Source organism: Flexivirga aerilata, assembly GCF_013002715.1.
Lineage (GTDB): Bacteria > Actinomycetota > Actinomycetes > Actinomycetales > Dermatophilaceae > Flexivirga > Flexivirga aerilata.
Window position 1 is genome coordinate 2,152,505 of the sequence record NZ_JABENB010000001.1, and the last position, 56,318, is coordinate 2,208,822.

Sequence of the window (56,318 nt, forward strand, 5' to 3'; positions counted from 1 at the left end):
TGACGAGCCGGCGGCCCTCAGCGGCGGCGGGGCAGCCGGGCGAGCAGGTCCTGCGGCCAGCGGGCCACCGACCGGAACGCATCGCGCACCACGTCCCGCCCGGTCTGCGGTATGACGAGGGCCGCGAGCCGGGTCGGCAGCGACTGATTGCGCCGGACCGTCCGCAACAGCCGGTCGGCGTCGCGGGCGATCGACCGCGATCCCTCGCCCGGCCGCGCGTAGCGCTCGGTCTCGAGGGTCTGCACGGCGCGGTGCAGCGCGGTGCGGCCCGGCTCGTCGAGGCTGGTGCTCGACCGGTAGTAGCGCTCGGTGGCGCGGGGGGACCGGTCGGCCGGCGGCGGGATGCCGAGGTCGGCCAGATGTGACTGCAGCACCTGCCACTGCGCCTCGACCGGCGAGTGACCAGCGAGGCGGCGGCCGATCGCCTCGCGCCGCCGGCGGGCGAGCAGCGGCAGCACCAGGGCGCCCAGCAGGCCGAGCACCAGCACGGTCACCACCGGCAGCGCGTAGCGGCCGAGGTCGATGCCGCCGCCGGTGGGCGCGGCCACCTGGGAGGCAGAAGGCGACGGGGCGACCGACGACGGCGCGCGGCTCGGTGCCTGCGAGCTCGACGCCGACGGCGAGGACCCCGGCACCCGGCCGCCGCCCGGCGCCGTGTCGGAGTTGCCGACGTAGTCCGGCGCGGGACCGGACCGGGTGCCCGGGGTCGGCTCGAACCGGGTCCAGCCGAGGCCGTCCAGGTAGAGCTCGGGCCAGGCGTGCGCGTTGGACTGCAGCACGCGGTAGACGTCGTCGCCGTTGGACACCCCGGGCAGGAAGCCCAGCGCCATCCGGGCCGGGATGCCGTTGGCGCGGGCGAGCATGATCATCGCGGTCGCGAACTGTGTGCAGTAGCCCTGCTTGGTGACCAGGAAGTTGGACAGCGGGTCCAGCCGCCGGCCGGCGACCGTCTGAGTCGGCGCCAGCGTGAGCGAGTAGGTGAACTCGGGCCCCCGCAGATAGTCCTGTATGGCGGTGGCCTGCTCCATCGGGGTGCTCCCGCCCAGCTGACGGGCGAGCGCGCGGATCCGCGGCTCCGACAGGGGGTCGAGCTGCAACTCGGAGCGGAATCCGTTCGGATCGATCGGGCGTCGGCCGTTGTCGGGAGACGGCGTGGGTTCGCGGAAGCGCACGGCATACGACTTCGCGGTGGTGCGGGTGAACGGCTGCACGGTCGAGGCGGAATATCCCCACGCGGTGCTGCCGAAGTTGGCCGAGGCGACCGGGAACGGCGCCGGCACGAACGGCGGCTGCATCGTGTTGTTGGTGACGGTCATCGTCTCGGTGGGCGCATTGGGCGCCGGTTGCATGCCGGGCGGCACCGGCAGCCCGCGATTGTTCACGCCGGTGTCGAGCTGTTCCGCCCCGGGGAAACCGGTCCACTCACCACCGGCGTAGGTGCCTCCCACGGTCACCCGCAGCGGCGGCGGCAGCAGCGCGGACGTCGTGAAGTCGAGCACCGGGTCGGTGTTCTGGCTGCGCAGGTCGTTGGCCAGGTTGGCGGTCGTGCTGAACGCGACCGTGCTGCCCCCACCGCCGGAGCCGCGCCCGAGACCCTGCGCGAAATAGTGCGTGCCGGGCAGTGGCACGATCGCCGGGAGGATCAGGGCCGCGAGGATGGTGACGATGCCGAGCGTGCGGGCCACCGACGCCAGGCCGGCGACGCCGAGCTGGTCGTCCAGCAGCGTCGGCGTGGTCGACCGCGCGCGCAGCGACGACCAGCCACGCACCAGCATCCCGCCGCCGTGCGCGACCATCACCAGCCAGATCGCGGCGAGCGCGACGAAGTAGACCGGGTTGAGCGCCTTGCCGGTGTTGGAGGTCGAGAGCAGGTAGATCACCAGCAGCGGCACTCCGGCGAGGGCCGGCTGGCGCGAGCTGACCGACAGGTAGTCAACGGTGATCGCCAGGCCGGGGATGAGCAGCTCTAGCATCATCAGCAGCCCGGGCGTGACCGGTGCCGGCGCGGCCGACTCGCGAATGGTGCGGTTGGCCTCGTTGACCAGGTCCTGCACCGCCGAGACGAACGTCGCGTCGAAGTGGTCCGACACGTTGAGCACCGCCACGATCGCCGCCAGAGCCGCCAGCTGGAGCAGCAGCACCAGTGCGTATGGCGTGCCGGCCGCGCGCAGCGCCATACCGATCGTCAGCACGGCGGCGCTCACCAGCACGATCGCCCACAGCCAAGCGCCGCCCTGCAGCAACGTGGTCAGCGGCCAGGCCGCGATGACCACCGCGGCGAGCGCGAGCGCGGTCTCGGTCGGCCGGGCGCGCGCGATCACAGCGAGCCCACTTGCACCAGGGCGCGATTGCTGACCGTCGCCCAGGCCTGCGGGATCGACGTGCGCGCGTCGACGACGACCACCCGCCAGCCCGCGGCGGCGAGCCGGTCGCGCACCGCTGCGGCCTGCGGCGTCGGCCCGGCGGCCCCGGCGAACGTGTCGGTGTCCAGCACGAAACCGAGCGCGGCGGCGCCCGGCTGCCGCATCGCCGCCAGGTCACCGAGCAGGCTCTCGTCGTGCGGGGTGACGATCGCGGTGACCAGGCCGCCGAGTCGCACCAGCTCGTGGGCGTGCGAGACGACCTGGCCGAATTCGAGGTCGGCGCCGACGTCGGCGGAGGCGAGGTCGTGCACCAGCTGGGCGGCGCCCTGGGCGCCCTCGAAGGTGTGCGCGACCATCGACTCCCGGGTGGCCAGGTGCAGCTGGTAACCGAGTTCCTCCAGGCGCACGACGATCGAGGCCGCCGCGCTCACCGCCCACTCGAACGAGCCGGCCGCGCCGCTGCCGCGGTGGCCCGACTCGCGCGAGTCGAGCACGACGATGGCTGACCGCCGCGCCGGGCGGTCCTCCTGGCGCACCATCAGCTCGCCACGGTGCGCGGTCGCCGGCCAGTGCACCTTCCGCAGGTCGTCACCGTCGTGGTAGCCGCGGATGCTGACGTCCTCCTCGCCGTGCAACGCGACCATCTGCGGCGTCTCGCCCTCGCTGCCGAGGCCGGCGCCGGGCGGGTGCGACGAGCCGAGCGGCACCACCCGAGGCAGCACCAGCAGCTCGCCGACCCCGTCGACCGTGCGGGTCACGCTCGTCAGCCCGAACGGGTCACGCTGGTGCAGGGTGACCGGGCCGAGCGGATAGCGACCGCGTAGCTGACTGCGCACCACGTAGCCGACCTCGCGAGTGCCGCCCGCGTCGGTGCGCGGCAGCACGAAGCGGGGCCGGTCGCCGAGTACGTAGTCCACGCGTTCCTCGGCGAGGTAGAGCGAGCTGGCGCGGCGTCCGGTGTTGGTGAAGGTCACCTGCACCTCGGCGCGCTGGTCGGGCATCACCGTCTCGGGGGTGACCGTCCGCTGCACGGTGAGCGGCGCGGCGGGACGGCGGGCGAAGGCCAGTGCCAGCAGCGCGAGCGCCACGAGCAGCACGCCCACCCGGACGATGTCCTCGAAGCCGAGCACGACCCCGGCGATCGCGAGCACGACCCCCGCACCGACGAACCCCCGACCTCGTGGCGTGAGGGTGCGGCGCCGCGGGCGTCCCGTCATACCGCTCATCGGGAGGCGGCAGGCACCGGCACGCGTCGCACGATCTCGCCGAGCACCGCACCGGCACCGCGGTGCAGGTGCTGGTTGTCGCTGGAGAGGATCACCCGGTGGGCGAGCACCGGCCCGATCAGCGCCTGCACGTCCTCGGGTATGACGTGATCACGCCCGTCCAGGGCGGCGTACGCCCGGGCCGCGCGCAGCAGTTGCAGCGACGCGCGCGGTGACGCCCCGAGCCGGAGCGCACTGCTGCCGCGGGTGGCGGCCGCGATGTCGACGATGTACTGCCGCAGCGCCGGGCTGGCGTGGACCTGCGCGACCCGGTCGGCCATCCGGGCGACGGTCGCGCCGTCGGTGACCGGTCGCATCCGGTCCAGCGGCGACCCGCCGCCGTGGACGTCGAGCATCTCGACCTCGGCGCCGGCCGGGGGATAGCCCATCGAGATGCGGGCCATGAAGCGGTCGCGCTGCGCTTCGGGCAGCGGGTAGGTGCCCTCCATCTCGATCGGGTTCTGGGTGGCCATCACGAGGAACGGCTTCTGCAGCTGGTAGGTCGTGCCGTCGACGGTGACCTGACCCTCTTCCATGCACTCCAGCAGCGCCGACTGGGTCTTGGGCGAGGCGCGGTTGATCTCGTCCCCGACGACGACGTTGGCGAAGATCGCGCCCGGCCGGAATTCGAACGTGCGGGTGTCCTGGTTGAAGACGCTCACCCCGGTGACGTCGCTCGGCAGCAGGTCGGGGGTGAACTGGATGCGGCGCATGGGGGAGTCGATCGAGCGGGCCAGTGCCTTGGCGAGCATCGTCTTGCCGACCCCGGGCACGTCCTCGATCAGCAGGTGACCCTCGGCGAGCAGCACCACGACCGCGGTGCGGATCACGTCGTCCTTGCCCTCGATCACCGCGGCGACCGACCGGTGGATGTCGGAGGCGAGGCGCTGGACGTCCCCGATCGTGGCGGGCGTCGCGTGCGCGTCGGATGCCGGGGCCGGTGCGGCACCCGTGTCGATCGATGAGGACATGTGTCGATCCTGCCTGATGAAGAACGAAGTGGTGATCCAAACCCGGCGACAACGCAACCACTCCAACGCGTGACCGCCGCTCGTGGTTCGCCCCGCATTCCGCGCCCCACTTCGCACCCCACCGCGCGCCCCACTTCGCTCCACCACCCTGCTCCACCTGCTCCATCCAGGGGCGCCCGGCCGCACTCCACGGCCATCCACTCACGAGACGACCCCGCCGTATGACGCAGCTCGCGCCCCGGCCCGGCGCCTCGTCGCGATTTCGCCCCACCTGCCCCCACCGGCCCTGACCTGCACAAACACCCGACCCGCGGGCGAAAACCCGCCCCGGTGGGGCGACAGGTGGGGGGAAGTGGAGTAGGGTGGTGCACGTTGGTGAGCGGCGAAATTCGAGGAGGAGGTGCCGTGCATGTTCCTGGGCACGCACACCCCGCGCCTCGACGAGAAGGGCCGGCTCTTCCTGCCCGCGAAGTTCCGCGACAAGCTCGCCGGCGGCCTGGTCATCACCCGGGGCCAGGAGCGTTGCCTCTACGTCTTCGCGATGGCCGACTTCGAGCGTCTGGCCGCCGAGATGAACAACACCCCGGTCACCAACCGCGCCGTGCGCAACTTCCAGCGCGTGCTGCTGTCCGCAGCCTCCGACGAGATCCCGGACAAGCAGGGGCGGGTCACCATCCCGGCCGTGCTGCGGGAGTACGCCGGGCTGACCAAGGACTGCACGGTCATCGGCACGGGCAACCGGGTCGAGGTCTGGGACACCCAGGCCTGGAACGACTTCCTCGCAGCGACCGAGGACGACTTCGCCGAACAGGGCGAGGAGGTGATACCCGGCGGATTGTTCTGATCCTCGGCCTCCATCCGCTTCCCGACACGTGTTTCCGGCGCACCTTCCCCGGTGCCGGAAACGCTCAGGCAGGGACAGCGGCTGGGGACCAGGGCTCAGAAACCCGCCGGGTGTCGCGCACCCGACCGACCACCATCACCCGCCAGACCTGCCACACCCGCCAGACCTGCGAGAGGACACCGGCCATGGGCGCGAGCCGCGGCGACGCCGCCGACCGGCACACCCCGGTCCTCGCTGCTCGCATCACCGAAATCCTTTCTCCCGCCTTGCAGTCCGAGGGCGCCGTCTTCGTGGACGGCACGCTCGGCATGGGCGGCCACACGCAGGCGATCCTCGAGGCCAACCCCGGCGCGATCGCCTACGGCGTCGACCGGGACACCGAGGCGCTGGCCCTCGCCGGGAAGCGCCTCGCGGCATACGGCGACCGGTTCCGCCCGGTCCACGCGGTGTATGACGAGGCCTTCGACGTGCTCGCCGGCCAGGGCGTGACGCAGGTCGACGCCGTGCTGTTCGACCTCGGGGTCTCCTCGCTGCAGCTGGACGAGTCCGACCGGGGCTTCGCCTACAGCGTCGACGCGCCGCTCGACATGCGGATGGACCAGACGACCGGGCGCACCGCCGCCGACGTGCTCAACACCTACTCGGCGCCCGACCTCGAGCGCATCCTGCGGGTGTACGGCGAGGAGCGCTTCGCCCGCCGCATCGCCTCGGCGATCGTGCGCGAGCGCGAAGAGGCGCCGTTCACCGACTCCGCGCGCCTGGTCGAGCTGCTCCGCCGCGCCATACCGGCGGCGTCGCAGCGCACCGGCGGCCACCCGGGCAAGCGCACCTTCCAGGCGCTGCGCATCGAGGTCAACGCCGAGCTCGACGTATGGCGGGACGCGCTGCCCGCCGCGATCGACGCGCTCACGGTCGGCGGCCGGGTCGCGGTGCTGTCCTACCACTCGCTGGAGGACCGCATCACCAAGCAGGCGCTCGCCGCCGGCGCGACGAGCACGGCGCCGCCGGACCTGCCGGTCGAGCTGCCCGAGCACGCGCCCTACCTGAAGTTGCTCACCCGCGGGGCCGAGCAGCCGACCGCCGCCGAGACCGAAGACAACCCGCGCGCGGCCTCAGCCCGGCTGCGCGCCGCCGAACGTATCCGCAGCACCACGAAGGGATCCCGGAGATGAGCCAGCTCACCGCGCTGCCCAGGCCTACGGCCAAGTCGACCCGTCTGCCGAAGCGGCCGGCGGCCACGACCAGCCGCCCCTCGCTGCGGGTGGTGCAGCACCAGGACGCGGCCGAACACTCCGGTGTCGGCTTCGTGATGCTGTGCGTCTTCCTGCTCGTCGGCGGCCTCATCGCGCTGCTGCTGCTCAACACCAGCCGGGCGCAGCAGTCGTTCGCGATCGACAAGCTGCAGGCCAAGTCGGCCAACCTGACCGACCAGCAGCAGGCGATCTCCAGTCAGCTGGACGACCTGGCCGCGCCGCAGCAGCTCGCGCTGCGGGCGCAGCAGCTCGGACTGGTGCCGGCCAAGAACGTCAAGTACGTGCGTAAGGCAGATGGCAAGGTGCTCGGCGTGGCGAAGGCGTCGGGCGCGCAGTCCGCGTTTACGGTGGGGACGCTTCCCTCGACCCCGGCATCTCGGGCGGCGGACGCGACCACGTCGGCAGCCTCGCTCGGCCTCGTGATCACCAAGCCGAAGCCCGCGACGAAGGACCCGAAGGCAGCAGCCACGTCCGACCCGAAGTCCGACCCGAAGAAGGCCGCCACCGCACCGACCACGTCCGCCAAGCCGTCTGCGACGTCCTCCGCGAAACCGTCGGCCGGGACGAGCAAGCAGGCGAAGCAGACCACGACGACGCCGAAGGCCGCGCCGACCACCGGCAAGGCCAAGGCCAGCAGCAAGCCCACCCCGAAGCCGACCACCACGAGGTGACCAGTGAGCACGTCCCGCCGACCGGGTGTGCGAGGCAGCCGTCCGACCGCGACCCCGGCGCGGGGGGCAGGCGGGAAACCCGGTCGCACACCGCAGCGCGCGCGCACTGACCGCGGGACCGGTGGGTCGGGGCGGCCGCCACGGGGGACCGGGGGTATGCCGCCCAAGCGTCCGCGCAAGCCGGTCGCGCTCGGCGTCGGCCACCCGCGCCGCCGGGCCCGGGTGCTGCTCGTGGCGACCCTGTTCGTCTTCAGCATCTTCGCCGCGCAGTTGCTGCGCATCCAGGGCTTCGACGCCCAGCGGGTGTCGGCCAAGGCGCTCGACTCCCGGCTGCACGTGTCGTCGATCCCGGCCCAGCGCGGCTCGATCGTCGACGCCAACGGCACCGTCCTGGCCGCCAGCCTCGACCGGGTGGACATCGTCGGGGACGCCACCGCGACCGTGGTCTACAAGAAGCGGGTCGACGGTCAGGTGCGCACCGTGGGCCTGGCCGGAGCGGCGACCGACATCGCCAACGCGATCGGCGCCCAGCCGCAACCCATCCTCACCGCGCTGCAGCAGGCGGAGAAGAAGAAGTCGCAGTTCACCTACCTGGCCAAGGGCGTCACCCCGGCGCAGTGGAAGACCGTGCAGGCACTGCAGATCCCGGGCATCTCCAGCGAGGCGGCCTCCGAGCGGGACTACCCGCAGGGCACCGCTCTCGCGCCGCTGCTCGGCTGGGTCGACGCGAGCGGACAGCCCGGCGGCGGCGTCGAGCAGATGGAGCAGAAGACCCTCAACGGCACGCCGGGCAAGCACGTCTACGAGCAGGCGCCCGACGGGACGATGATCGCCACCGGCGACAACAAGGACAAGCCGGCGGTCGACGGCAAGGACGTCCAGCTGACGATCAACAACGACCTGCAGTGGTATGCGCAGAACGCGCTCTCCCAGGCGGTCAAGAAGGCGGGCGCGCTGTCCGGCGAGATCGTGGTCATGGACCCGAAGCAGAACCTCAAGGCGGTCGCGAGCTACCCGAGCTTCGACAACAACAACATCGGCGCGGCCACGTCCGGCCAGTTGCAGTCGCGGCCGTTCACCGATGCCTACGAGCCGGGATCGACCGGCAAGGTGATCACGATGTCCGCCCTGCTCGCCGAGGGCAAGGCGACGCCGACCAGCCAGGTCGTCGTACCGCCCACCCTCAGCCGCGCGGGCACCACCTTCCACGACGCCGAGGTGCACGGCACCGAGAACCTCACGCTCGCCGGCGTGCTCGCCCAGTCCTCCAACATCGGCACCATGCTCGCCGGGTCGAAGCTGCCGTCGTCGACGGTCTACGACTACATGCGCAAGTTCGGCCTCGGCCAGACCAGCGGCACCGGCTACCCGGGCGAGTCCGACGGCGTGCTCAGCCCCTTCCAGAAGTGGAGCGAGACCCAGAAGTACACCGTCCTCTACGGTCAGGGTGTCGCCGCGACCGGCATCCAGGAGGCGTCGATCTTCGCGACCATCGCCAACAACGGCGTGCGCGAGCCGATCAAGCTCGTCTCCGGCATCGGCGAGAACGGCACGTTCACCCGGCCCACCGACGACCGCACCTCCCAGCAGGTGGTCTCGAGCAGCGTCGCCTCGCAGGTCACCAAGATGATGGAGGGCGTGGTGTCCAGCGACGGCACCGCCAAGTCCGCGCTGGTGCCGGGCTACTCGATCGCCGGCAAGACCGGCACGGCCAACCGCTACGACGCCACGCTCGGCCGGTATGACGGCTACACCGCCTCGTTCATCGGTTTCGCCCCGGCGAGCAACCCCCGCTACGTCGTCGCGGTCACCATCCAGCGGCCGACCAAGGGCAGCATCTTCGGTGGGGACGTCGCGGCTCCGGTCTTCTCGCAGGTGATGAGCTACGCGCTGAAGAACGGCGGCGTGCCGCCGAGCGGCAAGCAGGCCGCGCCGTACCCGCTCACCTTCCAACCCGCGAGTTCCCGCAAGCCGTGAGAGCAGGCTGACCCATGATTGCGCTGAAACTCTCCGAGATCGCTGCCCTCACCGGTGCGACGCTGCACGGACCGGACGCCCTCGTCGACGGGCCGGTCGTCACCGACTCCCGCGAGGCGGGGCCCGGCAGCCTCTACGTCGCCCGGATCGGCGAACACGCCGACGGCCACGACTTCGCGCAGGGCGCGGTCGACGCCGGCGCCGTCGGGGTGCTCGGCTCGCGCCCGCTGCCCGGCATCTCGACCGTGGTGGCGGCCGACGTGCAGCAGGCGTTCGCCGACCTCGCCCGTGCGGTCGCCGACCGGGCCCCGCAGCTGACGATCATCGGCATCACCGGCAGTTCGGGCAAGACCTCGACCAAGGACCTGCTCGCGCAGGTGCTCGCCCCGGCCGGGCCGACCGTCGCCCCGGTCGGGTCCTACAACTCCGAGGTCGGCGTGCCGCTCACCGTGTGCCGGGTCACCACCGACACCCGCTTCCTCGTCGCCGAGATGGGCGCCACCAACCTCGGCAACATCGCCTACCTGACCCGCATCGCGCCGCCGAGCATCGGCATCGTGCTCAACGTCGGCACCGCCCACGTCGGTGAGTTCGGATCGGTCGACGTGATCGCCCGCACCAAGTCCGAACTCGTGCAGGCGCTCCCGGCGGACGGGCTGGCCGTCCTCAACGCCGACGACGACCGGGTGCTTTCGATGCGCGAGGTGACCTCGGCCCGGGTAGTGACCGTCGGCCGCTCCGAGACCGCCGACGTGCGGGCGGTCGACATACGGCACGACGCGCAGGACCGCGCCGCGTTCACCATCGTCGGGCTGCCCGGCATCGACGCCCTGCCGGTGCAGCTCGGGCTGCATGGCGAGCACCAGGTCGGCAACGCGCTCGCGGTCGCCGTCGCAGCCCGCGAGCTGGGCCTGACCGCCGAGCAGATCGGCGCCGGCCTCGCCGCCGCGGCGCCGGTCAGTCGGTGGCGCATGGAGGTGCACGAACTCCCGGACGGCATCACCCTGATCAACGACGCCTACAACGCCAACCCGGACTCGATGGGCGCCGCGCTGCGGGCGCTGCAGCGGATCGGCGAGCAGCGCCGCACGATCGCGGTGCTCGGGCAGATGCTCGAGCTCGGCGACCTCAGCGACGACGCGCACCGCAGCGTCGGGCAGACCGTCGCCGCGCTCGGCATCGACGAGCTGGTGTCGGTCGGCGCCGGAGCCGGTCCGCTCGCCGACGCCGCGGAGGCCGGGGGAGTGTCGGTGCGGCGCACCGCAGACGTCGACGAGGCGCACGACACACTCGGGCAGCTTCTAAGCTCCGGTGACGTCGTGCTCCTCAAGTCGAGTCGCGACTCGGGACTGCGTTACCTTGGCGACCGCATCACCCAAGAACATGGTGGACAAATCGAGAAGGATGGATCGGGCAATGGCTAGCCGCGCCGCGTGTGGGCGCATCTCGAGAGAGTCCGCTTCGTGAGGGCGGTCCTGATCGGTGCGTCCGTCGCACTCGTGATCGGGCTGGTCGGCACCCGGTGGTTCATCGGTTTCGTCGTACGCCACGGCTACGGACAGTTCGTCCGCGACGACGGCCCGACCAGTCACCACACCAAACGCGGCACCCCGACCATGGGCGGCGCCGTCATCATCGCCGGCACCGTCGCCGGCTACGCCCTGGCCCACCTGGTCACCTGGGACGCGCCGACCGCGTCCGGGCTGCTGGTGCTCTTCCTCATGGTCGGCCTCGGCCTGGTCGGGTTCCTCGACGACTGGACCAAGATCTCGCGGCAGCGGTCGCTCGGCCTGCGCTCCTGGGAGAAGCTGCTCGGCCAGACCCTCGTCGCGGTGATCTTCGCGGTGCTCGCCACCAAGTTCTCCCGCGGCGGCATCACCCCGGCGAGCTACCACATCTCGTTCGTGCGGGACACCTGGATCAACCTGGCCTTCCACGGCACCTTCCTCGCGGTGATCCTCTTCGTCATCTGGGCCAACCTGATGATCGCCGGCACCAGCAACGGGGTGAACCTCACCGACGGCCTCGACGGCCTCGCGACCGGCGCCTCGGTGATGGTGTTCGGCGCCTACGTGCTGATCAGCGTGTGGCAGTTCAACCAGAACTGCCAGTTCAACTTCTCCGCCAAGTGCTACAACGTGCGCGACCCGCTCGACCTCGCCGTTGTCGCCGCGTGCGTCATGGGCGCCTGCTTCGGCTTCCTCTGGTGGAACGCCTCACCCGCCAAGATCTTCATGGGCGACACCGGCTCGCTGGCCCTCGGCGGCGCACTCGCCGGCCTCGCGATCACCACCCGCACCGAGCTGCTCGTGGTCATCCTCGGCGGTCTGTTCGTGCTCGAGACCCTGTCGGTGATGCTGCAGGTCGGCTCGTTCAAGCTGCGCGGCAAACGCGTGCTGCGGATGGCGCCGATCCACCACCACTTCGAACTCCTCGGCTGGGAACAGATCACCGTCACCATCCGCTTCTGGATCATCGCCGGCCTCTGCGTCGCCGCCGGCCTCGCGATCTTCTACGCCGAATGGGTCGTCGGCGGCGTATGAAGCACCACCCCACGAAGGTCTCCGCCCCGGCATACCCGCATTTGTCGACCCTCGGCAGCGGAACACGCCGCGCCGGCGCGGTTTCCCGGCGCGCCGGTATGCCGAGGGTCGACTTCTGCTCGGGCGCGACCGTATGACGCAGGAAGCGTGGCCGGTGGACCCGGCATACGAGCCGGACGACGGGCGCGGCACGCTCACCCACGGCGACGCCGACTGGTCCGGCCTCACCGTCGTGGTGATCGGGCTCGGCGTCTCCGGGTTCGCCGCGGCCGACGCGCTGCTCGAACGCGGCGCCCGCGTCACCGTGGTGAGCCGCGACCGCACCCCGATGATGGAGGACCGCGCGCGGATCCTCGACGTGCTCGGCGCGCAGGTGTTCTTCGGCGACGACGTGCCGGACGCCCCGCCGCCCGGCACCCGCCTGGTCGTCACCTCGCCCGGCGTGCCGCCCACCAACCCGTTCCTGGTCGCCGCGGCCGCCGCGGGCATCCCGGTGTGGGGCGAGGTCGAGCTCGCCTGGCGGATGCGCCCCCGCGAGGGCGCCGCGCCGTGGCTGACCGTCACCGGCACCAACGGCAAGACCACCGCGGTCACCATGCTCGAGTCGATGCTGCGGGCGGGCGGCCTTCGCGCGACCGCGGCCGGCAACGTCGGCCTGCCGATCCTGGAGGCGGTGCTGCACCCGGAGCCCTACGACGTGCTCGCGGTGGAGCTGTCCACCTTCCAGCTCCACTGGTCGCGGAGCATCTCGCCCTACGCCTCCTGCCTGCTCAACGTCGCACCCGACCACCTCGACTGGCACGGGTCGTATGACGAATACCGCCACCAGAAGGGCCGCGTCTTCGACCGCAGCCAGCTCGCCGCGGTCTACAACGCGCAGGACCTCACCACCGAGCAGCTGTTGCTGGACGCCGAGGTCGTCGAGGGCTGCCGGGCCATCGGCTTCACCCTGGGCGTGCCGTCGGTGTCGATGCTCGGCGTGGTCGACGGCGTGCTCGCCGACCGGGCGTTCATCGACGACCGGCGCACGACCGCCGCCGAGCTCGCGCACGTGGACGACCTGCGCGGCCCGGACGGCGCCGACCCCGCACCGCACTACGTCGCCGACGCCCTCGCGGCCGCCGCGCTCGCCCGCGCCTACGGCGTCGCGCCGGTCGCTGTGCGCGACGGGCTGCGCGACTACCAGCCGCAGCCGCACCGGGTGCACACCGTCGCCACCGTCGATGGCGTCCGCTACGTCGACGACTCCAAGGCCACCAACCCGGGCGCTGCGCAGGCGTCGCTGACCGCCTTCGACGACGTCGTCTGGATCGCCGGCGGCCTACTCAAGGGCGCGGACGTCGACGACCTCGTGCGGGCCGCGGCCTCCCGGTTGCGCGCAGTCGTGCTGCTCGGCCGCGACCGGGCGCAGCTGGCCGACGCGGTCCGGCGACACGCCCCCGATGTGCCGGTCATCGACATCGCGAGCACCGAGACTGGTGCCATGGATGACGCCGTGCGTGCCGCCCGTGACCTGGCCCGTCCCGGCGACGTGGTGTTGCTGGCGCCGGCGGCGGCCTCCCTGGACATGTACGACAGTTACGGCGCGCGAGGCGACCGCTTCGCGCAGGCCGTGCGCGAGCTGCCCAGCGCCGGACGATGAGCGCGACCAGCGGCACCGGCAGCTCCGCCGGCAACCTGCGGCAGAGCGTCACCGAGCGGCTCGCGCTCGGCGGCCTGCTGAAGCGCCTGGAGTCCCCGGTCGCGCCCTACTATCTGCTGCTCGGCTCCACCGCGATGCTGGTGCTCTTCGGGCTCGTCATGGTGCTCTCCGCCTCCAGCGTGACCTCCTACCAGTCGAGCGGCTCGTCATACACGGTCTTCAAGAGCCAGGCGATGTATGCCGTGCTCGGTCTCGTCGTGGCCGTCGCCGCGAGCCGGGTGCCGGTGCGCATCTGGAAGCTGCTCGCGCTGCCGGCGTTCATCGGCGCGGTGCTGCTCGAAATGCTGGTCTTCTCGCCGCTCGGACGCACCGTGCAGGGCAACCGCAACTGGATCGGCATGGGCGGCTTCACCATGCAGCCGTCCGAGGCGGGCAAGGTCGCGCTCGTGCTGGTCGCGGCCATGGTGCTGACCCGCAAGCGCAAGGTGCTCGGCGAATGGCGGCACGTGCTCATCCCGCTGGTCCCGATGATCGGGCTGCTGCTCGGCCTGGTGCTGCTCGGTCACGACCTCGGCACCACGATGGTGCTCGCCTCGATCGCCGGCGCGGTCCTGTTCGTGGCCGGCGTGCGGATGCGCTTCTTCGCCGCGTTCGGCGCGGTCGCGGCCGCGGTCGCGCTCGCCTTCGTGGCCACCAACAGCAACCGCACCAGTCGCCTCGACAGCTGGCTCGGCACCTGCATCGACGCGCAGACCGAGGGCTGCTACCAGAAGGTCCACGGCCTCTACGCGATGGCCGACGGCGGCTGGTGGGGCGTCGGCCTCGGCGCCAGCCGCGAGAAGTGGTCCTGGCTGCCGGAGGCGCACAACGACTTCATCTTCGCGATCATCGGCGAGGAGCTCGGCCTGCCCGGCACCCTCGCGGTCGTGGCGCTCTATGTCGCGCTCGGCTACGCCTGCTACCGGCTGATCGTCGGCAGCAAGGACTTCTTCGTGCGCCTCGCCACCGCCGGCATCATGGCCTGGATCCTGGTGCAGGCGATGATCAACATCGGCTCGGTGACCGGCCTGCTGCCGATCATCGGCGTCCCGCTGCCGCTGGTGTCCTCTGGTGGATCCGCGCTGGTGACAACGCTGCTCGCGCTCGGGGTGCTGATCTCCTTCGCCCGCAACGAGCCGGAGTGCAAGAAGGCCCTCGCCGCGCGGCCGAGTGCGATCAAGCGCACCCTCGCGGTGTTGCCGGGTCGTCGCTGACCGGCAGGGCATAGGGTCGATCGCGGCCACGTCGTTCCACCCACCCCGAGGATCATGAGTTCGTCATCTCCCGCCCTGCAGTCCGTCGTGCTCGCCGGCGGCGGCACCGCCGGCCACATCAGCCCCCTGCTCGCGACCGCGGACGCGCTGCGGCGTCGTGACCCGAACGTGCGCATCACCGTGCTCGGCTCGCACGGCGGCCTGGAGGAGACGCTGGTGCCCGAGCGCGGTTACGACCTGCGGCTGATCCCGAAGGTCGCCTTCCCGCGGCGCCCGAATGCCGCGGCGGCCCGCTTCCCGCTCGCCTTCCGCGGTGCGATCGCACAGACTGCCGACATCATCGGCGAGGTGGACGCCCAGGTGGTGGCCGGTTTCGGCGGCTACGTCAGCCCGCCGGCGTTCCTCGCCGCCCGCAAACTGAAGCTGCCGATGGTGGTGCACGACGGCAACGCCCGCGCCGGGCTCGCCACCCGTCTCGGCTCGCGCTTCACCCCGTATGTCGCGACTGCCTTCTCGGCCACCAAGCTGCCGCACGCGCAGCTGCTCGGGATGCCGCTGCGCCGGGAGATCACCACGCTCGACCGGGCCGCGCTGCGACCGGAGGCGCTGCGCACCTTCGGGCTGCGTGACGACCTGCCGACCCTGCTCGTCACCGGCGGGTCCAGCGGCGCGGTCAGCGTGAACGAGCCGGTCGCGGCGTCCGCGGCGGCCTTCCGCGACGCCGGCGTGCAGGTGCTGCACGTCACCGGCAAGGGCAAGGAGGTCCAGGTCAGTGGCGGAGCCGTCGCGGACGTGCCCTACGTGGTGCTGCCGTATGCCGACCGGATGGACCTCGCCTACGCCGCGGCCGACCTCGTCGTCACCCGCGCGGGCGGCAACATGGTCACCGAGACGTCCACGATCGGGCTGCCCGCGGTGTTCGTCCCGTTGCCGATCGGCAACGGCGAGCAGCGGCTCAATGCCGCCGACGTGGTGGCCGCCGGGGGAGCGCTGCTGGTCGACAACGCCGACTTCACCCCCGATTACCTTGCCCGCGAAGTGATTCCGCTGGTGAAGGACCCGCAGCGGCTTGCGTCGATGGCGAGCGCGGCCCGCGCGCAGGGCCATGGTGACGCCGACGAACGCCTGGCCGAGCTGATCGCCGGCGCCGCGCGATGAGCCCCGAGCCCGACGGCGTCAACCGGCGGTTCGACTTCCACGCACCGCTGCCGTCGCTCGCGGGCGTGCGCGCCGCGCACCTGATCGCGATCGGCGGCTCCGGTATGTCGGGGGTCGCGCGCCTGCTGCTCGCGCGAGGCATCGCGGTCTCCGGCTCCGACCGCGCGGAGAGCGCGGTGCTCGAGGAGTTGCGGGCTGCGGGAGCCGACGTCGTCATCGGGCAGAGCGCGCAGACGGCCGACCGCGTGCCGGCCGACGCCGTCGTCGTGGTCTCCTCGGCGATCGCCGAGGACAACCCGGAGCTCGCGCGCCTTCGCGAGCGCGGACTCACCGTGCTGCACCGCGCACAGGCGCTCGGGATGCTGATGGCGGGGCGCGGTGCGCTCGCGGTGGCCGGGGCCAACGGCAAGACGACGACGAGCGCCATGGCCACCGTCGCGCTGCGCGCGGTCGGCGCCGACCCGTCATACGCGATCGGGGCGCCGATCGTCGGCATCGGGGCCAACTCCGGTGTGGGACAAGGCGATTCGTTCGTCGTCGAGGCCGACGAGAGTGACGGGTCGTTCCTCGTCTATCACCCGCAGGTCGCGATCGTGACCAACATCCGCGACGACCATCTCGACTTCTACGGCACCTCGCAGCGGCTGCACGCGGCCTATGCCGACTTCGCCGCGACGATCCGGCCCGGTGGCCTGCTCGTCGCCTGTGCCGACGACGACGGCTCAGCGGCGCTCGCCGCCCGGGTGCGTGAGAGCGGCGTGCGGGTGCTGACCTACGGGCGCACAGAGCACGCGGACCTGCGGCTGGTCGAGGAGTCCGGCTCGGGCTTCGACTGGCGCGCGACGCTCGTCCTGCCCTCGGGCGCGCGGCTGCCGTTGCGGCTGCGGGTGCCGGGCGCCCACAACCTGCTCAACGCGGCCGGCGTCGCACTCGCACTGACCGAAGGGCTCGGGTGCGATCCGCGCGCTGTGGTCGAAGGTTTGGCCGAATTCGCAGGCACGGCAAGGAGATTCGAGCCGCGCGGTGAGGCTGGGGGAGTGCGGGTCGTCGACGATTACGCGCACAACCCGGGCAAGCTGGAGGCTGTCGTGCGCACCGGGCTCGCGCTGCGTGACGGTGGGCGGCTGATCGTGGCGTTCCAGCCGCATCTGTACTCCCGCACCCAGCACGCCGCGGACGGGCTCGCGGCGGCGCTCTCGCTCGCCGACGTGTCGATCGTGCTGGACGTCTACGGCGCCCGGGAGGACCCGGTGCCCGGGGTGACCGGCGCCCTGGTCGCCGACCGCGTCACGGACGCCGAGACAGTCTTCGCGCCCACCCACGAGGACGCGCTGCGGGCAGTGCTCGACCGCGCCCGGCCGGGGGATCTGGTGCTCACGGTCGGGGCCGGCGACGTGACGACGCTCGGGCCGCGTGTGCTGAAGGCCCTCGGCTCCGCATAGGACGCACCGGCGGCTTCACCAGCGGTGCTCGGCCTGCCAAGCGTCGGCGCCGATGAGATAGCCGTCCTCGACCAGCGCGTCGGCCAGTGTGTGCCGGTTGCTCACGGGCACCTCCGCCTCGCGATATTTCGCGCGCCCCGACTTCAGGTGGGTGTGCACGGTCTGCTCGGTGATGCCGAGGTAGCGCCCGAGGGTGCGGGCGGAGATCGATCGGCGGCTCGCATAGAGGCAGAGGATCTGGATCTCCCGGTCGGTGAGGTGGGCGCGCGGCGGGTGCGCCCGCACCACGCGCCGGAAGCCGTCGACGACGGCGGCGATCCGGCGGACTGCGTCCTCGAGCGCCTCGCGGGGCTCGATCCAGTCGGCCGCTCCCTCGTCGTACGCCCGGTCCGCAGCCGACTGCTGGTGATTGTTGCCCAGCACGATCGGGCAGGACGACAGGTGGCTGATCGCCCGCACCTTGAGGCTGAGCGGGACGTGATCGTCCAGGTAGGCGTCGATCACGACGTAGCCGTGGATGTGCTCGAGTCGAGTCACCAGGTCGGTCCAGGAGTAGAGCAGCAGCCCGGTGGGCACCGCGGCGGCCTGCAGGGCGTCCACCAGAGCGTGTCCGACGATGGGGCTGCTGTGCACCACGTCGACAGCGCTTCCTGGTCTCGGCATGGGCTTTTTGTAACACGTCCCCGGGCTCTGCCGGAGGCCGTCTCACGGCATTCCGTACGTGGTGTGAACGGTCTGGCCGTTTGGCAAGGCCAACCTTGTCAAACGGCTAAGGATGAGTTGAATCTTGTAGCAGTCATTGTGGGTCGGGCGTCCAAGATAATGTTGGTTTCTGCACGATTCTGACCGACTGCGTTGGAATGTCGGGTGGAATGCGTCTCATTGCCGGATTTCCCGGGCGAATCCCCGCCGGGTGGGCCATCATCCCGTCATGTTGTCGCCAGCGCCCGTGGAGCAGGTCGAGGTCGGAGTCGTCGCGTCGTTGTCGCTGGACGCCGATGCGTTGTTACACGTGCTCCAGCAGGTGCCCGGCTTCGTGTTGCACCACGTCGACCATTCGGCGCACACGGCGAAGGAGTGCGACGTGATCGTGCTCGACATCACCGCGCGCGGCGCCGCCCGCCGGATTGCCGGGCTGGCGCCCGCCGCACCGGTGCTGGTGTGGGGCGGTTACCTCCATCAGGAGCAGGTGCGGCTGCTCGCCGCCGACGGTGCGCGCGGTTACCTGTCGGTCATCTCCAAGCGGGACCAGCTGGTGCGGGCGGTCCTCACGCTCGCGGCCGGGGAGCGCTACTTCCCGCAGCTGGACCAGTTGAGCGCCGTGCGGCTCACCAAGGCCGAGGACCGGGTGTTGCGTGCGTATTTGCTCGAGATGCCGGATATGACGCGTGCCGACGTCGCTGCCGCTCTCGGATTGAGTGATCGCACCGTCAAGGCCCATGTGGCCAACGCACGGGGAAAGGTGGCCGGTCAGGTCGGCAGTCGGGGTGCGCTTCTTCGCGCACTGCAGGCTCACGGCTGGCCACAGACTCGAATCTAGTCCTTTTTGGGTAGATCGGACGGTTGTCGTAACCCTCTAGGCCTTTGTGGTTATGGGGCAAAGGAAGCGGTATTCGAGCGGCTAGCTTTCCGCTTGGCGCGCAGCGCTATTTGAAATTACCGATTTTCTGTCGCAAAGGGGTTCAACCACATGACCGATGAAACCAACAAGATCGGCCGGCGGACCATCGCCAAGGGCGCTGCCTGGTCCGTGCCGGTGGTCGCGCTCGGAGCCGGTGCCGCCCAGGCGGCCGCGAGCCCGCCGGTGTGCCCGACCAACTGTGCCCAGCCGGTGGTGAGCGCGGCGACTCTCAGCACCGGGCTCGGCAATCCGGCGACGGGGTCCAACCGCGCCGCCCTCAGCCTGACGGCCGGCGCGTTCTACGCCAACTTCCTCGCCTGCGACGGCGGCGGGCTCTTCCAGGCGTCGATCTTCACCGTCACCTCCGCGACGCTGACCATGAGCGACGGAAGCACCTACACCACGACCTCCGGCCTGCCAGTCGGCGTGGCGGCGGCCAGTCAGTCGGCGCTGGCGACGGTCGGCCTGTCGTTCCAAAATGTCTTCTTCCCGAACGGCAACCTGCTGAGCGGGGTGCTGAACCCGCCCGTCCGGCCGTCGCGGATCTGCTTCACCTACACGGTGGTGCTCAACGTTCTCGGCAGCGTGCCGCCGGCGACCAAGGACTGCAACGGCCAGGTCTGCTTCTCGTTCAACCTGTTGACCGGCAGCGTCTACACGGTGAACCAGAGCGTGCTCGGGGTTCCGGTGCCCAACTCGGTCAGCTACGTCACGACCGGTCTCGGCGCCTGACGCCTGGTCACGGCCCATCGGGCCCGAGCCCCACGCCGCAACGGGCGCGAGGGCTCGGGCCCGTTCAGTCGTCGGGCCCGTTCAGTCGTCGGCGCGCTCGGCCTGGGCGAGCAGCTGCTCTCGCCAGCCGGCTTCGAGCACCAGCTCCTGGATGGGGCCGTGACCGGCGGTCTGCCGATGGCCGAGCGGGTGCCGAGCGTCGATGAGGACCGCGCCCGGGGTGCCGGCGATCTGCAGCGCGCGGGCCGCGAACGAGTCCGCGTACCACGCGTGCGGCGCGAGCGGGGCGAACTTCTCCTGGCCGGCGAACTCGTCCGGGGTGCCGAGGAAGACCGGCTGCAGGTCGAAGCCGTCCTTCAGCAGGTTGGGCCACCAGCGGAAGTGGTCGACCACATCGTGGCAGGCGCCGCAGCCGGGGGAGAAGAAGACCAGGAACGTCGGGGGGTCCTGGAACTCGGTGATCGGCAACGCGTTGCCGTCGGCGTCGTCGAAGGTCAGCGTCCGCACCAGCGCCGCCCGACGCCGCCGCTCGGCATCGGCCCGCCAGGCGAGCAACGCGGCCCCCAGCAGCAGCGTGAGCGCGGCAGGTATGACGTAACACCACGCCGCCAGCCGGTCTGCGGCTACCGATGCCGGCGCCCGGTGCAGCACGAGGGCGGCGATCGCGACCGCGAGCAGCACGCTGTTGCGCACGATCGTCCGGGTGCCGACGGTTTCGTCGCCGAGGCCGCCGAAACAGTTGCACGACACCGGCACCGGCCGCCGTGCCACCCGGACGACCAGCACCAGGAAGCCGAAGAACAGTGTGACGATCGCCAGCTGGGCGATCAGCTGCCACGGCGCGGGCAGCAGCACCGCAGCGAGGCCGAGCGCGATCTCGATCCACGGAAACGCCGTGGCGAACCGGCGGTCCCGCCAGGTCCACTCGGGCAACCCGAACTGCGCGATGGTCACCTGGAACTTCTCGTCGGTCCCGATCTTGAGCAGGCCGCTGACGACGAGCACCGCGCCGGTTGCCCAGGTGCCGAGTGCTCCGAGCCAGTCCACCCAGCTGCCGTTCATCGGGTGCCGTTCAGGTTCATGCGATCAGCTTACGGACCAGCGCGCGGACGCGGGGGCTGCCGAGCGACGGCGCAGGCCATGGAGCACGACCGGCGGGCCCTAACACGATGCAGAACGGTGCAGAACGATTCAGAATGATGCAGAACGCTGCGAAACGCTCCTCACCGTCAAGTTGAGGTCGATAGTCGCAGGGGGCGCAGCGGTTGCGTACCATGCCACAGATGTTGCTGTCGCGGAGCAACCGCTCGACCCGCCACGGTGTGTCGGTTAGGGAGCGGCCCGGCGCGACGGTCATCATCAACCTGACGTTTTGATCTCTATCGCTGGAAAGGCCCTCTCCTCGTGGCAACTCCGCAGAACTACCTGGCCGTCATCAAGGTCGTCGGCATCGGCGGCGGTGGCGTCAACGCCATCAACCGGATGATCGAGGTCGGTCTCAAGGGCGTGGAGTTCATCGCCATCAACACCGACGCGCAGGCGCTGCTGATGTGTGACGCTGACGTGAAGCTTGAGGTCGGCCGCGAGCTGACCCGGGGTCTCGGTGCGGGCGCCGACCCGGAGGTCGGCAAGAAGGCCGCCGAGGACCACGCGGAGGACATCGAAGAGGTGCTCAAGGGTGCCGACATGGTGTTCGTGACCGCCGGCGAGGGCGGCGGCACCGGCACCGGCGGCGCGCCGGTCGTGGCCAAGATCGCCAAGAGCCTCGGCGCCCTCACCATCGGTGTGGTCACCCGCCCGTTCACCTTCGAGGGCCGCCGCCGCGCCGGCCAGGCCGACCTCGGCATCAACGCGCTGCGCGAAGAGGTCGACACCCTCATCGTCATCCCGAACGACCGGCTGCTGTCGATCAGCGACCGCAACGTCTCGATGCTCGATGCGTTCCACAGCGCCGACCAGGTGCTGCTGTCCGGTGTGCAGGGCATCACCGACCTCATCACCACCCCGGGCCTGATCAACCTCGACTTCGCCGACGTCAAGTCGGTCATGCAGGGGGCCGGCTCGGCGCTCATGGGCATCGGCTCGGCCCGCGGCGAGGATCGCGCCGTGCAGGCCGCCGAATTCGCGATCTCCTCCCCGCTGCTCGAGGCGAGCATCGACGGCGCGCAGGGCGTGCTGCTCTCGGTGCAGGGCGGCAGTGACCTCGGCCTGTTCGAGATCAACGAGGCCGCGCGACTGGTGCAGGAGGCCGCGCACCCCGAGGCGAACATCATCTTCGGTGCGGTCATCGACGACGCGCTCGGCGACGAGGTGCGGGTCACGGTGATCGCGGCCGGCTTCGACGGCGGCGCGCCCAAGCCGCGGGCCGACGACCGCGCGCTCGGTCAGATCCAGGGCGGCCCGGTGCCCGGCAAGCGCGAGAAGGCACCGCAGCAGTCACCGGTGGAGGCCGCGCAGGCCGGCCGCCCGCAGCCGCAGCCGGCTCCTCAGCAGCAACAGCAGCAGCAGTCCGGGGAGAGTGCGGAGGCCGGGGCCGAGCAGGGCGGCACCGACGAGCAGCCGGCGCAGGCCGCGCCCGGCACCGTGCAGCAGACGACGACGTCGCGGCCGCCGCGTGAGGTGACCTTCGACGACAGCGAGGACCTCGACGTCCCCGACTTCCTGAAGTGACCGCAGCCGGCCACTCGGCATACGTCCGGCAATACGTCCGGCACTGACATGTGGTGGTGGCAGGACACCCTCCGCACCACGGACGGCCGCGTCGTCGAGGTGGGCTTCACCGATACCGAGGGCGGCGTCAGTGACGGCCCGCTGCGTTCGCTGAACCTCGGCGGCAAGGTCGGCGACGACCCCGAGAACGTCCGTCGCAACCGGGCCGCGGTCGCGGCCGCGGCCGGTGTGCGCGCCGACCGTCTGGTCTTCATGCAGCAGACGCACAGCACGCACGTCGCCCGCCACGACCCGCAGGCCACGGAAGCGGTCGACGCGGACGGCATCGTCAGCGCCGAGCCCGACACCGCTCTCGCGGTGCTCGTCGCCGACTGCACCCCGGTGCTGCTCGCCGACCCGGCGGCCGGTGTCATCGGTGCCGTCCACTCCGGGCGACCCGGGATGGTCGGCCGCATCGTCGACAACGCGCTCGATGCGATGGCAGCACTCGGAGCCACCAATCCCGTTGCCATTGTTGGGCCCTCGGTGTGCGGACGGTGCTACGAGGTGCCGGCGCAGATGCGAGACGAGGCGGCCGCGGTGACACCGGCGAGCCGCGCCGTGAGCTGGACCGGCACGCCTGCGATCGATGTCGCGGGCGGTGTCGTCGCCCAGCTCGCGGCCCGCGACGTCCCGGTCACCTGGGTGCCCGGCTGCACCCGCGAGAGCGACCGGCTCTTCTCCTACCGGCGCGACCACGCCACCGGGCGCTTCGCCGGCGTGATCGTGCTGCGCGGCGGAGCCGCCTGACCATGTATGACGGCAGTCCCCGCCGGGACGACCTCGCCGGCCGCCTGGCCGCGGTCCGCGAGCGCGTCGACCGCGCCTGCGCCGCGGCCGGTCGCAGGCCGGACGACGTCACGCTGATCGCGGTCACCAAGTTCTTCCCGGCGAGCGACGTGCAGCTGCTCGCCGGGCTCGGGGTCACCGACGTGGGGGAGAACCGCGATCAGGAGGCTGCGGCGAAGATCGCCGATCTGGCTGCCACGACTCGGGATTCGCTGACCGTGCACTTCGTCGGTCAGCTCCAGTCCAACAAGGCCGCGCACGTCGTGCGCTACGCCGACGTGGTGCAGTCGGTCGACCGGCTCAAGATCGCCCGTGCCCTCGACCGGGCCGCCGATGCGGCGGGCCGGCGGCTCGACGTGCTGCTGCAGATCGACCTGTCCGGCGCGCCCGGCCGCGGCGGCGTCGCACCCGACGAGGCCGCCGCCCTCGCGGACGAGGTCGCCGCCCTCGCCGCGCTGCGGCTGCGCGGGGTGATGGCGGTGGCGCCGCTCGGCGGCGACCCCGCGCCGGCCTTCGAGCGGCTGGGCGGCGTCGCCCGCGTCATACGGGATGGGCATCCGGAGGCGGACTGGATGTCGGCCGGGATGAGCGGCGACCTGGAGCAGGCGATCGCCGCGGGCGCGACACACCTGCGTGTCGGCAGCGCAATCCTCGGATCCCGCCCGCTTGCCCGGTAGCGTCTTTCGCGACCGACAAATCCCCCGCGAGAGCCGCCCGCTCGCGGTCAGCAAGGAGTGCACACATGGCCGGAAAGCTGCGCGCGACAATGGAATACCTCGGCCTGGCCGAGGCCGACCCGCGTTACCGCGACGACGACTACGCCGGTGAATGGTCCGACGAGCACTACGACGAGGCCGGTGACAGCGGTTACCCGGTCGAGGACACCCACCGCGAGCCCGCTCCCGTCACCCACCTGCACAAGTCGCCGGCTCCGCCGGCCGAGTACGACCAGGAGCTCTCCGCGATGAGCCGCATCAACACCATCCACCCGCGCACCTACAACGAGGCCAAGGAGATCGGCGAGAGCTTCCGCGACGGTGTGCCGGTCATCATGAACCTCTCCGACATGGACGACACCGACGCCAAGCGCCTGGTCGACTTCGCCGCCGGTCTGGTCTTCGGTCTGCACGGCACCATCGAGCGGGTCACCAGCAAGGTGTTCCTGCTCTCGCCGTCGGGCGTCGAGGTCGCGACCAGCGGCCCGGAAGCCGGACGCCCGACCGGTCGCGGCCTGTTCAACCAGAGCTGAATCCGGCAACCGCAATTTCATCGCGGCTTTCGGGCCGGTGGTCGGTCCCACGTCCGGATGCCGCAGAATTGATATATGTCAGCCGTTCTGAGCCTCGTCTCACTACTGCTCTATGTGTTCTTCATCATGCTGCTCGGCAGACTGGTGCTCGACTGGGTGCAGGTCTTCGCGCGGGACTGGCGCCCGCGCGGTGTGGTCCTGGTGATCGCGGAGGCGATCTACTCCGTGACGGACCCGCCGTTGAAGGCGCTGCGCCGCGTCATACCACCGCTGCGGCTGGGGCAGGTGCGGCTCGACCTGGCCTTCCTGGTGCTGATCCTGGCTGTCTCTTTGCTGCTCAGTGTCCTAAGGTAAGCACGACATTCAACCGATTGTCGGCGGTCCAGCGTGCGCAAAAGCGCGAGCTGTCACCCGCCGCACCTGATTTTTCACCGAGGTGGACAGATGGCGTTGACGCCTGAAGACGTGGTCAAGAAGGAGTTCACCAAGCCCAAGGGTTTTGGTCGTAGCGGTTACGACGAGATCCAGGTGGACGACTTCCTCGACGAGATCGTGGTCGAGCTGCGCCGGCTGAACGCTGAGAACGAGGACCTGACCGGCAAGCTCGAGGACTGCCGCCGCAGCAAGGGCCAGCCGGGTCGCGCCGACGCCGATGTCACCAGCCCCGGCGCGAACACCCCCGCGGCCGCGTCGCCGGCCGCGGCAGTCCCCGCCCTCACGCCGGTCTCCGGTGGCGACAAGAAGGGCAAGGACGACGCCGCCGAGGTGCCGGACGCCGCTGCAGCCAAGGCGGCGCAGGCGGACCTGACGGCCGCGCAGGGCCAGCTGAAGACGACCCGGGATGAGCTGACCCGGGTGCGGGCCGAGCTCGACCAGGCCAAGAGCCAGCTCGCCGACACCAAGCAGGAGCAGTCCCGCGCCGAGGCGCAGCTGCAGGACGCGCAGAAGCAGCTCAAGGCCGCCCAGCAGCAGCTGGCCGACGCCAAGCAGCAGCAGAGCGACTCCGCCGCCAAGCAGCAGGCCCCGGCCGCGCTCGCCGACCAGCCGAAGCAGGGCAAGCCTGCGCAGGCCGAGTCGGGCGGCACGCAGCAGCTGGTGTCGCCGGAGAGTGCTGCCGGCGTCATCGCGCTGGCGCAGCGGCTGCACGACGAGCACGTGCGCGAGGGCGAGACGACCCGCGACCGGCTGATCAGCGAGGCGACCACCAAGCGCGACCAGCTGATCTCCGAGGCCACCTCGCAGCGGGACGAGCTCCTCGGCACCGCGCAGAGCCGCCACGACGAGCTCATCGCCACCGGCCAGAGCCGGCACGACGAGCTGGTGCAGTCGGGTCAGACCCAGCACGACGAGCTGGTCCGCACCGGCACCGAGCAGTCGCAGCAGATGGTGCGCGAGGCCGAGGAGCGCAAGAACCGCATCCTCTCCGAGCTCAACACCGAGCGTGACCGGGTGACGACCGACATCGACAAGCTGCGCGCCTTCGAGGGCGACTACCGCACCAAGCTGCGCGGCTACATCGAGAGCCACCTGTCGCAGCTGGACCACACCGCGGTCGACGGGGACGGCAAGCCGAAGGGCTGACCTCCCGCGCGACAACACCGCCCGAACGCGGCGCCCATCGGTTATGGTGGGCGCCGCGTTCGTCGTTTCCCGAGTAATCGGGCCGATGTCGTTGTACGACGATTCACCGTCGCTTATCCTGCGGCAAGCCGTTGATCGGGGGCCTTCGCCGGTGCAGCCTGGCGGCCCACCGAGGAGGAAGGGAACCGATGGCAACGAAGAGGTCGGCCGACGTAGGGTCGGGCACCGCCGGACGGCGTACCCGGGTCACAGCCGCGTTGCGCAAGGCAGCCGGTAAGGCCGTGTCGAAGGCGACGAGCCGCCCGGCGAGGACCTCCTCCAAGACCGCCGCCGCCAAGACCGCGGCCGCCAAAGGCGCCGCCAAGGGCGCCGCCACGAAGGCGACGGCGAAGAAGAGTCCGGCCGCGAAGAGCACGGCCAAGAAAACTGCCGCCAAGAAGACTGCTACCAAGAAGGCGGCTGCCAAGAAGGCGGCGGTGAAGGCTACGCCGGCCAAGAAGACGGCGACGAAGAAGACGGCAAAGACCGCTGCGGCGAAGACGGCCGCGAAGAAGGCTTCCGCCGCGAAGGCTCCAGCCAACAAGACCTCTGCCAAGAAAACTCCTGCCAAGAAGAGCTCTGCCACGAAGGCTGCTGCCACGAAGGCTCCGGCGAAGAAGGCAGCCGCCGCGAAGGCCCCGGCCAAGAAGGCAGCCGCGAAGGCGCCCGCGAAGAAGGCGCCTGCGGCCACGGCTTCGGCACCCGCCGCGAAGACGGCGGCGAAGAAGACCACCCCGGCGAAGGTCGCCGCGACGGCCAACCGGTTGAAGGTGCGCGACGACGAATCGCCTTGGACGGCAAAGGAGCTCAGCGCCGTACGCGCCGAGTTGCAAAGCGATGTGGAGCGCCTCACCACCGAGCTGCACGGCTTCGAGGACGACATCGCCGGCCTGATCAAGGACAGTGGCGACGGGGCCGGTGACGACCAGGCTGACGCCGGTGCCAAGACGTTCGAGCGCGAACACGAGTACTCCCTCGCGCAGAACTCTCGCGACCTGCTGGAACAATCGGTGCATGCCCTGGAACGCATCGACGACGGCAGTTATGGACTCTGCGAGAACTGCGGCAACCCCATCGGCAAGTTGCGGTTGCAGGCCTTCCCGAGGGCGACGCTGTGCCTGACGTGCAAGACCAAGCAGGAAACGAGATACCGCTGAGCCAGCCCGACGCCGACGCCCGACGCGCGGCGAGCCGGCGTCCGTCCCCCCGGCTGATCGCGCTCCTGGTGGCCGTGGCCGCTTCGGGGTATGCCGCCGACCAGGGCACCAAGGCGTGGGCGAAGTCGGCCCTGGAGCCGGACCGGTCGCGGGAGTTCATCGGCACCCTGCTGCAGCTGCGGCTCACCGACAACCCCGGTGCGGCCTTCTCGATCGCCACCAACGCCACCTGGCTGCTCACGGTCATCGCGATCGCGGTCATCGCGGTGACCATCTACTTCGCGCGGCGGCTGCGCAGCAAGCCGTGGGCGTGCGCCCTCGGGCTGCTGATCGGCGGCGCGCTCGGCAACCTCACCGACCGGTTCTTCCGGCCGCCGGGCGGCGGGCGCGGGCACGTCGTGGACTTCCTGGAGTTGCCGCACTGGCCGATCTTCAACGTGGCCGACATCTGCGTGGTGACCGCCGCCTGCCTGATCGCGTTGCTCGCCTTCCTCGGCATCGGCATCGACGGCAAGCGGGCGGACGACACGAAGACCTCTGCTGCGGAGGATGCTTCGTGAGCGAGGTGAAGGCGCTCGGCATACCGGAGGGCCTCGAGGGGGAGCGCGTCGACGCCGCGATCGCGCGGCTGCTCGGTTTCTCCCGCACCCAGGCGGCCGACCTGGCCAAGGCCGGAGCGGTGACGCTCGACGGCAAAGAGGCCGGCAAGTCCGACCGGGTGAGCAGCGGGCAGTGGCTCGAGGTGCGCATGCCGGACCGGGTCGGTCCGCGGGTGCCCGAGGTCAAGCCGCAGCACATCGAGGGCCTGCGCATCGTGCACGACGACAGCGAGATCGTCGTGGTCGACAAGCCGGCCGGGGTCGCGGCGCACCCAAGTGTCGGCTGGGACGGCCCGGACGTGGTGAGCGGCCTGGCCGGTGCGGGCTACCGCATCTCGACGTCGGGCGCCGCCGAGCGGCAGGGCATCGTGCAGCGCCTGGACGTCGGCACGAGCGGGCTGATGGTCGTGGCCAAGAGCGAGCGCGCCTACACCGCGCTCAAGCAGGCGTTCCGCGATCGCACCGTCGACAAGACCTATCACGCTCTCGTGCAAGGGCTTCCGGACCCGATCGTCGGCACCATCGACGCACCGATCGGCCGGCATCCCGGGCACGACTACAAGTTCGCGGTGATGCAGTCCGGGCGGCCGAGCGTGACGCACTACGAGCTGCTGGAAGCGTTCCGGTCGATGAGCCTGCTCGACATACATCTGGAAACCGGGCGCACCCACCAGATCCGGGTGCATTTCTCCGCGCTGCATCACCCGTGCGTCGGTGATCCGCTGTATGGCGCCGACCCGACGCTCGCCAAGAAGCTCGGCCTGGACCGGCAGTGGCTGCACGCGGTCGAGCTCGGCTTCGAGCACCCCGGGTCGGGGGAGTGGGTCACCTTCGAAAGCCCGTATCCGGCCGATCTGCAGCGCGCGCTCGACATCGCGCGCGGCTGACGGCTCGGCTACAACTCCGATCACGATCTGGGCGCACGACTCGTCCGGCTTTCGGCGACTTGTCACACCAACCGGCGACTTGTCACATAAACCGACGACTTGTCACGTGCTACAGCACGTGACAAGTCGTGGTAAAGCGTGACAAGTCCGGTATGACGTGACGAGTCAGCCGGTGACCCCGAGCTGGGTGGTGACCGGCGACGGCGTCGGCGGCTCATTGGTCGGGTGTGATGCGGTCGGTTGTGGTGCGGTCGGCTGCTTGGTCCCGGTGGGCGCGTGGGTGGCCGTCGGTCCGCCCGCGGCGCCGCACGTCCGGAAGCGCGGGTGCTCCACGACCCCGGCGTTGTGGCTCATGCCGGCGTTCAGGTAGGAGACGCCGAGGGCGACGTCCTCGTAGCCACTCGGCCAGGTGGCATGCACCGTGTGGGTGCCGGCCGTCGCCGGGCCGAGGTCGTAGCTCCAATTGCCCGCGGCTGCCTGCCCGGACTGGAGATATGCCACGAGTCGGCCGCCGCCGAGGTCGTGCGCCGACGTCACGGTGATGGTCATGCTGGACTTGTCGCCGGCGATCGACCGGGCCGTGCAGGGCCCGGGCGAGGTGCGAATGGTGATCCCGTCGACGTCGACCGGCGGTGTCGCGGGGGCAGTCGGGTTGTCGGTGGCACCCGCGGGGCTGGAGGTCCCCGAGGGCGCGGCTGTGGTGCCGGCCGACGTGGTCGAGCTACTGGTGGCCGCACTACTGGTCGCAGGGCCGTCGGTGGCGAAGCTGCTGGTGCCGGTGGCGATGGCGCCGCCGGCGGCGAGTGCTCCGACGATGCCGGCGATGGCGAACTGGCTGCGTGAGATTGGCATGGCTTTCCCCTGAAATGTGTGGTGTGCGTGGTGTTTTCGGTATGCCGCGGGCCGCCCCCGACGACGGCCCGCGGCATACCAGGTGTGATTGCGGGTGTGATTGACGGTGTGATGGAGCCCTGCTCAGCCGGTGACGCCGATCTGGGTGGTAACCGGCGACGGGGTCGGCGGCTCGTCGGTCGGTTGCGGGGCGGTCGGCTGGGTGGTGCCGGTCGGCTTGCTCGCAGCACCGCAGATCGTCGAGTAGCCGTGCAGGCCGTTCGCCCCGCCGAGCTTGATGTTCTTGTTGTCGCCCCCGACCGCCCAGTCCACGCCCGCGTCGGCGTAGAGATAGGACTCCTTGATGCTCGCCGGCCAACTCAACCGCACGGTCACGGTCCCGCCCGGCTTGACGTTGGCGACCCCGCTTTCCGCGTAGGTTCGCAGTCCATCGGGTATGGCACCGCCGCCCGCTCCGAGCATGTTGACGATCGAGGCAGTCAGGTTGTACGCGTAGTCGTCGGGTGCCGTAAGGGTCACCGCGGAGACCTGGAGGTGCTCAGCCGTGTCCTTAGTGGTGCACAACGCGGGCGCGATCGAGACTGCGAGTCTGGTGTGGGTCTTGGTCGAGTTGCTCGACCCGCTCGGCGAGCCGGACGCGCTCTGCGACGAAGTCTCCGTCGCGTTTGCCGAGGTGGTGCCGCTGCTGCTGGTGGACGGTGCGACGGTCGAGCTTGCCGTGGTGCCGGTCGTCGTGCCGGTGGCCGTGCCGTCCGCGGCGAAGCTGCTGGTGCCGGTGGCGATGGCGCCGCCCGCGGCGAGTGCTCCGACGATGCCGGCGATGGCGAACTGGTGGCGTGAGACCTTCATGTTTCTTCCCCCTGGTGAGTGATTGCTGACGAGTGGTTGCTGTCGAGGGGAAGACGTCCCGGGACGCCCGTGGTTGTCGGCGTTGCGCAAGATCAGACACTGTCGTACGGCGACTTCGACGGTCCTAGGTCTGCGGCCTAGGGGGACTAGCACGTCGCCTCATCCGTCACACCACCGCGCGTCGCGACGGGCTGTCGGGGTGGCGATCTAAACTCGTCGGCGATGTCAGATTCAGCCGCCTCCAGTGACTTCGTGCACCTGCATGTGCACACCGAATACTCCATGCTCGACGGGGCCGCGAAGGTCGGCCCGATGTTCGACGAGGTGGCGCGGCTCGGCATGCCGGCAGTCGCGATGAGCGACCACGGCAACATGTTCGGCGCCTACGAATTCTTCGGTGCCGCAAAGGATTCCCCGGTCAAGCCGATCATCGGCATCGAGGCCTATCTGGCGCCGAGCACCCGCTTCTCCCGGCAGCAGGAGTTCTGGGCGCCTGGCGGCAAACGCGACGCCAACGTCGACGGTGAGGGCGGCAAGGACGTCTCCGGCGGCGGTCGCTACACGCACATGACGATGTGGGCGAAGGACGCGGCCGGCCTGCGCAACCTGTTCAAGCTGAGCTCGCTGGCCAGCTTCGAGGGCTACTACATGAAGCCCCGCATGGACCGGGAGCTGCTCGCCGCGCACGGCCAGGGCATCATCGCCACCACCGGCTGCCCGTCGGGCGAGGTGCAGACGAGGCTGCGGCTCGGCCAGTTCGACGAGGCGATGGAGGCGGCTGCGGCATACCAGGACATCTTCGGCAAGGAAAACTTCTTCCTGGAGCTGATGGACCACGGGCTCGACATCGAACGCTCGGTGCGGTCGGGCCTGCTCGACATCGCCAAGCGCCTCGACCTGCCGCTGCTCGCCACCAACGACAGCCACTACGTCACCGAGGACCAGGCCGACAGCCACGACGACCTGCTGTGCATCGGCGTGGGCAAGAACAAGGACGACCCGGGCCGGTTCAAGTTCAACGGCACCGGCTACTACCTGAAGTCCGCCACCGAGATGCGCGAGCTGTTCCGCGAGCTGCCGGAGGCGTGCGACAACACCCTCAAGGTCGCCGAGATGATCGGCGACTACTCGGAGGTGTTCGAGTATGTCGACCGCATGCCGCAGTTCCCGGACGTGCCGGAGGGCCAGACCCAGGCGTCCTACCTGCGCGAGCAGATCCAGCTGGGGCTGAAGGAACGCTACGGCGACAACCCCAGCCAGGAGGTGCTCGACCGCATCGAGACCGAGATGGCCGTCATCGAGCCGATGGGCTTCTCGTCCTACTTCCTGGTGGTCGCCGACATCTGCCGCTACGCGCGCGACAACGGCGTGCCGGTCGGCCCCGGGCGCGGTTCGGCGACCGGTTCGATGGTCGCCTACCTGACCCGCATCACCGAGCTGGACCCGCTGGAGCACCAGCTGCTGTTCGAGCGGTTCCTGAACCCCGAGCGCATCAACCCGCCGGACGTCGACCTCGACTTCGACGACCGCCAGCGCGACAAGATGGTCCGCTACGTCACCGAAAAGTACGGCGCCGAATACACCGCCCAGGTCAACACCTTCTCCACCATCAAGGCGAAGGCGGCGATCAAGGACGCCAACCGCATCCTCGGCTTCCCGTTCAGCCTCGGCGACCAGATCTCCAAGGCGATGCCGCCCGACGTGCAGGGCAAGGGCGTCCCGCTCTCGGCGACGTATGACGAGAGCCACCCCCGCTACAACGAGGGCGTCGACTTCCGCGCCATGATCGAGGCGCAACCCGAGGTCAAGAAGGTCTTCGACACCGCGCGCGGGCTCGAGGGCAAGATCCGCGGCACCGGCGTGCACGCGGCCGCGGTGATCCTGTCGTCCGCGCCGCTGCTCGACCTGATCCCGATGCACCGCCGCGACAAGGACGGCGTCGTCATCACCGGTTTCTCGTACCCGCAGTGCGAGGACATGGGCCTGATCAAGATGGACTTCCTGGGGTTGCGCAACCTCGGCATCATCGACCAGGCCATCGGCAACATCGAGACCAACCGCGGCGAGAAGATCACCACCGAGACCATCCCGCTCGACGACGCCAAGACCTACGAGCTGCTCGCCCGCGGCGACACGCTCGGGGTGTTCCAGCTCGACGGCGGCGCGATGCGCAGCCTGCTGCGACTGATGGTGCCGACCCGATTCGAGGACATCGCGGCGGTCCTGGCGCTCTACCGACCGGGGCCGATGGCCGCCAACGCGCACATCAACTACGCCGAGCGCAAGAACGGCCGCCAGGAGATCAGCCCGATCCACCCGGAGCTGAAGGAGGCGCTCGACCCGATCCTCGGCACCACCTACCACCTGCTGGTCTACCAGGAGCAGATCATGGCGATCGCCCGCGAACTCGCGGGCTACACGCTCGGCGGCGCCGACCTGCTGCGCCGGGCGATGGGTAAGAAGAAGCCGGAGGTGCTGGCCAAGGAGTGGGACAACTTCTCCGCCGGCATGATCAAGAACGGCTTCTCACCCGAGGCGACCCAGGCGCTGTGGGACGTCATGCTGCCCTTCTCCGGCTACGCCTTCAACAAGTCGCACACCGCCGGTTACGGTCTGGTGAGCTACTGGACGGCATACCTCAAGGCCAACTACCCGGCGGAGTATGCCGCGGCGCTGCTCACCTCGGTCGGCGACGACAAGACCAAGATGGCCACCTACCTGGCCGACACCCGCAAGCTCGGCATCAAGGTGCTGCCGCCGGCGGTCAACGAGTCGGTCCGCGACTTCACCGCCGTCGGGGAGGACATCCGCTTCGGCATGGGCGCGGTGCGCAACGTCGGCGCCAACGTCGTCGACGCCGTGGTGCGGGCGCGTGAGGAGAAGGGCAAGTTCACCTCGTTCGAGGACTTCCTGCGCAAGGGCGGCTCGACGGTCTGCAACAAGCGCACCGTCGAATCCCTCATCAAGGCAGGCGGTTTCGACGATCTCGGCCACACCCGGCAGGGTCTGGTCGCGGTGCACGAGACCTATGTCGACTCCCTCGCCGACGAGGCGAAGATGAGCGCCGTCGGCCAGGACTCCCTCTTCGGCGACTTCGGTGATGGCGGCGGGGGCGTCGACCTCGCCGCGCTGCCGCCGATCCCCGACATCGAGTGGGACAAGCAGACCAAGCTCGCCTTCGAACGCGACATGCTCGGCCTCTACGTCTCCGACCACCCGCTCTTCGGCATCGAGCGCATCCTCGCCCAGCACGCCGACATCGGCATCAACAAGCTGCACGGCGACGACCACCCGCCCGAGGGGGCGATGGTCACCATCGCCGGGCTGATCACCGGCCTGCAACTCAAGCGCAACAAGCGCGGTGAGCTCTGGGCGATCGCCACGGTCGAGGACCTCGAGGGCAGCGTCGAGGTGCTCTTCTTCGCCAAGACCTACATGACGGTCTCCACCATGCTCAGCCCCGACACCGTCTGCGTGATCAAGGGCCGGGTGCTGGAGCGCGACGACACCGTGTCGCTGTCCGCGCAGGAGTTCACCCTGCCCGAGCTCAAGGGCGACGTGCGCGGACCGGTGGTGCTCACCATGCCGCTGGTGCGCGCCAACAACGGCATGGCGCACAAGCTCAAGGGGGTGCTGGGCGAACACCCGGGTGCCACCGAGGTGCATCTCAAGCTCACCCAGCCCGGCCGGTCGGTCACCGTGCGACTCGACGACCGCCTGCGGGTCACCGCCTCGCCGGCGTTGTTCGGAGACCTGAAGGCGCTGCTCGGCCCGTCCTGCCTGGTCGGCGGCTAGCCGCACCGGAACGTGAGGTGCGGCCGGCCGGCCCGCTTCCGTGGTTTTCACGGCGCAGACCAATAGGCTGCGTAGGCACTCTTGTCGCCGTGTGAAAGTTATGGTGCCGATCATGGTCCGTTATTCACAGCTGTCCGTCCCCGCCGGCCCGAGCCGGCGGCAGGTGCTCGCCGGTGGCGCGGGGGCGCTCACCCTGGCGGCGCTCACCGCGTGCGGCGGCAACACCGGGCGGTCGAGCGGCGGGTCCGGTGCCTCCGGCTCCGGTGGCGGCGCGGGCACCATCTCGCAGTGGTACCACCAGTACGGCGAGCCTGGCACCGAGCAGGCGGTGAAGCGCTACGCCGCGGCGTACAAGCCGGCGAAGGTGTCGGTGCAGTGGATCCCCGGCAACTACGACCAGAAGGCCGCCGCCGCCCTGCTCACCGACTCCGGGCCGGACGCCTTCGAATACGGCAACGGCCCGACGATCGACATGATCACCGGCAAGCAGGTCGTCGACCTCACCGACCTCTACGGCGAAGCCCGCAGCGACTTCACCGCGTCGCTGCTGGAGCGGATGACCTGGAAGGGCAAGATCTACGGCATCCCGCAGGTCGTCGACATGCAGCTGTTCGTCTACCGCAAGTCGATGCTGCAGAAGGCCGGCGTGAAGCCGCCCGAGACGCTCGACGAGCTGGTCGCCGCGGCGGGGAAGCTCTCCACCGGCAAGGTCAAGGGACTCTTCCTCGGCAACGACGGCGGCGCCAGTGTGCTCGCCGGACCGGTGCTCTGGAGCAGCGGCCACGACTACCTGAAGGACGGCAAACCCGACTTCGACAACGCCGAGGTGGCCGGTGCGCTCGGCACGTTCCACAAGTTGTTCTCCTCGGGCGACCTGCTGCTCGGCGCGCCGACTGACTGGTCCGATCCGGGCGCGATCACGAGCGGGCTCACCGCCATACAGTGGACGGGGCTGTGGAACTTCCCGGCGCTCCAGAAGGCGCTCGGCGACGACTTCGGAGTGCTGCCGTTCCCGGCGATCGGTGCGTCCGGCAAGCCGTCGGTGCCGGTGGGTGCCTATGCCGCCTGCGTCAGCGCGCGCGCCGAAAACGTCGACGCCGCAAAGAAATTCGTCAAGTGGCTATGGATTGACCAAACCGGCGACCAGCTCGACTTCGCGCAGAGCTACGGCTTCCACGTGCCCGCCCGGGCCAGCCTGATCGCCAAGGCCGACAAGCTCAAGAGCGGCCCGGCGGCGACGGCTGCCGGCTACCTCAAGGACTACGGCCACCCGCAGACGCCGCTGCTGTGGACCCCGAAGTCGTCGACCGCGATGACCGACGCGGTCAACAACATCGTGCGCTCCGGGGCCGACCCGGCCAAGGCGCTGGCCGGCGTGCGCACGGTGGTCGACGCCGAGCTCACCCGCTTCGGTGGCTGACTCCGGCGCCATGACGGGAGCCACGGCGCCGGCCGCGCTCCGCCGGCCGGCGAGCCCGCGCCGCCGATGGACCGACAGCCCACACCTGTGGTTTTGGATCTTCGTCGGGCCGTTCGTCGCCGGGCTGCTCGTCTTCGTCGTCGTACCCATCATCTGGAGCGTGTGGCTGAGCTTTTACGACGCCCGGAACACAGTCACCCCAACGCATTTCGTCGGGTTCGACAACTACACGCGGATGCTCGGGGACAGCGCGTTCCGGTCCAGCCTGCTCACCTTCGTGGTGTTCGCGATCTTCATCGTGCCGACCACCTTCGTGCTCTCGCTCGCGCTGGCCGTGCTGGTCAGCAACACGCGGGCCGGCAAGTCGTTCTTCCGCTCGGTGTTCTTCCTGCCGACCGCGTGCAGCTACGTCGTTGCCGCGATGATCTGGCGTGAGTCGCTCTTCGGCGGCACCGCTGCGGGGTTGGTCAACACCGTGCTCGGCTGGTGCGGCGTCGCGCCGATCGCCTGGCTGTCGGTGGTCCACCCGCCCTGGTATTGGCTGGTGCTGGTCACCGTCCGGCTCTGGCTGCAGCTCGGCTTCTTCATGGTGCTCTTCCTCGCCGCGCTGCAGCGAGTGCCCCGACAGCTCTACGAGGCGGCCGCGCTCGACGGGGCGACCGGCTGGAAGGCGTTCCGCTACATCACCTTCCCACAGCTGCGCGCGACCTCCACGGCCGTGCTGATGTTGTTGCTGGTCAACGCATTTCAGGCATTCGACGAGTTCTACAACGTGCTCACCACCACGGCCGGCTACCCACCCTACGCACGGCCCCCGCTGGTCTACCTCTACAACGTCGCGCTCGGCAACGGGCAGGACTTCGGCGACGGCAGCGCGGGTGCCGTCATCCTCACCCTGCTGATCGCGGTCTTCGCGCTGCTGCAGGGCCGCCTCACCGGTCTCGGCCGCCGGGAAGTCTGAGATGCACACCCCACGAAGTTCTCGCTCCTTCGTCGCTCGATACTTCGCGAGGACCCCGACATGATCGCCACCCGGTCCATCCGTTACCTGGTGCTCGGCGTCGCGGCGCTGCTCTTCCTGGTGCCGTTCTACCTGCTGCTGCGCGGCGCGCTGTCGACGCAAGCGCAGCTGGTCAGCGTCGACCACTGGACGTGGTTCCCGACCCACCCGGAATGGTCCAACCTGAAGCGGATCTTCACCGACTCGTCGGTGCCGCTCGGGCGCAGCCTGCTCAACTCCGCGGTCATCGCGGTCACCCAGACCGTGCTCGTGCTCGTCATCTCGGGTATGGCGGGCTACGGCCTCGCCCGCTCGACCGTCCGCTACGCCAACGCGGTCTTCTACCTGATCGTCGCGACCTTGCTGATCCCGGCCGCGGTGACGTTCGTGCCGTCGTTCGTGATGGTGTCGACGCTCGGCTGGGTGTCCACGCTGCGCGGGCTGATCGTGCCCGGGCTCTTCCAGTCGCTCGCGACGTTCCTCTTCCGGCAGTACTTCCTCGGCTTTCCCAAGGAGCTGGAGGAGGCGGCCCGCATCGACGGCGCCGGCCCGATGCGCACCTTCCGCTCCATCGTGGTGCCCAATTCGCTGGGCTTCGCGGCGGCCATCGGCACGATCACCTTCATCGGCAGCTGGAATGCCTTCCTCTGGCCGCTGGTGATCGGGCAGGACCAGTCATCGTGGACCGTGCAGGTGTCGTTGTCGACCTACATCACCGCCCAATCCGTCGACATCCCAGGCATGTTCGCGGCCGCCATCGTGTCGATGGTGCCGCTGCTGCTGATGTTCCTGTTCCTCCAACGGTGGATCGTCGAAGGTGTCGAGCAGACCGGCATCAACGAGTGACGCGGCCTGCGTCATACGCTGGCGCAGTGACTGAACCGCAGCCTCCCGTGGCTCGTGCGGTGCCCGTGCAGCGCACCTTCCACGGCGACACCTTCGTCGACGACTTCGAATGGCTGCGCGACAAGGACGCGCCCGAGGTCATCGCCCATCTCGAGGCCGAGAACGCCTACACCGACGCGCTCACCGGCCACCTGAAACCGCTGGCGGACGAGATCTTCGGCGAGATCAAGGCGCACACCCAGGAGACCGACCTGTCGGTGCCGGTGCGCATGGGGGACTGGTGGTATTACACGCGCACCGTCGAGGGCCAGCAGTATGCCGTGCACGCCCGGCTGCCCTTCGCCGAGGACGGGGAGCGGCCGCAACTGGAGCCCGGCGTCGTGCCGCCGGGTGAGCAGATCCTCATGGACGGCAACCGCGCGGCGGAGGGGCACGACTTCTTCGAGCTGTCCGATCTCGCGGTGAGCCCGGACGGGACGCGGGTCGCCGTCGGGGTGGACCTCACCGGAGACGAGATCAACGACCTGTCCGTGCGGGACATCGCCACCGGCGACCTGCTCGACGACGCGGTGCGTGGTGTGGGCAACGGCGCGGTGTGGTCACTCGACGGCCGCTACGTCTTCTACACCCGGCGCGACGACGCCTGGCGGGTCAACGAGGTATGGCGGCACGAACTCGGCACCCCGCAGGCCGACGACGTGCTGGTGTTGCGCGAGGACGACGAGCTCTTCTCGATGGGCATCGACGAATCCCGTGACCAACGCTGGCTGTTGATCTTCAGCGGTTCGAGCACGACCAGCGAGATCCACCTGCTCGACCTGGCCGAGCCGACCAGCGACGTGCAGGTGGTGCAGCCCCGTGTCGCCGGGCTCGACTACAGCGTCGAGGTCGACGGCGACCGGATCCTGGTGGTGCACAACGGATCCCGGCCGGACTTCGACCTGGCCGTGGCGACGATCGCGGCACCGTCGCGCGAGCACTGGGAGCCGTTGCTGACCGGTGGGGACGGCGATCGCATCCTGGGTGTCGATGCCTTCGCCGGCTTCAGCGCGGTCACGATGCGGCATGCCGGGCTGCGCACGGTGCGCATCCTGCCCAAGGTGTCCGACGGTGTCTACGGCGAGCCGGTGGAGGTGCCGGTCGAGCCGGAGCTGCACACGCTCGGAGTCGGTGCCAATCCCGAATACGACACGGACACAGTGCAACTCGTCCTCACGTCCTGGCTGACGCCGAGCACGATCTACGACTACACACCTGAGGGCGGAGACCTGCTGCTGCTCAAGCAGCGAGTGGTGCCCGGTTACGACCCGAGTCGATACGTCGAGGAGCGGCTGTGGGTCGCCGCCGCCGACGGAGTGCAGGTGCCGGTGTCCCTGGTGCGCCGCCAGGAAGTCGTGGCGGACGGCAGCAACCCCGGGCTGGTCTACGGCTACGGGTCCTACGAGTTCCCGATCGACCCCTACTTCTCCTCGGGCCGGTTGTCGCTGCTGGACCGCGGCGTGGTCTTCGCCGTGGCGCACGTCCGGGGCGGCGGCGAGTTGGGGCGGCGTTGGTATGACGACGGCAAGCTGCTCGCCAAGCGCAACACCTTCACCGACTTCGTCGATGTCTCGCGCGCGCTGATCGACACCCAGTGGGTGGCGCCGGATCGTCTTGCCGCAGAAGGCGCTTCGGCCGGTGGCCTGCTCATGGGGGCGGTTGTCAATCTCGCGCCGGAGCTCTATGCGGCGGTGCACGCGGCGGTGCCGTTCGTCGACGCGCTGACCACGATCCTCGACCCGTCGCTGCCGCTGACCGTGGGCGAGTGGGAGGAGTGGGGCAACCCGCTGGAGTCGCCGGAGGTGTATGCCTACATGAAGTCCTACACGCCGTACGAGAACATCCGCGCCGAGCGCTACCCGGCCATCCTCGCGACCACCAGCCTGCACGACCCGCGGGTGTTCTTCGTCGAGCCGGCCAAGTGGGTGCAGGAGCTGCGTCGTACGGTCACGAACGGACCCGATCGGCCGATCCTGCTCAAGACCGAGATGTCCGCGGGGCACGGCGGCCGCAGCGGCCGCTACGACGCCTGGCGTGAGCAGGCCTTCGAGGATGCGTTCCTGCTCGACCGGATCGGCGCCACCGACCTCATCTGAGCCCGGTGTCGCTGATCGAGCAGCGGTCTGTTGCTGATCGAGTAGCGGCGAGGAACAAGCCCCATGACGCTGATCGAGTAGCGGCGAGGAACAAGCCCGGTGTTGCTGATCGAGTAGCGGCGAGGAACAAGCCCGGTGCTGCTGATCGAGTAGCGGCGAGGAACAAGCCCGGTGCTGCTGATCGAGTAGCGGCGAGGAACAAGCCCGGTGCTGCTGATCGAGTAGCGGCGAGGAACAAGCCGCGTATCGAGATCAGCGCCTTCCCCGAAGCGACTGCAAGCGCCGCTCGCGTCAGTGCATGACGATGACCGGGCAGGTCGCGTGCCCGAGCACATCGCGCGCCACCCGGCCGAGCAGGAGGCCCTCGAAGCCGCCCGATCCGCGCGCGCCGATCACCACGGCGTCGCTGGCGTGCGACTCCCGCACCAGTGACCGGGTCGGGTTGCCGTCGGAGATCTCGGTCAGCACCTTCACCTTCGGGTGCTGCGCCTGCTGCTCGGCGATCGCCCCCTCGATCTGCGACCGGCAGGCGGCGGTGTATGACGCCCAGTCGGCGCTCCCGAGGCCCGGGTCCTTGGCGTCGCGCGGTTGCCACGCGTGCAGTGCGAGCACCTCGGCGCCGGTGCGCTCGGCCTCGGCGAAGGCCCAGGCGAGCGCGGTCGCGCTGAGATCCGAACGGTCGACGCCGACCGTGATGCGCCCGAACGCCGACTCGACCGCGCTGTCCTTGCGGATGATCGCGACCGGGCACGCGGCGTGTGCGGCGACCTGGTGGGCGGTCTCACCGAGCGAGGAGATGTGCAGCATGCTGTCGCCGTGCGAGCCGAGCACCACCATTGCGGCATGGGCGCTCGCCCGCACGAGGGCCGCGGCCGGGTAACCATCCGGGTGTGAGGTCGACACCTGAATCATACGATCCCGCAACTGGATTCGGTTACGGGCGCGCACCAGCACCCGCTCGCCTGCGGCATACAGATCCTCAGGATCGGCACCCATGTTGAAGACGAGGTCCGGTCGGTCGTGGCTGAAACCGTGCACCAGGTGGATCGGTGCATGAGTGGTCTGCGCGTATTCGGCTGCCCAGTCGAGGGCGGTCATCGAGGACGTCGACGTGTCGACGCCCACCACGATGCTTCCGGTCTGCAGTGTGCCTTCCATGGTGACCCCTCATCGGTCGACCTTGGCGGCGGTTGCCGTGGCCCGGCGGCCGTCGTCGCGGGTCCCGCACCCGCCGACTTCCATCGTAGAAGCCAAACTGGGAATCCGCTGACGAGAGGCTCCGAAGGCGCGGTCAATCCGTGACGGCGAGGGTGGCGCGCAGGCGCTCGGCATACTCCGCCTGCTCGTCGTCGCCGGAGTATTTGTGCCGCGGCCAGAAGAAGCCGCGTAGCCCGTCGCCCTTGGTGCGCGGGACGACGTGGCAGTGCAGGTGCGGGACCGACTGCGACACGGTGTTGTTCATCGCCACGAACGTCCCCTGCACGCCGAGGGCGTCCGGCACAGCCGCGGCGATGCGCTGCACCTGCGCGAAGAACGGCTGCACCTCGTCGGCCGACAGCTCGGGCAGCGTCACCACGTGCTGGGCCGGTATGACGAGCACGTGCCCCTTGAAGACCGGCCGGTTGTCGAGGAACGCAATCGTGTGCGGCGTGCGTGCGACCTCAGGGGCGGCCGTTTCACCGGCGGAGATCGCGCAGAACACGCAGTCGGGATCGAGCACGAAAGTGCTTGAACGTCAGGCGGATTCGACCTGTGAGCGAATGCGCTGCAGGGTCTGGCGCATCCCGGAGGTGAGACCCTTCTCGAAGGAATCCTCACCGCCCATCAGCTTGTCGATCAGCTGCTGGGAGACCGCGGTCGTGCCGCCGCTGACGTCGCGGCGCTCGATCAGCTTGGTGCGCGTGCCGCCGTCCAGCGGCTCGAGGTCGAAGCTCCACGTCGCGTGGTTCTCCTTCACCCGCCAGGCGATCTTGCGGCCCGGCTCGAACGCGGTCACCATGCTCTGCGTCGGCCACACCCGCCAGCCGAGCTTGTTGACGTTGACCATCTTGCTGCCCTGCCCGAGCTGGCCGCCGCGCACGATGACCTTGCGGGTCTGCGGGCTCCACTTCGGCATCTGGGTCAGGTCCGAGACCGTCGCCCAGACCTTGTCCGGCGCGGCATTGATCTCGATCGAAACTTCGAGGTTTGTCGGCATGTCGCGAACCTACCAGCCGGTAGCGCGCTCGTCAGTGGTCGCGGCGATCGCGTTCGGGCACGCGCAGGCCGCTGGCGATGAGCCGCCGGATCAGCTCCGTGCCCTTGACCGGGACCGCGCCGGCCGCGACCACGTCGTCATACCGCTCCTGCGGGATGTCGTAGTGGTCGTGGTCGAAACCTCGCCGCGGGATGCCGAGTCGCCCTGCGAAGTCGTGCAGTTCGTCGTATGACGAGTCGCTGACGAGGTGCGACCACAACCGGCCGTGGGCCGGCCAGAACGGCGGGTCGATCAGGATCGTCACCCGACGGATTGTAGGGACTGTGCTCAGACCCGGCGCAGGGTCGGCGCGCCGTCATCGCCGTCCACGCGCGCGACGAGGCGGACGTGCTCGCCGGCTCCCACGGCGATGGTGCGGCCGGCGGGAGCGATCTCCCGCTTGGACCCGCGATAGCGGTAGAACGCCTTGGCGCGGTGGTCGCCGGGCTGGACGGCGAGCGTCACCGGCTCGCCCCAGCGCGCAGGGTGTTCGCGGCTGTCGACCCGCACCACCGGCTGCGCCCCGAGCCGGGACAAGAGGCCCTGGGGTTCCACGGTCACCGAAAGGGTCGTCTGTGCGTCAGCTGTCACAGGCGGCGACGCTACCGGTTGGGCGCCCGACCAGTGGGCGAACGCGGGCGCAGGGGTTACCGGTGAGTTGTCTCACGCGGCAGTCGTCCGCGCACGCGGCGACCATCGAGCCGTCATGCTTGAACGCATGCTCGATCGCATGCTGACTTTCGACGTGACCGAAGAGGGACGCGCGGCCTCCGAGCCGCTGCGCGAGGACATCCGCCTGCTCGGCGGCATCCTCGGCGACGTCATCGCCGAGCAGGAGGGCGAGGACGTGCTCGACCTGGTCGAGGAGGCGCGCACGCGCGCCTTCGCGGTGCGCCGGCAGGAGGAGGACCGCGAGGACTTCGCCTCGATCTTCGACGGGTTGCCGACCAAACGGGCCATGCACGTCGTCCGCGCCTTCACACTCTTCGCGTTGCTGGCCAACCTCGCCGAGGATCTGCACCGGGAGCGGCGCCGGGTGATGCACGTGCGGGCGGGGGAGCCCGCACCGGACGGTTCGCTCGCCGCGACCTTCCGCAAGTTGGACGACGCACGGCTCGGTGACGACGAGGTGCGTGACGCATTGACCGGCGCGTCGGTCGTGCCGGTGATCACCGCGCACCCGACCGAGACCCGCCGGCGCACGGTCTTCCAGACCCAGTCGCGCATCAAGGAAGTGATGCGCGAGCGGGAACGCGTCACCTTCACCGACGCGGAGGAAGCTGCTGCGCTGCGCGAGATCCGGCTGCAGATCCTGACGTTGTGGCACACCGCGCTGGTGCGGCTGCAGCGGGTGCGGATCACCGACGAGATCGAGGTCGGGCTGCGGTGGTTCGACGCGTCGCTCTTCGAAGTGATGCCAAAACTCAATGCGCAGGTCCGTGACGAGTTGCGGGGGCGCTACCCGTCGGCCGAGGTCGCGAATCAGCCTGTGCTGCGGCCAGGTTCGTGGATCGGCGGGGACCGCGACGGCAATCCCAATGTCGATGCGTCGGTCGTCGCGACCGCGAGTGGCCGGGCCGCGCAGGTCGCGTTGCAGCACTACCTGACCGAGCTGGACGCGCTCGAGCACGAGTTCTCGTTCTCGGTCCGTATGACGCCGACGTCTCCCGAGCTGGTCGCGCTGGCCGGCAACAACGCCGCCGACGAGCGCGACGACGAGCCGTTCCGGCAGGCCATCCGCTGGATCCGCGGTCGGCTGTCCGCGACGCACAGCGAGTTCTTCGACGACTGGTTCCAGGCGGCCGTTTCGGTGGAGGGCGCCCCGGCATACGCCACTCCGGAGGAGCTGCTCGCCGACCTGGACGTCATCGACGACACGCTGCGCGCCGGATCGGGTGCGCTGATCGCCGACGACCGACTGCTCGGACTGCGAGAAGCCGTGCGCACGTTCGGTTTTCACCTCTACGGGCTCGACCTTCGGCAAAACTCCGACGTGCACGAGACGACGATTGCCGAGTTGTTCGCGTGGGCCGGCGTGCACCCCGACTATCTGTCGCTCGACGAGGACGCCCGGGTCGAGCTGCTGACCGCGGAGCTGGCCAACCGGCGCCCGCTTGTGGGGCCGGGCGCGGACTTCTCCGAGCAGACCGCCAAGGAGCTGGCGATCACCGCGGCGGCCGCCCAAGCGGTGCGCACCTTCGGCCCGGAGGCCGTGCCCAACTATGTGATCAGCATGTGCACTTCCGTGTCCGACATGCTGGAGTGCGCCGTGCTGCTGAAGGAGGCCGGCCTGCTCGACCCCGGGGTGGGAGACGAAGGCGCGACGTCGTCGGTGAACATCGTGCCGCTCTTCGAAACCATTGAGGATCTTCAGGTTTCGGCCACCACGTTGCGGTCGGCGCTGGCCGTGCCGGCATACCGCCAGCTGGTCGACTCCAAGGGCGGCCTGCAGGAGGTGATGCTCGGCTACAGCGACTCCAACAAGGACGGCGGCTACCTGGCTGCCAACTGGGCGCTCTACCGTGCCGAGCTCGAGCTGGTCGAGGCAGCTCGCGAGGGCGACATCCGGCTGCGGCTCTTCCACGGTCGCGGTGGCACCGTCGGACGAGGTGGCGGCCCGAGTTATTGGGCGATCCTGGCGCAGCCGCCGGGCGCCGTGCGGGGCTCGCTGCGGCTGACCGAGCAGGGCGAGATCATCGCGGCGAAGTATGCCGAGCCGCCGCTCGCCACGCGCAACCTCGAGTCGTTGCTCGCGGCGACGCTCGAGTCGTCGCTGCTGGACGTCGAGGGGCTGGGGGAGGAGACCGCGGAGGCGTATGCCGCGCTGGACGAAATCGCTTCTCTCGCAAGGGAGGCCTATGCCGATCTGGTGCACCGCACCGACGGCTTCGTCGAGTACTTCACCACCGCCACGCCGGTGGGGGAGATCGGTGCGATGAACATCGGGTCGCGGCCGGCCTCCCGCAAGCAGACCAAGGAGATCAGCGACCTGCGCGCCATACCGTGGGTGATGTCGTGGTCGTTGTCGCGGGTCATGCTGCCCGGCTGGTACGGCACTGGCGCCGCGCTCGAGAAGTGGGTCGGCGACGATGAGCAGCGCCTGTCGCAGCTGCGGGACTGGTATGAGCGGTGGCCGTTCTTCCAGACGGTCATGTCCAACCTGGCGCAGGTGATGGCCAAGTCGGATCTCGGTATCGCAGAACGTTATTCGCGTCTGGTCGAGGACGAGGCGCTGCGGGAGCGCGTCTTCGGCAAGATCACCGACGAACACGCTCGCACCTTGCGGATGTTCGCGCGGGTCACCGGTCACGAGGATCTGCTGTGGGACAACGCCGCGCTGAAGCGGTCGGTGTTCAACCGGTTCCCCTACCTAGAACCGCTCAACCACCTGCAGATCGAGCTGTTGCGTCGTTATCGCTCGGGTGACGAGGACCCGCAGGTGCAGCGCGGCATCCTGCTCACGATGAACGGTCTCGCGACGGCCTTGCGCAACTCCGGCTGATCAGCCCTCCAGCGCCCCGGCTGCTGCCCGGGCCGCGAGGTTGTCCAGCAGCTGCGACCAACCGACGCCGAGGCCGCCGAGCGCGGCCCCGGCGCCCCGGCGTACGTCGGAAACCGTTATCGTCAGGGCGATTTCGGTGCCTGATGCGGTCTCGGTAAGCCCGACGTCGTGGGAGGCGCTGAACAGCTCCTCGCCGTCGGGTCCGTGCGGATTCATGGTGAAGACGAGGCGTTCGGGCTTGTGCAGTGCGGCGACCTTGCCGGTCGCCGTGTGTTCGGCTCCGTCCGCTTCCCGGAGCACGAGCGCGACCCGCCCGCCGGGCTTCGCGCCGAAGTGGAAGCTCGCGACGGTGAAATGGCGCGGGTGCCACCAGAGGGCGGCGAGCGTCGGGTCGGTGAAGGCCGCCCACACGCGCTCCGGGGTGGCGTCCACGAGGCGCCGTAGGTGCACCGGGCTGGCGTCGGCGGAGTCGATTGCCTCGCGGTAGCGGGTCAGGTTGTGGTCGTCCTCGTCATACATGGCGAGTTGTGTGGCCCACGAGGCGATTTCGTCGAATGTGCCTCGCCGCAGAGCACAGATGCGACGACGTCCGAGAGTGTGCAGATCGACCAGGCCCGCTCCGGCGAGGGTCTGCAGGTGCTTGGTGACCTGCGGTTGCCGCAGGTCGAGGGTGCTCGCGATGTCGCCGACCGTGCGTGGGCCCTTGGCAAGCAACTCCACGATGCGCCGACGGTTCGGCTCTCCCAACGCGGCGAGGACGGCGTTATCCATGGGGTAAGTGTGCCTGTTGACACATATTCTTCAAGAGGAATATCTTGTGATCATGACCACACAGCACCGCATCGAGCGGACCTATCCCACTGACCCGGCGACGATCTGGCGCCTCTGGACGACCCCCGAGGGCATCGCCTCCTGGTGGGCACCGGACGGATTCACCACCGAGGTCGAGACGCTCGACCTGCGCGAGGGTGGTGAGCTCAAGTACGTGATGACGGCGACTGCGCCGGAGGCGGTGGACTTCATGAAGTCGGCCGGAATGCCGCTGGCAACAACGTCATACAAGCGATTCACGCAGGTCGACGAGCCGCGCACGCTGGCCTACCAGTCGGTGGTCGACTTTGTGCCCGACCACGACACCTATGAGTTCGGCACCGAGGTCACGCTCACCCCCGTGGACGGCGGCACGCAGGTCGTGATGCTGGTCGAGCCGCTGCACGACGAGGTCTGGACGCAGCGCCTGCTCGAGGGGCGCAAGAACGAACTCGAGAACCTCGCGCGCGTCGTGGGGGAGTCCGCCTAGGTCTGTCAGCGCTGATAGGCGGCGAGGTCCGCGTGGCGCGCCGGCACGATCTCGGCCCCCAGCGGCAGCAACGAGATCGGCACCATCTTGAAGCTGGCGATGCCGAGCGGGATGCCGATGATCGTCAGGCAGAGCGCGATGCCGGTGACGATGTGCCCGATCGCCAGCCACCAGCCGGCGAAGATGAACCAGAGGATGTTGCCGATCAACGACGCCGCGCCGGCCCGTGGGTCACGCACGACCGTGCGACCGAATGGCCAGAGCGCGTAGTTGGCCATCCGGAACGATGCGATCCCGAACGGGATGGTGATGATCAGGATGCAGCAGATGACTCCCGCGATCGCGTAGCCGACGGCCATCCAGAACCCGCAGAGGATCAGCCAGATGAGGTTCAGCAGCGTGCGCATGAGTCCATTCTGACCGACGACCGGTTGACCGAGCTGAGGCGGCGCGCTCTTTCCCGTGGCCCGAGGTCTTCCTGCTCGCGGGAGCCGTCGTCGTGTGATCATTCAGGCTCACCACGTCGGCAGGCCGGGCTCAAGGTGCGGGTCAGCCTCGTCGCCACCGGCGTGCTGGTGCTCTTCTGACCGCCGGTGCTGCGCCCGACATTACGTGCTGGAAAGGACGACCCCACCGCTGACGGGCGACCTGTCGCGACCTCTATGCGTCACTCACATCAAAAAAAACGGCGTAGCCGCTCGCGCAATGGCCGGTCCACGACGTAGACATAGGTGCCCTCGATCCCGCGAGTGAGCAGAACCGTGTAGATATTCTTCACGTACTGGAGTAGGTCGTCATCGGAGTATTGGATGCCCAACTGATTGTTGTTGGCTTTGCCATTCCGATCTGCGTAGCTGCTTCTGTCGAATGCCAGCCTATCAGTTGTCGTGTCATGATACAGGTCTGGGCCAATGATGACGCCCACGTAATCCAAATCGTAACCCTGCACGGTGTGGATAGAACCGACTTCATCGACTGAGTTCGGTGAATTTATCCAGTCGACAGGCGTTGTGTTCCACCGTAGCTTCAGTCCGTCAAGCTCGATATCATATGCAGTCCTGTCTCTTTTGCTGGCCCAGTTCCATGCATAACCTGCTACCAGCCGATAAGCCCACTTCGTCGTTTCTCTTGGAGATTTCGGCGCGCATTGCGCCTAGGTGGTCGAAGAAGCGAAGATCGTAACTTCCGAAATCGCGCGGACCGGTGGTTCGTCCATCGAATATGCCACGTACATATCTGACGTAATCCTCGCCTGCGCGGACGCGGTGCTGAGACGCAAGCTGGTGGCGGTAGTCAGCGCCCCCGATCACGTCTTGGATTGCTTTGGTAGACAAATCTGCGGGTCGTACAGTCTGTCCCTGATCAAGCAGCAGGATCTGACTGCGGCTCTTTTGCACAATCCAATCTAGCTGAGTCTTCGTCAAATCGTCGTCTCCGAAAAGGTCCCGGACGATCTGGGCGAATCTGTGGTTCTGTGGTCCCGACCCTTGGGATGCGCGCTGGGTGAGGCGATGGGCCTCGTCGACGATGAGTAAGTCGAACATCTCGGGGTACTCTCCGACATTGAATGGCGACAGCACCATCGCAGAAGCTAGCCCGGGAGTATCCCGGAAGACATCTTGAACCGTACGGCGTAGAGACTGCTGTGGGATTACCAAGCCAATCTTCAGGTCGTGTAGCAGTGCAGGTGTGTCACCCAAGAAGTAGTCGACGAAGAATGAGTCGTCATCGATAGGAAGGACGCCGTCGTAGTTCCCGATATCGACCAGCATTTTGATGAGGAAGATTGCTAGCACGGTCTTTCCGCTGCCCGGGGCGCCCTGCACTATTGATTGGCTTCCGGTATTTCGTTCGACATCTTCGATGATCCCATCCAAGAGGTCCACGACGATAGTCAATTGGTCTTCCGAGAGATTCTTAAAGGGCGAAAGTTTGAAGAGGTTGCTGTTTGTGATCTCCCGGATTGATTGAGAAAAAAGGCCCTCATTGCGAAGGTGGTCGAATATCTCCTCGAACGTTTTCCGGTAGGAATCCCGATCGTAGTATTCGGATTCCGAAATGCCCGCATTTCGATTGAGTACTTCGAATCTTCCATCTCCGGCGAAGAGTTTTATCAGAAGCGACTCTAAATCGAGACAAGCAGATTTGTTGAAGGTGTCGTCGACAATGACTCTCGCGTTCGGGGGATCTTGCTTGAGAATATCCCCGAGGTGTCGATGTAGTCGCATTGTGGCGTTTAACGACTCGCCGACGTAGATTTCGTCCGCCCCCTCCAATGTATAGACGACTGGCCAATTGCTGAACCGACCGTCCGCTTCGGCCATGACCTTGATGTGCGAAGCAGACATCGGCACCTTTACAATTTCAAAGCTGGTCATACCTGTTGCTACGTCCCCTGGCGCGATCCAACGGGTACTTCACCCTTGTCGTCTCCAGCTTCTTGAGAATCAATGCTTCCGGGTCCTGGTTCAGCAGATCGGCGAGCAGGTAGCAATAGGTAAGTACGTCGGCCAGTTCATCAGCGGCATCGGCGAGATCGCCGTGCGGGTTCCATTGGAAACATTCGAGCAATTCCCCCGCTTCGATGCATATGCTCTTGGAGAGGCTTTCTGGAGTATGAAACTGGGCCCACTCGCGCTCGGCGACCAAGGAGCGTAACGCGTCAAGGGCACGACGGTCTGCCATGAGTGCAGGTTAGCGAGCGGACCCGGCACGTGGCGATCGACGCACGGCGCAGCCTTCTGCGTTCATCAGTGATGGCTAGCGAGCGACCCGGCGAGGATCTGGTCCTGGACCCGCCTCCCGCGCGTCTCGAGCCGACGCCGGCCGCCGGGGAGAGCGCTGAGAGTGCGGTAGCGCAGCGAATTCCCAACAACCGCAGCGACGGCCGCCCATGGCGGTCGCATTGGCATAGCCAGCTCGCGCATGCTCTGCTTGCCGACCACCGCGCTCAGCAGGCTGTGTGCGCGGGCGCGCGCATAGCGCTGATGCCAGTGCTCCAGGCGCGGGTTGGCATGCCCGTAGTTGCGCTGTGCCTGGGTGTCGAGGGTGAGCCGCGCGAGCTCCTGACCGGCCGGTGTCTGGTCGCCGGCAGTGAGGAGCACGTGGTAGTTGATCCGGTGCCGCTCTTGCTCGTCGTCGGTGAGGAAGTCGGGGTCTACTCCCATCAGCCAGCCGATGTAGCGCCAGAGATGCATCAGGTCGTCGCGCTGTTGCCGGCTCACCGGCACCCCCAGCATCTGGCAGCCGAGGATGACCGTCGCGTCGAACAGTCCCAGCGTGCCCGCCTGGTCCGCCTGGTTGATCGGCAGGCCGAATCGCGCAGTTTCCCAACGCTTTTCGAATCGCATGTTGACCAGCGCGTGCATGACACGCACGTGCAAGGTCAGGCGCCAGCCTTCGGCGCCGACCCGCATGCCGCCTGGCGTCGTCGCTGCATTGGTCCACTGCTCACTCTCGGCCAGGCGGCGCAACGTGTTGTCGCCGGCCAGTCCACCGGTGAGCACCAGCAGGTCTGCCGGGCCGCCGAAGCGGTAACCGCCGATGAGGGAAAGGTTGAGCAGGACGTCATGCGCGGTGCGCCCCAGATAGCCGTATGCCGCAGCGCCGCGCTCGATGCGCGCCCAATCCACCCACTCGGGCGCCTCCATGGCGAGGGACAGAAAGGCCCGCAGTGCGGGTGGCGTGTCGTCGGACACCTCCGGTGCGGCGTCCAGGGCGGCTGCGAGTTGGGCGTGGGTCACCCGATCGGGGTCACCCGGCGGCAGCTGCATCGCCTCCGCCACCGCGGCGCCCAGCTCGTCGCGCTCGAGCAACGCCATTCCCAATCGCTGCATCAATCGCTCATCGACTTCCGGGGATATGCCGGTTGCGCGCAGCAGGGGTTTCGCGATCGCGCGCCCGCGGGCTTCGTTCTGGCGGAAGCGGGCCGGCGGCGCGGAAAGCACGGTCTGACTCATGCGAAGTTTCTAACGCGAATAATTACTCGCATACAATTCGCGTATGCGAAAGAAACCGAGGCAGGAGCGTTCCCGCCAGATGGTCGAGCGCATCGTGAGCGCCGGGCGCGATGTCCTGATCCGCGACGGTTACGCGGGCTTCGCCACCAACCGGGTCGCCGACACCGCTGACGTCAGCCCTGGCTCGCTCTACCAGTACTTCCACGACAAGGACGAGCTGCTCGCCGTCGTCCTCGACCGCTACTGGGACGAGGTCGCCGAGCGCGTCTCGGCCTCGCTCGCCGACCGCTTCGACGACCCGCCGGATCGCCTGGTGCGCAACACGATCGACGCGTTGCTCGGCGCGCTCGAACGCGACTCGCATTTGCTTCGTGTGGTCGTCGAGGAGATCCCGGCGCGCCGGCTCACCGACCGGCGCCTCGCGCTGCGCCGCCGCATCGAGGAGCTCGTCACGGCATACCTGAGTGTCCGGCCCGACGTGCAGGGTCGCATCGCGACCAAGGCGTGGGTGATCGTCGCGGGCATGGAGGGACTCGCGGTGCGCTGGGTGCTCGATCAGCCACCGATCCCGCGCGACAAGGTCGTCGACGAATTGACCGCGCTCGCCGAGCGGTATGTCGCCCCGGCTGCGTAAGTTGATAACCCCTACAGATCAAGGAAGTCCACACATGCCAACCTTCCGCGAGGCCATCGAAACCCGCGACCTCGACGCAGTCGAGGCGATGCTGGCCGACGAAGTCGTCTTTCGCAGTCCCGTCGCCTTCAAGCCGTATGCGGGGAAGGCCATCACCAGCGCGATCCTGCGCGCAGTGGTGGAGGTCTTCGAGGACTTCCGTTACGTGCGGGAGATCCGCGACGACGGTGGCGCCGACCATGCGCTCGTCTTCGAAGCCAAGGTCGACGGGTTGCAGCTCACCGGATGCGACTTCCTGCACTACGACGCGGCCGGCAAGATCGACGACTTCATGGTGATGGTGCGGCCGCTCAAGGGCGCGCAGGCGCTCGCCGAACGGATGGGCGAGCGGTTCGAGGCGATCCAGGCGGCAGCGGCGAAGACGCCCGAAAACCGTTGACTACTCTGCCTCGTCGAGGAAGATGTCGCGTTCGAGGCCTTCGGTCGGCCCGTACTTCGACAGGTCGGTGACGCCCGCCTCGCGCAACACGTCGACGTCGATGAAGGCGTTGCCGCTGCACTCGCCGGCCGTCTTGTTGAGGATCTCCATCGCCGCGTCCGCGACGATTTCCGGTGTGCGGGCCTTCGCCATCGCCTCGTCCCCGCCGAGCAGGTTCTGCACGGCGGCGGTCGCGATCAACGTCTCCGGCCACAGGCAGTTCGCGGCCACCGGGACATCGGCATACTCCGCCGCCCATCCCAGCGTCAGCATCGTCATGCCGTACTTCGCGAGGGTGTATGCCGGGTGCGCGCCCAGCCACTTCGGGTTGAGGTTGAGCGGCGGCGAGAGCGACAGGATGTGCGGGTTGTCGGCCGTGCGCAGGTGGGGGAGCGCGGTGCTGGTCAGCAGGTAGGTGCCCCGCAGCTGGATGCCCGTCATCAGGTCAAAACGCTTGATGGGCAACGATTCCGTCGGCTGCAACGCGATCGCCGACGCATTGTTGACCACGATGTCGATCCCGCCGAACCGGTCGACGGTCTGCTGCACTGCGGCCTTCACGCTCTCCTCGTCGCGCACGTCCCCGACGATCGCCAGGCCGGTGCCGCCGGCCTCGTTGATCTCGGCCGCGGCCGTGTGCACCGTCCCCGGCAGGCGCGGATCCGGCTCGTCGGTCTTGGCGAGTATGGCGACATTGGCGCCCTGCCGAGCGGCTGCGACGGCGATCGCCAAGCCGATGCCACGGCTGCCGCCCGACATCAGGATGGTGCGGCCGCTCAGATCGGTTTCGGACATGATGCCTCGCTCGGTCGGGTGCAGATGCCGACGAAATTACACTCGCCAATCAGTTGGCACAAGACTGTAATGCGAAATCCGTGTAGCGTCCTTCTGGTGGTGGACAGCTCACTCGTGCCTGCGATCTCGGCCCGTTCGGCGGTGCTGAGTCTGCTGCTGGCGCTGCACCCGCCGAGCCTCAGCACACGCGAAATCATCGCTGCCATGGAGCTTTTCGGCATCTCGGAGCCGACCACGAGGGTCGCGCTCACCCGGATGGTGGCGGCGGGAGATCTGATCCGGGACGAGAGTTCCTACACGCTGTCGGAGCGCTTGTTGCATCGGCAGCGCGACGTCGAACCGCCCGTGCAGCGCCGCTGGCGCGGCACCTGGGAGCTCGCGATCGTCACCACTTCCGGGCGTAGCGCCGCCGACCGCACCGCCCTGCGCCGCGAGATGCAACGGCAGCGCGTCGCCGAGCTGCGTGAAGGTGTCTGGACCCGCCCCGCCAATCTCCGGCGCGAATGGCCGCAGCGCCTGTTGCAGGTGTCGACCTGCTTCGAGGCGCGGCCCACGTCGGACAGTGCGGCCCTCGCCGCGCGTCTCTGGGACCTCGACGGCTGGGCGGCTGCCGGCCGCGCGTTCGTGGAGGCCCTCGACGAGACCACCGACGAGCCGAGTCGCTTTCGCACGATGGTGGCCGCCGTGCGTCACCTGCAGAGTGATCCGCTGCTGCCGGCAGAGTTGCTGCCGACCGACTGGCCCGTCGAGGCGCTGTCCGTGCGCTATGCCGACTACCGCAGCTGGGTCGGCAATCTCGGCCGCAACCGTTGAGCCGGGCGGCGATTCGTCATACCTGCACGGTCAGGTCGGCTGAGACCCAGTGTTCCGGCCGGAGCCGTATGACGACCAGGCCGGTCATCGCCTGTGATGCTGCGAGATAGCCGTCGAGCTCGGCACCGGTCAGGTAACGCGCCGCCAGGTCGGCATTCTCCTGTTGCCCGGCCGCCTCGATCGACGCGACCGAGCCCTCCACGGACACGTACATGGTGCGTGGCGTGACCGTGTCGACCATGAGGCTGAATCGGCCGGCAGCCTTGATGGCCTTACCTTTCCGGGAGTTTTCCTCAGTCAGAATCCATGGCTGCCCGCCCGGTTGGTAGCCGTACCAGATCGGCACGACGAGCGGTGCGCGACCGGGTTCGGCCACCCCGAGCGCGGCGACGTGAGGTGCGGCGAGGAACTGCTGACGCGTGTCCGGTGAAAGTGCCATGCTTCCAGCCTCACACGACGAGGTGGCCGCCCGGTTACGAGTTGCCGTCGGCCTTGTCCAGCGGCACGCTTCCGTGCAGCCCCGGTATGCGACCGCGGCTGCCCATCGCCAGCTTGGAGTGCTTGCGGCCGTAGGCGAAGTAGACAACCAACCCGATCACCAGCCACACCAGGAAACGCAGCCAGGTCTCGACGGCGAGGCTCGCCATCAGGCCGAAGCAGCACAGCGCGGTGACGATCGGCAGCAACGGCACCTGCGGTGTGCGGAACGGTCGCTCCATGCGCGGTTTGGTGCGACGCAGCACCGCCACCGCGATCGCGACCACCACGAACGCGAAAAGCGTGCCGATGCTGACCATTTCGGCGAGGGTCGCGAGCGTGACGAAGGCCGCGATGACGGCGACCACGATCGTCGTACCGACGGTCAGCAGGAACGGCGTGCGGAACTTCGGGTGGGCCCGGCCCACGGACTCCGGCACCAGGCCGTCCCGCGACAACGCGTAGCCGATGCGGCCCATCGCGACGATGTCCACCAGGATCACCGAGCTCAGGCCGCAGACAGCGGCCAGCCCGATGAGGAACCCGGCGATGCCGATGTGCGGTTTGAACGCCTCCGAGATCGGGGCGCCCTCGTCGAGGTTGGTGTACTTCACCATGCCGGTGATCACGAAACTCACTGCGAGATAAAGGAATGTGCAGATCAGCAGCGTCCCGATCAGGCCACGCGGCATGTCCTTGCCCGGGTTCTTGGTCTCCTCGCCGAGGTTGGCGACCGCCTCGAACCCGCTGTAGGCGAAGAACACCACGGCTGCCGCGACGAGCACACCGGCGATCCCGAACGCGGACGGTTGGACGCCCGAAACCCACTGCCACAGCGGCTGTTTCAGCTCCTCGCCGCCGCCCTCGGTGGGCACCGCCTTCGGGAAGAACGGCGTCAGGTTGGACATCTTCAGAAAGAACAGGCCGGCGACGATCACGAAGAGGCACACCGCGACCTTCGTGACCACCAACGCGTTGGTGACCCACTTGGCCTCCCGAATCCCCACCGCCGCAACGCTGCCCAGCACCAGCACGATGAAGACGGCGCCGAGATTGACCGTGGATCCTTCGCCCATGATGCTGTCCCAGAACGACCCGTGCAGGCCTAATGCGCTCTGGAGATAACCGGACCAGCCGCGGGCGACCACCGCTGCGCCCAAAGCGAATTCGAGCACCAGGTCCCACGCGATGATCCAGGCGAAGATCTCCCCGATCGTGGTGTAGGCGTAGGTGTAGGAGCTGCCCGCGGTCGGCACCGCGGACGCGACCTCGGCGTAACACAGCGCCGCCATCATGCTGATGATGCCCGCGATCGCGAACGACACCACGATCGCCGGGCCGGCCTGGTTTTTCGCCTCGACGCCGGTCAGGGTGAAGATGCCGGTGCCGATCACGATGCCGATCCCGAAACCCATCAGATCCCGGGCGGTCAGGGTCTTCGACAGGCCCCCACCGTGGCTCTCGCCCTCGTCATTCTGATGTATGACGGTGTCGACGTCCTTCGTGCGGACGAGCGTTCGTAGAACTCCCATTTCCCTGACAGTAGGGGAACTATGCGCCGAGCGGGAGACGTAGGACCGTGTCAGTCTGCAGAGAAGCGCATTGCCGCAGTCCGGCCCCGGTGCCACGACTTCGGCAGCGGTTGCGTGGTCACGAGTACGTGATCACGCAACGGCCGGCGCTGGCTCACTCAGCGGACGCCGCAGGTTCATCAGCTGGCACAGAGTTCTGAAACTCTGTCCGAACATCCCTAAGCCGACGTCCGTCGGCCACAGCCCAGAAGTACCACCCGTTGGTTGCGCTTTTACGAAGTGAGTGTCCAGCGGCGGACGGCGTGGTGTAGCGCTTGCCGTTTAGCTCGATTGCACCGTCAGCGGTTAGCGTGGCCTCGGCGCCCTTGAAGTCTCGATGAGTCGCAAACAGCTTGTCGCCCGCTGCCAGTAGGCCGGCGCCGATCAAATGTTTCAGTTCGACCCAGTCGCCGGCCTTGGTCTGCGGGTCGATGACCTTGCCGTGGTGGCCATCGGGAACTGGCCACACACGAAGTATCCGGGCGATCAGCTCAGCGGTGCGCTCATCGATCAGCTCCTCGCCCCAGGGCTGGTGCTCGGTTCGCTTAATGACCCGGCCGGTAAGGGTAATGGTGTTGTGATCCTGCAGCGCAGACCGCTTGGAGGGCCAAGAGCCGTTCGAGACCTTCGAGTTGAGGGACGTGGTCAACAGCGTGAGATTGCCGAGCCGATGTACTCGCGCCTGACGTTCATCTGCTTCCTCTGGGGTTGCGGTCGGCCACGTGTCCTTCCAGCTCCGTGGAAGGAGGTGTTCGATCGGGTACCCCTTTCGCTCCAGTTGCGGCTGCCCGGTCTCAGCGCGATAGCTGTCCTCGATTGCTTCGAGGAACATGCGGAGGCGACCTCGTGGGAATCGCGTGTAGACGGCCTCAGTTGCGAGGGTTCTAAGAACTTCCTCGTCGCCTGGCCAA

The 56,318-nt window shown here is 68.9% G+C and carries 55 protein-coding genes (1 of these 55 cut by a window edge); 33 read left to right on the forward strand and 22 right to left on the reverse strand.

What is annotated here, in order from left to right:
- Positions 1–17 precede the first annotated feature (17 nt).
- Genes HJ588_RS10115 through HJ588_RS10125 form a run of 3 tightly spaced genes read right to left on the reverse strand, consistent with a single transcriptional unit; the run spans position 18 to position 4,599 of the window.
- The gene (locus HJ588_RS10115) at positions 18–2,321 is read right to left on the reverse strand and encodes a transglutaminaseTgpA domain-containing protein (protein WP_171154530.1); all 2,304 of its coding nucleotides are present in this window, start codon (positions 2,319–2,321) and stop codon (positions 18–20) included.
- Positions 2,318–3,580 carry a DUF58 domain-containing protein gene (locus HJ588_RS10120; RefSeq protein WP_171154533.1) on the reverse strand — a complete coding sequence of 421 codons (1,263 nt, stop codon included), beginning with the start codon at positions 3,578–3,580 and terminating at the stop codon, positions 2,318–2,320. Before HJ588_RS10120 ends, HJ588_RS10115 begins: the two co-directional genes overlap by 4 nt.
- Positions 3,581–3,585: 5 nt before the next feature.
- The gene (locus tag HJ588_RS10125; RefSeq protein ID WP_171154535.1) at positions 3,586–4,599 is read right to left on the reverse strand and encodes an AAA family ATPase; all 1,014 of its coding nucleotides are present in this window, start codon (positions 4,597–4,599) and stop codon (positions 3,586–3,588) included.
- Positions 4,600–5,008: 409 nt separating this feature from the next.
- On the opposite strand from HJ588_RS10125, the gene mraZ reads away from it, so the two are divergent.
- From mraZ to murC, 10 genes are all read left to right on the forward strand, one after another.
- Entirely contained in the window at positions 5,009–5,443 is a 435-nt protein-coding gene (mraZ, locus tag HJ588_RS10130; RefSeq protein ID WP_171154537.1) for a division/cell wall cluster transcriptional repressor MraZ, read from the forward strand.
- A 185-nt stretch (positions 5,444–5,628) separates the two neighbouring features.
- Positions 5,629–6,615 (forward strand): 16S rRNA (cytosine(1402)-N(4))-methyltransferase RsmH, encoded by a 987-nt coding sequence (gene rsmH, locus HJ588_RS10135; RefSeq protein WP_171154539.1) that lies wholly within the window; start codon positions 5,629–5,631, stop codon positions 6,613–6,615.
- Positions 6,612–7,367 (forward strand): cell division protein FtsL, encoded by a 756-nt coding sequence (ftsL, locus tag HJ588_RS10140; RefSeq protein ID WP_171154541.1) that lies wholly within the window; start codon positions 6,612–6,614, stop codon positions 7,365–7,367. Before rsmH ends, ftsL begins: the two co-directional genes overlap by 4 nt.
- A 156-nt stretch (positions 7,368–7,523) precedes the next feature.
- Positions 7,524–9,344: a peptidoglycan D,D-transpeptidase FtsI family protein gene (locus tag HJ588_RS10145; protein ID WP_171154543.1), complete on the forward strand. Its 1,821-nt coding sequence runs from the start codon at positions 7,524–7,526 to the stop codon at positions 9,342–9,344.
- A gap of 14 nt (positions 9,345–9,358) precedes the next feature.
- Complete coding sequence (locus tag HJ588_RS10150; RefSeq protein WP_171154546.1) at positions 9,359–10,768, forward strand: UDP-N-acetylmuramoyl-tripeptide--D-alanyl-D-alanine ligase; 1,410 nt, start codon at positions 9,359–9,361, stop codon at positions 10,766–10,768.
- Positions 10,769–10,807: 39 nt separating this feature from the next.
- Entirely contained in the window at positions 10,808–11,887 is a 1,080-nt protein-coding gene (mraY, locus tag HJ588_RS10155; RefSeq protein WP_171154548.1) for a phospho-N-acetylmuramoyl-pentapeptide-transferase, read from the forward strand.
- Positions 11,888–12,020: 133 nt separating this feature from the next.
- Positions 12,021–13,529, forward strand: a complete 1,509-nt coding sequence (gene murD, locus HJ588_RS10160) for a UDP-N-acetylmuramoyl-L-alanine--D-glutamate ligase (RefSeq protein ID WP_171154550.1) — start codon at positions 12,021–12,023, stop codon at positions 13,527–13,529.
- Complete coding sequence (gene ftsW / locus HJ588_RS10165; RefSeq protein ID WP_171154552.1) at positions 13,526–14,782, forward strand: putative lipid II flippase FtsW; 1,257 nt, start codon at positions 13,526–13,528, stop codon at positions 14,780–14,782. Before murD ends, ftsW begins: the two co-directional genes overlap by 4 nt.
- Positions 14,783–14,836: 54 nt before the next feature.
- A complete protein-coding gene (murG, locus tag HJ588_RS10170) occupies positions 14,837–15,940 on the forward strand; it encodes an undecaprenyldiphospho-muramoylpentapeptide beta-N-acetylglucosaminyltransferase (RefSeq protein ID WP_171154555.1) in 1,104 nt (367 codons plus the stop codon).
- Entirely contained in the window at positions 15,937–17,382 is a 1,446-nt protein-coding gene (gene murC / locus HJ588_RS10175; protein WP_171154557.1) for a UDP-N-acetylmuramate--L-alanine ligase, read from the forward strand. The genes murG and murC overlap by 4 nt, the downstream gene beginning before the upstream one ends.
- A gap of 15 nt (positions 17,383–17,397) precedes the next feature.
- On the opposite strand, the gene HJ588_RS10180 is transcribed toward murC, so the two are convergent.
- A complete protein-coding gene (locus HJ588_RS10180; protein WP_171154559.1) occupies positions 17,398–18,045 on the reverse strand; it encodes a helix-turn-helix domain-containing protein in 648 nt (215 codons plus the stop codon).
- Between the two features lie 268 nt (positions 18,046–18,313).
- On the opposite strand from HJ588_RS10180, the gene HJ588_RS10185 reads away from it, so the two are divergent.
- The gene (locus HJ588_RS10185) at positions 18,314–18,922 is read left to right on the forward strand and encodes a response regulator transcription factor (protein WP_171154561.1); all 609 of its coding nucleotides are present in this window, start codon (positions 18,314–18,316) and stop codon (positions 18,920–18,922) included.
- Positions 18,923–19,072: 150 nt separating this feature from the next.
- Positions 19,073–19,735 (forward strand): hypothetical protein, encoded by a 663-nt coding sequence (locus HJ588_RS10190; RefSeq protein WP_171154564.1) that lies wholly within the window; start codon positions 19,073–19,075, stop codon positions 19,733–19,735.
- Between the two features lie 81 nt (positions 19,736–19,816).
- On the opposite strand, the gene HJ588_RS10195 is transcribed toward HJ588_RS10190, so the two are convergent.
- On the reverse strand, positions 19,817–20,797 hold the full coding sequence (locus tag HJ588_RS10195; protein ID WP_171154566.1) for a TlpA family protein disulfide reductase: 981 nt from the start codon (positions 20,795–20,797) through the stop codon (positions 19,817–19,819).
- A 342-nt stretch (positions 20,798–21,139) separates the two neighbouring features.
- Here HJ588_RS10195 and ftsZ point away from each other — a divergent pair, with 342 nt between their 5' ends.
- From ftsZ to HJ588_RS10240, 9 genes are all read left to right on the forward strand, one after another.
- Entirely contained in the window at positions 21,140–22,405 is a 1,266-nt protein-coding gene (ftsZ, locus tag HJ588_RS10200) for a cell division protein FtsZ (protein ID WP_171154569.1), read from the forward strand.
- 48 nt (positions 22,406–22,453) lie between these two features.
- Positions 22,454–23,194: a peptidoglycan editing factor PgeF gene (gene pgeF / locus HJ588_RS10205; RefSeq protein ID WP_171154571.1), complete on the forward strand. Its 741-nt coding sequence runs from the start codon at positions 22,454–22,456 to the stop codon at positions 23,192–23,194.
- A gap of 2 nt (positions 23,195–23,196) precedes the next feature.
- Positions 23,197–23,910: a YggS family pyridoxal phosphate-dependent enzyme gene (locus tag HJ588_RS10210; RefSeq protein ID WP_171154573.1), complete on the forward strand. Its 714-nt coding sequence runs from the start codon at positions 23,197–23,199 to the stop codon at positions 23,908–23,910.
- Between the two features lie 65 nt (positions 23,911–23,975).
- A complete protein-coding gene (locus HJ588_RS10215; protein WP_171154576.1) occupies positions 23,976–24,482 on the forward strand; it encodes a cell division protein SepF in 507 nt (168 codons plus the stop codon).
- Between the two features lie 75 nt (positions 24,483–24,557).
- Positions 24,558–24,836 carry a YggT family protein gene (locus HJ588_RS10220; RefSeq protein ID WP_171154578.1) on the forward strand — a complete coding sequence of 93 codons (279 nt, stop codon included), beginning with the start codon at positions 24,558–24,560 and terminating at the stop codon, positions 24,834–24,836.
- Between the two features lie 90 nt (positions 24,837–24,926).
- Entirely contained in the window at positions 24,927–26,063 is a 1,137-nt protein-coding gene (locus HJ588_RS10225) for a DivIVA domain-containing protein (protein WP_171154580.1), read from the forward strand.
- Between the two features lie 281 nt (positions 26,064–26,344).
- Positions 26,345–27,259 (forward strand): TraR/DksA family transcriptional regulator, encoded by a 915-nt coding sequence (locus HJ588_RS10230; RefSeq protein ID WP_343036664.1) that lies wholly within the window; start codon positions 26,345–26,347, stop codon positions 27,257–27,259.
- Positions 27,217–27,819, forward strand: a complete 603-nt coding sequence (lspA, locus tag HJ588_RS10235) for a signal peptidase II (RefSeq protein WP_343036665.1) — start codon at positions 27,217–27,219, stop codon at positions 27,817–27,819. The genes HJ588_RS10230 and lspA overlap by 43 nt, the downstream gene beginning before the upstream one ends.
- Positions 27,816–28,745 carry an RluA family pseudouridine synthase gene (locus HJ588_RS10240; protein ID WP_171154584.1) on the forward strand — a complete coding sequence of 310 codons (930 nt, stop codon included), beginning with the start codon at positions 27,816–27,818 and terminating at the stop codon, positions 28,743–28,745. The genes lspA and HJ588_RS10240 overlap by 4 nt, the downstream gene beginning before the upstream one ends.
- 165 nt (positions 28,746–28,910) lie before the next feature.
- On the opposite strand, the gene HJ588_RS10245 is transcribed toward HJ588_RS10240, so the two are convergent.
- On the reverse strand, positions 28,911–29,294 hold the full coding sequence (locus HJ588_RS10245) for a hypothetical protein (RefSeq protein ID WP_171154586.1): 384 nt from the start codon (positions 29,292–29,294) through the stop codon (positions 28,911–28,913).
- On the opposite strand from HJ588_RS10245, the gene HJ588_RS10250 reads away from it, so the two are divergent.
- Complete coding sequence (locus HJ588_RS10250) at positions 29,293–29,610, forward strand: hypothetical protein (RefSeq protein WP_171154588.1); 318 nt, start codon at positions 29,293–29,295, stop codon at positions 29,608–29,610. The genes HJ588_RS10245 and HJ588_RS10250 overlap by 2 nt on opposite strands.
- A 110-nt stretch (positions 29,611–29,720) precedes the next feature.
- Here the strand turns inward: HJ588_RS10250 and HJ588_RS10255 are convergent, their stop codons facing one another.
- Complete coding sequence (locus tag HJ588_RS10255) at positions 29,721–30,116, reverse strand: hypothetical protein (protein WP_171154590.1); 396 nt, start codon at positions 30,114–30,116, stop codon at positions 29,721–29,723.
- A gap of 25 nt (positions 30,117–30,141) precedes the next feature.
- Here HJ588_RS10255 and HJ588_RS10260 point away from each other — a divergent pair, with 25 nt between their 5' ends.
- The 6 genes from HJ588_RS10260 (at position 30,142) to HJ588_RS10285 (ending at position 39,642) form a co-directional block, all read left to right on the forward strand.
- Positions 30,142–30,468: a hypothetical protein gene (locus HJ588_RS10260; protein ID WP_171154592.1), complete on the forward strand. Its 327-nt coding sequence runs from the start codon at positions 30,142–30,144 to the stop codon at positions 30,466–30,468.
- A gap of 200 nt (positions 30,469–30,668) precedes the next feature.
- Positions 30,669–34,241 carry a DNA polymerase III subunit alpha gene (dnaE, locus tag HJ588_RS10265; protein WP_171154594.1) on the forward strand — a complete coding sequence of 1,191 codons (3,573 nt, stop codon included), beginning with the start codon at positions 30,669–30,671 and terminating at the stop codon, positions 34,239–34,241.
- A gap of 112 nt (positions 34,242–34,353) precedes the next feature.
- Entirely contained in the window at positions 34,354–35,661 is a 1,308-nt protein-coding gene (locus HJ588_RS10270) for an ABC transporter substrate-binding protein (protein WP_171154597.1), read from the forward strand.
- 10 nt (positions 35,662–35,671) lie between these two features.
- Complete coding sequence (locus tag HJ588_RS10275) at positions 35,672–36,622, forward strand: carbohydrate ABC transporter permease (RefSeq protein WP_171154599.1); 951 nt, start codon at positions 35,672–35,674, stop codon at positions 36,620–36,622.
- A 60-nt stretch (positions 36,623–36,682) separates the two neighbouring features.
- Positions 36,683–37,507: a carbohydrate ABC transporter permease gene (locus tag HJ588_RS10280; protein WP_171154601.1), complete on the forward strand. Its 825-nt coding sequence runs from the start codon at positions 36,683–36,685 to the stop codon at positions 37,505–37,507.
- A 26-nt stretch (positions 37,508–37,533) separates the two neighbouring features.
- Positions 37,534–39,642, forward strand: a complete 2,109-nt coding sequence (locus HJ588_RS10285) for a prolyl oligopeptidase family serine peptidase (protein WP_171154603.1) — start codon at positions 37,534–37,536, stop codon at positions 39,640–39,642.
- Positions 39,643–39,933: 291 nt separating this feature from the next.
- Here HJ588_RS10285 and HJ588_RS10290 read toward each other — a convergent pair whose 3' ends face one another.
- From HJ588_RS10290 to HJ588_RS10310, 5 genes are all read right to left on the reverse strand, one after another.
- Complete coding sequence (locus HJ588_RS10290; RefSeq protein ID WP_171154606.1) at positions 39,934–40,800, reverse strand: universal stress protein; 867 nt, start codon at positions 40,798–40,800, stop codon at positions 39,934–39,936.
- Positions 40,801–40,933: 133 nt separating this feature from the next.
- Positions 40,934–41,362: an HIT domain-containing protein gene (locus HJ588_RS10295; RefSeq protein WP_171154608.1), complete on the reverse strand. Its 429-nt coding sequence runs from the start codon at positions 41,360–41,362 to the stop codon at positions 40,934–40,936.
- A gap of 15 nt (positions 41,363–41,377) precedes the next feature.
- On the reverse strand, positions 41,378–41,839 hold the full coding sequence (locus HJ588_RS10300; RefSeq protein ID WP_171154610.1) for an SRPBCC family protein: 462 nt from the start codon (positions 41,837–41,839) through the stop codon (positions 41,378–41,380).
- Between the two features lie 31 nt (positions 41,840–41,870).
- A complete protein-coding gene (locus HJ588_RS10305; RefSeq protein WP_171154612.1) occupies positions 41,871–42,143 on the reverse strand; it encodes a DUF4031 domain-containing protein in 273 nt (90 codons plus the stop codon).
- A gap of 23 nt (positions 42,144–42,166) precedes the next feature.
- Positions 42,167–42,469, reverse strand: coding sequence for a hypothetical protein (locus HJ588_RS10310; protein WP_171154614.1), 303 nt, complete (start codon positions 42,467–42,469; stop codon positions 42,167–42,169).
- Positions 42,470–42,608: 139 nt separating this feature from the next.
- Here HJ588_RS10310 and ppc point away from each other — a divergent pair, with 139 nt between their 5' ends.
- Positions 42,609–45,380: a phosphoenolpyruvate carboxylase gene (gene ppc, locus HJ588_RS10315; protein ID WP_246241799.1), complete on the forward strand. Its 2,772-nt coding sequence runs from the start codon at positions 42,609–42,611 to the stop codon at positions 45,378–45,380.
- On the opposite strand, the gene HJ588_RS10320 is transcribed toward ppc, so the two are convergent.
- A complete protein-coding gene (locus HJ588_RS10320; protein WP_171154618.1) occupies positions 45,381–46,151 on the reverse strand; it encodes a metalloregulator ArsR/SmtB family transcription factor in 771 nt (256 codons plus the stop codon). It abuts the gene before it with no gap.
- Positions 46,152–46,203: 52 nt separating this feature from the next.
- Here HJ588_RS10320 and HJ588_RS10325 point away from each other — a divergent pair, with 52 nt between their 5' ends.
- The gene (locus HJ588_RS10325; RefSeq protein ID WP_171154621.1) at positions 46,204–46,680 is read left to right on the forward strand and encodes an SRPBCC family protein; all 477 of its coding nucleotides are present in this window, start codon (positions 46,204–46,206) and stop codon (positions 46,678–46,680) included.
- 5 nt (positions 46,681–46,685) lie between these two features.
- Here HJ588_RS10325 and HJ588_RS10330 read toward each other — a convergent pair whose 3' ends face one another.
- The 5 genes from HJ588_RS10330 to HJ588_RS10345 all read right to left on the reverse strand — a co-directional run bounded on the left by HJ588_RS10330 (position 46,686) and on the right by HJ588_RS10345 (position 50,639).
- Entirely contained in the window at positions 46,686–47,087 is a 402-nt protein-coding gene (locus HJ588_RS10330; RefSeq protein ID WP_171154624.1) for a YccF domain-containing protein, read from the reverse strand.
- Between the two features lie 269 nt (positions 47,088–47,356).
- A complete protein-coding gene (locus HJ588_RS20250; RefSeq protein WP_343036695.1) occupies positions 47,357–47,782 on the reverse strand; it encodes a DNA/RNA helicase domain-containing protein in 426 nt (141 codons plus the stop codon).
- Positions 47,727–49,058 carry a DUF2075 domain-containing protein gene (locus HJ588_RS10335; RefSeq protein WP_343036666.1) on the reverse strand — a complete coding sequence of 444 codons (1,332 nt, stop codon included), beginning with the start codon at positions 49,056–49,058 and terminating at the stop codon, positions 47,727–47,729. The genes HJ588_RS20250 and HJ588_RS10335 overlap by 56 nt, the downstream gene beginning before the upstream one ends.
- Complete coding sequence (locus HJ588_RS10340) at positions 49,045–49,365, reverse strand: nucleotide pyrophosphohydrolase (protein WP_171154627.1); 321 nt, start codon at positions 49,363–49,365, stop codon at positions 49,045–49,047. The genes HJ588_RS10335 and HJ588_RS10340 overlap by 14 nt, the downstream gene beginning before the upstream one ends.
- 65 nt (positions 49,366–49,430) lie before the next feature.
- Positions 49,431–50,639 carry an oxygenase MpaB family protein gene (locus HJ588_RS10345; RefSeq protein ID WP_171154629.1) on the reverse strand — a complete coding sequence of 403 codons (1,209 nt, stop codon included), beginning with the start codon at positions 50,637–50,639 and terminating at the stop codon, positions 49,431–49,433.
- Between the two features lie 43 nt (positions 50,640–50,682).
- On the opposite strand from HJ588_RS10345, the gene HJ588_RS10350 reads away from it, so the two are divergent.
- Together HJ588_RS10350 and HJ588_RS10355 are read left to right on the forward strand one after the other, a co-directional pair.
- Complete coding sequence (locus HJ588_RS10350; protein ID WP_212755398.1) at positions 50,683–51,273, forward strand: TetR/AcrR family transcriptional regulator; 591 nt, start codon at positions 50,683–50,685, stop codon at positions 51,271–51,273.
- Positions 51,274–51,307: 34 nt separating this feature from the next.
- On the forward strand, positions 51,308–51,712 hold the full coding sequence (locus tag HJ588_RS10355; RefSeq protein ID WP_171154631.1) for a nuclear transport factor 2 family protein: 405 nt from the start codon (positions 51,308–51,310) through the stop codon (positions 51,710–51,712).
- On the opposite strand, the gene HJ588_RS10360 is transcribed toward HJ588_RS10355, so the two are convergent.
- Complete coding sequence (locus tag HJ588_RS10360; RefSeq protein WP_171154633.1) at positions 51,713–52,546, reverse strand: SDR family oxidoreductase; 834 nt, start codon at positions 52,544–52,546, stop codon at positions 51,713–51,715.
- A 96-nt stretch (positions 52,547–52,642) separates the two neighbouring features.
- Between HJ588_RS10360 and HJ588_RS10365 the strand changes: the two genes are divergently transcribed.
- Positions 52,643–53,359: a PaaX domain-containing protein, C- domain protein gene (locus tag HJ588_RS10365; RefSeq protein WP_212755400.1), complete on the forward strand. Its 717-nt coding sequence runs from the start codon at positions 52,643–52,645 to the stop codon at positions 53,357–53,359.
- A gap of 16 nt (positions 53,360–53,375) precedes the next feature.
- Here the strand turns inward: HJ588_RS10365 and HJ588_RS10370 are convergent, their stop codons facing one another.
- The 3 genes from HJ588_RS10370 to HJ588_RS10380 form a co-directional block, all read right to left on the reverse strand.
- Positions 53,376–53,798 carry a pyridoxamine 5'-phosphate oxidase family protein gene (locus HJ588_RS10370; RefSeq protein WP_171154635.1) on the reverse strand — a complete coding sequence of 141 codons (423 nt, stop codon included), beginning with the start codon at positions 53,796–53,798 and terminating at the stop codon, positions 53,376–53,378.
- Between the two features lie 34 nt (positions 53,799–53,832).
- The gene (locus tag HJ588_RS10375; RefSeq protein WP_171154637.1) at positions 53,833–55,368 is read right to left on the reverse strand and encodes an APC family permease; all 1,536 of its coding nucleotides are present in this window, start codon (positions 55,366–55,368) and stop codon (positions 53,833–53,835) included.
- Between the two features lie 154 nt (positions 55,369–55,522).
- Positions 55,523–56,318, reverse strand: partial view of a GmrSD restriction endonuclease domain-containing protein gene (locus tag HJ588_RS10380; RefSeq protein ID WP_171154639.1) — the end only. It continues 1,328 nt past the right edge of the window; the window shows 796 of its 2,124 coding nt (coding positions 1,329–2,124); its start codon lies off the right edge, out of view — the gene reads right to left on this strand; it ends in the stop codon at positions 55,523–55,525.

Excerpts from the sequence above, each read along its gene's own strand:
- HJ588_RS10270 (WP_171154597.1), top strand. The coding sequence starts at position 34,354 with ATGGTCCGTTATTCACAGCTGTCCGTCCCCGCCGGCCCGAGCCGGCGG.
- HJ588_RS10220 (WP_171154578.1), top strand. The coding sequence starts at position 24,558 with ATGTCAGCCGTTCTGAGCCTCGTCTCACTACTGCTCTATGTGTTCTTC.
- HJ588_RS10195 (WP_171154566.1), bottom strand. The coding sequence starts at position 20,797 with ATGAACGGCAGCTGGGTGGACTGGCTCGGAGCACTCGGCACCTGGGCA.
- HJ588_RS10225 (WP_171154580.1), top strand. The coding sequence starts at position 24,927 with ATGGCGTTGACGCCTGAAGACGTGGTCAAGAAGGAGTTCACCAAGCCC.
- ftsW (WP_171154552.1), top strand. The coding sequence starts at position 13,526 with ATGAGCGCGACCAGCGGCACCGGCAGCTCCGCCGGCAACCTGCGGCAG.
- HJ588_RS10120 (WP_171154533.1), bottom strand. The coding sequence starts at position 3,580 with ATGACGGGACGCCCGCGGCGCCGCACCCTCACGCCACGAGGTCGGGGG.
- HJ588_RS10350 (WP_212755398.1), top strand. The coding sequence starts at position 50,683 with ATGCGAAAGAAACCGAGGCAGGAGCGTTCCCGCCAGATGGTCGAGCGC.
- HJ588_RS10370 (WP_171154635.1), bottom strand. The coding sequence starts at position 53,798 with ATGGCACTTTCACCGGACACGCGTCAGCAGTTCCTCGCCGCACCTCAC.
- HJ588_RS10290 (WP_171154606.1), bottom strand. The coding sequence starts at position 40,800 with ATGGAAGGCACACTGCAGACCGGAAGCATCGTGGTGGGCGTCGACACG.
- HJ588_RS10275 (WP_171154599.1), top strand. The coding sequence starts at position 35,672 with ATGACGGGAGCCACGGCGCCGGCCGCGCTCCGCCGGCCGGCGAGCCCG.
- HJ588_RS10320 (WP_171154618.1), bottom strand. The coding sequence starts at position 46,151 with ATGGATAACGCCGTCCTCGCCGCGTTGGGAGAGCCGAACCGTCGGCGC.
- HJ588_RS10360 (WP_171154633.1), bottom strand. The coding sequence starts at position 52,546 with ATGTCCGAAACCGATCTGAGCGGCCGCACCATCCTGATGTCGGGCGGC.
- HJ588_RS10150 (WP_171154546.1), top strand. The coding sequence starts at position 9,359 with ATGATTGCGCTGAAACTCTCCGAGATCGCTGCCCTCACCGGTGCGACG.
- HJ588_RS10330 (WP_171154624.1), bottom strand. The coding sequence starts at position 47,087 with ATGCGCACGCTGCTGAACCTCATCTGGCTGATCCTCTGCGGGTTCTGG.
- HJ588_RS10185 (WP_171154561.1), top strand. The coding sequence starts at position 18,314 with ATGTTGTCGCCAGCGCCCGTGGAGCAGGTCGAGGTCGGAGTCGTCGCG.
- HJ588_RS10125 (WP_171154535.1), bottom strand. The coding sequence starts at position 4,599 with ATGTCCTCATCGATCGACACGGGTGCCGCACCGGCCCCGGCATCCGAC.
- murG (WP_171154555.1), top strand. The coding sequence starts at position 14,837 with ATGAGTTCGTCATCTCCCGCCCTGCAGTCCGTCGTGCTCGCCGGCGGC.
- rsmH (WP_171154539.1), top strand. The coding sequence starts at position 5,629 with ATGGGCGCGAGCCGCGGCGACGCCGCCGACCGGCACACCCCGGTCCTC.
- HJ588_RS10190 (WP_171154564.1), top strand. The coding sequence starts at position 19,073 with ATGACCGATGAAACCAACAAGATCGGCCGGCGGACCATCGCCAAGGGC.
- HJ588_RS10325 (WP_171154621.1), top strand. The coding sequence starts at position 46,204 with ATGACCACACAGCACCGCATCGAGCGGACCTATCCCACTGACCCGGCG.
- dnaE (WP_171154594.1), top strand. The coding sequence starts at position 30,669 with ATGTCAGATTCAGCCGCCTCCAGTGACTTCGTGCACCTGCATGTGCAC.
- HJ588_RS10280 (WP_171154601.1), top strand. The coding sequence starts at position 36,683 with ATGATCGCCACCCGGTCCATCCGTTACCTGGTGCTCGGCGTCGCGGCG.
- HJ588_RS10375 (WP_171154637.1), bottom strand. The coding sequence starts at position 55,368 with ATGGGAGTTCTACGAACGCTCGTCCGCACGAAGGACGTCGACACCGTC.
- HJ588_RS10345 (WP_171154629.1), bottom strand. The coding sequence starts at position 50,639 with ATGAGTCAGACCGTGCTTTCCGCGCCGCCGGCCCGCTTCCGCCAGAAC.
- murD (WP_171154550.1), top strand. The coding sequence starts at position 12,021 with ATGACGCAGGAAGCGTGGCCGGTGGACCCGGCATACGAGCCGGACGAC.
- pgeF (WP_171154571.1), top strand. The coding sequence starts at position 22,454 with ATGTGGTGGTGGCAGGACACCCTCCGCACCACGGACGGCCGCGTCGTC.
- HJ588_RS10210 (WP_171154573.1), top strand. The coding sequence starts at position 23,197 with ATGTATGACGGCAGTCCCCGCCGGGACGACCTCGCCGGCCGCCTGGCC.
- HJ588_RS10335 (WP_343036666.1), bottom strand. The coding sequence starts at position 49,058 with ATGACCAGCTTTGAAATTGTAAAGGTGCCGATGTCTGCTTCGCACATC.
- HJ588_RS10340 (WP_171154627.1), bottom strand. The coding sequence starts at position 49,365 with ATGGCAGACCGTCGTGCCCTTGACGCGTTACGCTCCTTGGTCGCCGAG.
- ppc (WP_246241799.1), top strand. The coding sequence starts at position 42,609 with ATGCTGACTTTCGACGTGACCGAAGAGGGACGCGCGGCCTCCGAGCCG.
- HJ588_RS10355 (WP_171154631.1), top strand. The coding sequence starts at position 51,308 with ATGCCAACCTTCCGCGAGGCCATCGAAACCCGCGACCTCGACGCAGTC.
- HJ588_RS10245 (WP_171154586.1), bottom strand. The coding sequence starts at position 29,294 with ATGACCATCACCGTGACGTCGGCGCACGACCTCGGCGGCGGCCGACTC.
- HJ588_RS10145 (WP_171154543.1), top strand. The coding sequence starts at position 7,524 with ATGCCGCCCAAGCGTCCGCGCAAGCCGGTCGCGCTCGGCGTCGGCCAC.
- HJ588_RS10215 (WP_171154576.1), top strand. The coding sequence starts at position 23,976 with ATGGCCGGAAAGCTGCGCGCGACAATGGAATACCTCGGCCTGGCCGAG.
- mraZ (WP_171154537.1), top strand. The coding sequence starts at position 5,009 with ATGTTCCTGGGCACGCACACCCCGCGCCTCGACGAGAAGGGCCGGCTC.
- murC (WP_171154557.1), top strand. The coding sequence starts at position 15,937 with ATGAGCCCCGAGCCCGACGGCGTCAACCGGCGGTTCGACTTCCACGCA.
- HJ588_RS10250 (WP_171154588.1), top strand. The coding sequence starts at position 29,293 with ATGCTGGACTTGTCGCCGGCGATCGACCGGGCCGTGCAGGGCCCGGGC.
- HJ588_RS10300 (WP_171154610.1), bottom strand. The coding sequence starts at position 41,839 with ATGCCGACAAACCTCGAAGTTTCGATCGAGATCAATGCCGCGCCGGAC.
- HJ588_RS10180 (WP_171154559.1), bottom strand. The coding sequence starts at position 18,045 with ATGCCGAGACCAGGAAGCGCTGTCGACGTGGTGCACAGCAGCCCCATC.
- ftsL (WP_171154541.1), top strand. The coding sequence starts at position 6,612 with ATGAGCCAGCTCACCGCGCTGCCCAGGCCTACGGCCAAGTCGACCCGT.